General features: G+C 41.5%; 51 protein-coding genes. 34 read left to right on the forward strand and 17 right to left on the reverse strand.

All coding sequences use genetic code 11. The annotated features are described in order from the left end of the window. Positions 1-697: 697 nt before the first annotated feature. Positions 698-1,156, forward strand: coding sequence for a DDE-type integrase/transposase/recombinase (locus AAG747_RS14770; RefSeq protein ID WP_346821963.1), 459 nt, complete (start codon positions 698-700; stop codon positions 1,154-1,156). 36 nt (positions 1,157-1,192) lie between these two features. On the opposite strand, the gene AAG747_RS14775 is transcribed toward AAG747_RS14770, so the two are convergent. The 3 genes from AAG747_RS14775 to AAG747_RS14785 form a co-directional block, all read right to left on the reverse strand. Then, a complete protein-coding gene (locus AAG747_RS14775) occupies positions 1,193-1,429 on the reverse strand; it encodes an ISAs1 family transposase (RefSeq protein WP_346822226.1) in 237 nt (78 codons plus the stop codon). A gap of 115 nt (positions 1,430-1,544) precedes the next feature. Continuing rightward, complete coding sequence (locus tag AAG747_RS14780; RefSeq protein WP_346821964.1) at positions 1,545-1,778, reverse strand: ISAs1 family transposase; 234 nt, start codon at positions 1,776-1,778, stop codon at positions 1,545-1,547. Continuing rightward, entirely contained in the window at positions 1,744-2,235 is a 492-nt protein-coding gene (locus AAG747_RS14785) for an ISAs1 family transposase (protein ID WP_346821965.1), read from the reverse strand. Before AAG747_RS14785 ends, AAG747_RS14780 begins: the two co-directional genes overlap by 35 nt. A gap of 402 nt (positions 2,236-2,637) precedes the next feature. Between AAG747_RS14785 and AAG747_RS14790 the strand changes: the two genes are divergently transcribed. From AAG747_RS14790 to secG, 7 genes are all read left to right on the forward strand, one after another. Then, positions 2,638-3,729, forward strand: a complete 1,092-nt coding sequence (locus AAG747_RS14790) for an MraY family glycosyltransferase (RefSeq protein ID WP_346821966.1) — start codon at positions 2,638-2,640, stop codon at positions 3,727-3,729. 675 nt (positions 3,730-4,404) lie between these two features. Continuing rightward, positions 4,405-5,337, forward strand: a complete 933-nt coding sequence (locus AAG747_RS14795; RefSeq protein ID WP_346821967.1) for a diacylglycerol/lipid kinase family protein — start codon at positions 4,405-4,407, stop codon at positions 5,335-5,337. Positions 5,338-6,062: 725 nt separating this feature from the next. Further along, positions 6,063-8,075 carry a tetratricopeptide repeat protein gene (locus AAG747_RS14800; protein WP_346821968.1) on the forward strand — a complete coding sequence of 671 codons (2,013 nt, stop codon included), beginning with the start codon at positions 6,063-6,065 and terminating at the stop codon, positions 8,073-8,075. Positions 8,076-8,383: 308 nt separating this feature from the next. Further along, positions 8,384-9,661 (forward strand): sigma-54 interaction domain-containing protein, encoded by a 1,278-nt coding sequence (locus tag AAG747_RS14805; RefSeq protein WP_346821969.1) that lies wholly within the window; start codon positions 8,384-8,386, stop codon positions 9,659-9,661. A gap of 141 nt (positions 9,662-9,802) precedes the next feature. Further along, positions 9,803-10,348 carry an LptE family protein gene (locus AAG747_RS14810; RefSeq protein ID WP_346821970.1) on the forward strand — a complete coding sequence of 182 codons (546 nt, stop codon included), beginning with the start codon at positions 9,803-9,805 and terminating at the stop codon, positions 10,346-10,348. Positions 10,349-10,484: 136 nt separating this feature from the next. Then, a complete protein-coding gene (locus tag AAG747_RS14815) occupies positions 10,485-11,816 on the forward strand; it encodes a tetratricopeptide repeat protein (RefSeq protein WP_346821971.1) in 1,332 nt (443 codons plus the stop codon). Between the two features lie 7 nt (positions 11,817-11,823). Next, positions 11,824-12,261: a preprotein translocase subunit SecG gene (gene secG, locus AAG747_RS14820; RefSeq protein WP_346821972.1), complete on the forward strand. Its 438-nt coding sequence runs from the start codon at positions 11,824-11,826 to the stop codon at positions 12,259-12,261. Positions 12,262-12,294: 33 nt separating this feature from the next. Here the strand turns inward: secG and AAG747_RS14825 are convergent, their stop codons facing one another. Then, positions 12,295-12,774 carry a hypothetical protein gene (locus tag AAG747_RS14825; protein WP_346821973.1) on the reverse strand — a complete coding sequence of 160 codons (480 nt, stop codon included), beginning with the start codon at positions 12,772-12,774 and terminating at the stop codon, positions 12,295-12,297. Between the two features lie 83 nt (positions 12,775-12,857). Further along, positions 12,858-13,184 carry a HesB/IscA family protein gene (locus tag AAG747_RS14830; protein ID WP_346821974.1) on the reverse strand — a complete coding sequence of 109 codons (327 nt, stop codon included), beginning with the start codon at positions 13,182-13,184 and terminating at the stop codon, positions 12,858-12,860. A gap of 238 nt (positions 13,185-13,422) precedes the next feature. On the opposite strand from AAG747_RS14830, the gene AAG747_RS14835 reads away from it, so the two are divergent. The 5 genes from AAG747_RS14835 (at position 13,423) to AAG747_RS14855 (ending at position 18,430) form a co-directional block, all read left to right on the forward strand. Continuing rightward, entirely contained in the window at positions 13,423-14,322 is a 900-nt protein-coding gene (locus AAG747_RS14835; RefSeq protein ID WP_346821975.1) for a DMT family transporter, read from the forward strand. A gap of 371 nt (positions 14,323-14,693) precedes the next feature. Beyond that, complete coding sequence (locus AAG747_RS14840; protein WP_346821976.1) at positions 14,694-15,368, forward strand: ClpP family protease; 675 nt, start codon at positions 14,694-14,696, stop codon at positions 15,366-15,368. Positions 15,369-15,600: 232 nt separating this feature from the next. Then, complete coding sequence (gene clpX / locus AAG747_RS14845; protein ID WP_346821977.1) at positions 15,601-16,827, forward strand: ATP-dependent Clp protease ATP-binding subunit ClpX; 1,227 nt, start codon at positions 15,601-15,603, stop codon at positions 16,825-16,827. 58 nt (positions 16,828-16,885) lie between these two features. Continuing rightward, a complete protein-coding gene (locus tag AAG747_RS14850) occupies positions 16,886-17,218 on the forward strand; it encodes a YbaB/EbfC family nucleoid-associated protein (RefSeq protein ID WP_346821978.1) in 333 nt (110 codons plus the stop codon). 165 nt (positions 17,219-17,383) lie between these two features. Then, entirely contained in the window at positions 17,384-18,430 is a 1,047-nt protein-coding gene (locus tag AAG747_RS14855) for a glycosyltransferase family 2 protein (RefSeq protein WP_346821979.1), read from the forward strand. 139 nt (positions 18,431-18,569) lie between these two features. On the opposite strand, the gene AAG747_RS14860 is transcribed toward AAG747_RS14855, so the two are convergent. Then, positions 18,570-18,803 carry a PspC domain-containing protein gene (locus tag AAG747_RS14860; RefSeq protein WP_346821980.1) on the reverse strand — a complete coding sequence of 78 codons (234 nt, stop codon included), beginning with the start codon at positions 18,801-18,803 and terminating at the stop codon, positions 18,570-18,572. 641 nt (positions 18,804-19,444) lie between these two features. Here AAG747_RS14860 and AAG747_RS14865 point away from each other — a divergent pair. The 3 genes from AAG747_RS14865 (at position 19,445) to AAG747_RS14875 (ending at position 24,383) form a co-directional block, all read left to right on the forward strand. After that, positions 19,445-21,253 (forward strand): tetratricopeptide repeat protein, encoded by a 1,809-nt coding sequence (locus AAG747_RS14865; protein WP_346821981.1) that lies wholly within the window; start codon positions 19,445-19,447, stop codon positions 21,251-21,253. Positions 21,254-21,488: 235 nt separating this feature from the next. Next, complete coding sequence (locus AAG747_RS14870; RefSeq protein ID WP_346822227.1) at positions 21,489-22,472, forward strand: pyruvate dehydrogenase complex E1 component subunit beta; 984 nt, start codon at positions 21,489-21,491, stop codon at positions 22,470-22,472. 279 nt (positions 22,473-22,751) lie between these two features. After that, positions 22,752-24,383: a M20/M25/M40 family metallo-hydrolase gene (locus AAG747_RS14875; protein ID WP_346821982.1), complete on the forward strand. Its 1,632-nt coding sequence runs from the start codon at positions 22,752-22,754 to the stop codon at positions 24,381-24,383. Positions 24,384-24,472: 89 nt separating this feature from the next. Here the strand turns inward: AAG747_RS14875 and AAG747_RS14880 are convergent, their stop codons facing one another. Further along, entirely contained in the window at positions 24,473-24,988 is a 516-nt protein-coding gene (locus AAG747_RS14880) for a dihydrofolate reductase (protein WP_346821983.1), read from the reverse strand. Positions 24,989-25,241: 253 nt separating this feature from the next. On the opposite strand from AAG747_RS14880, the gene AAG747_RS14885 reads away from it, so the two are divergent. From AAG747_RS14885 to dapA, 9 genes are all read left to right on the forward strand, one after another. Further along, positions 25,242-26,456 carry a pyridoxal phosphate-dependent aminotransferase gene (locus AAG747_RS14885; RefSeq protein WP_346821984.1) on the forward strand — a complete coding sequence of 405 codons (1,215 nt, stop codon included), beginning with the start codon at positions 25,242-25,244 and terminating at the stop codon, positions 26,454-26,456. A 163-nt stretch (positions 26,457-26,619) separates the two neighbouring features. Further along, positions 26,620-27,606, forward strand: a complete 987-nt coding sequence (locus tag AAG747_RS14890) for a bifunctional heptose 7-phosphate kinase/heptose 1-phosphate adenyltransferase (RefSeq protein ID WP_346821985.1) — start codon at positions 26,620-26,622, stop codon at positions 27,604-27,606. Positions 27,607-28,325: 719 nt separating this feature from the next. Further along, positions 28,326-29,180: a TraB/GumN family protein gene (locus AAG747_RS14895; RefSeq protein ID WP_346821986.1), complete on the forward strand. Its 855-nt coding sequence runs from the start codon at positions 28,326-28,328 to the stop codon at positions 29,178-29,180. A 152-nt stretch (positions 29,181-29,332) separates the two neighbouring features. Next, positions 29,333-29,980 (forward strand): arginine-tRNA-protein transferase, encoded by a 648-nt coding sequence (locus AAG747_RS14900; protein WP_346821987.1) that lies wholly within the window; start codon positions 29,333-29,335, stop codon positions 29,978-29,980. A 197-nt stretch (positions 29,981-30,177) separates the two neighbouring features. Next, positions 30,178-30,651, forward strand: coding sequence for a transcription elongation factor GreA (greA, locus tag AAG747_RS14905; RefSeq protein WP_346821988.1), 474 nt, complete (start codon positions 30,178-30,180; stop codon positions 30,649-30,651). Between the two features lie 89 nt (positions 30,652-30,740). Continuing rightward, positions 30,741-31,139 carry an HIT family protein gene (locus AAG747_RS14910; RefSeq protein ID WP_346821989.1) on the forward strand — a complete coding sequence of 133 codons (399 nt, stop codon included), beginning with the start codon at positions 30,741-30,743 and terminating at the stop codon, positions 31,137-31,139. Between the two features lie 162 nt (positions 31,140-31,301). Beyond that, positions 31,302-33,368 carry an NAD-dependent DNA ligase LigA gene (gene ligA / locus AAG747_RS14915; protein WP_346821990.1) on the forward strand — a complete coding sequence of 689 codons (2,067 nt, stop codon included), beginning with the start codon at positions 31,302-31,304 and terminating at the stop codon, positions 33,366-33,368. Positions 33,369-33,429: 61 nt separating this feature from the next. Continuing rightward, complete coding sequence (locus tag AAG747_RS14920; RefSeq protein WP_346821991.1) at positions 33,430-33,966, forward strand: DUF6913 domain-containing protein; 537 nt, start codon at positions 33,430-33,432, stop codon at positions 33,964-33,966. A gap of 37 nt (positions 33,967-34,003) precedes the next feature. Next, positions 34,004-34,885 carry a 4-hydroxy-tetrahydrodipicolinate synthase gene (gene dapA / locus AAG747_RS14925; protein ID WP_346821992.1) on the forward strand — a complete coding sequence of 294 codons (882 nt, stop codon included), beginning with the start codon at positions 34,004-34,006 and terminating at the stop codon, positions 34,883-34,885. Positions 34,886-35,100: 215 nt separating this feature from the next. Here the strand turns inward: dapA and AAG747_RS14930 are convergent, their stop codons facing one another. Then, on the reverse strand, positions 35,101-35,286 hold the full coding sequence (locus tag AAG747_RS14930; protein ID WP_346821993.1) for a histone H1: 186 nt from the start codon (positions 35,284-35,286) through the stop codon (positions 35,101-35,103). 187 nt (positions 35,287-35,473) lie between these two features. Then, the gene (locus tag AAG747_RS14935) at positions 35,474-36,721 is read right to left on the reverse strand and encodes an aminotransferase class I/II-fold pyridoxal phosphate-dependent enzyme (RefSeq protein ID WP_346821994.1); all 1,248 of its coding nucleotides are present in this window, start codon (positions 36,719-36,721) and stop codon (positions 35,474-35,476) included. A 424-nt stretch (positions 36,722-37,145) separates the two neighbouring features. Between AAG747_RS14935 and accC the strand changes: the two genes are divergently transcribed. Beyond that, entirely contained in the window at positions 37,146-38,645 is a 1,500-nt protein-coding gene (gene accC / locus AAG747_RS14940; protein ID WP_346821995.1) for an acetyl-CoA carboxylase biotin carboxylase subunit, read from the forward strand. Further along, on the forward strand, positions 38,642-39,031 hold the full coding sequence (locus AAG747_RS14945; protein ID WP_346821996.1) for a hypothetical protein: 390 nt from the start codon (positions 38,642-38,644) through the stop codon (positions 39,029-39,031). Before accC ends, AAG747_RS14945 begins: the two co-directional genes overlap by 4 nt. A 114-nt stretch (positions 39,032-39,145) precedes the next feature. Here AAG747_RS14945 and AAG747_RS14950 read toward each other — a convergent pair whose 3' ends face one another. After that, positions 39,146-40,060: a hypothetical protein gene (locus AAG747_RS14950; RefSeq protein ID WP_346821997.1), complete on the reverse strand. Its 915-nt coding sequence runs from the start codon at positions 40,058-40,060 to the stop codon at positions 39,146-39,148. Positions 40,061-40,367: 307 nt separating this feature from the next. Here AAG747_RS14950 and AAG747_RS14955 point away from each other — a divergent pair, with 307 nt between their 5' ends. From AAG747_RS14955 to lpxK, 4 genes are all read left to right on the forward strand, one after another. Beyond that, the gene (locus AAG747_RS14955) at positions 40,368-41,018 is read left to right on the forward strand and encodes a hypothetical protein (RefSeq protein WP_346821998.1); all 651 of its coding nucleotides are present in this window, start codon (positions 40,368-40,370) and stop codon (positions 41,016-41,018) included. A gap of 432 nt (positions 41,019-41,450) precedes the next feature. Next, positions 41,451-43,283, forward strand: a complete 1,833-nt coding sequence (locus AAG747_RS14960) for a M61 family metallopeptidase (protein ID WP_346821999.1) — start codon at positions 41,451-41,453, stop codon at positions 43,281-43,283. 264 nt (positions 43,284-43,547) lie between these two features. Continuing rightward, positions 43,548-44,738: an ADP-forming succinate--CoA ligase subunit beta gene (gene sucC, locus AAG747_RS14965; protein WP_346822000.1), complete on the forward strand. Its 1,191-nt coding sequence runs from the start codon at positions 43,548-43,550 to the stop codon at positions 44,736-44,738. Between the two features lie 168 nt (positions 44,739-44,906). Next, positions 44,907-45,974 (forward strand): tetraacyldisaccharide 4'-kinase, encoded by a 1,068-nt coding sequence (lpxK, locus tag AAG747_RS14970; RefSeq protein WP_346822001.1) that lies wholly within the window; start codon positions 44,907-44,909, stop codon positions 45,972-45,974. A 48-nt stretch (positions 45,975-46,022) separates the two neighbouring features. On the opposite strand, the gene AAG747_RS14975 is transcribed toward lpxK, so the two are convergent. Together AAG747_RS14975 and AAG747_RS14980 are read right to left on the reverse strand one after the other, a co-directional pair. Continuing rightward, positions 46,023-47,003 carry an L-threonylcarbamoyladenylate synthase gene (locus tag AAG747_RS14975; RefSeq protein WP_346822002.1) on the reverse strand — a complete coding sequence of 327 codons (981 nt, stop codon included), beginning with the start codon at positions 47,001-47,003 and terminating at the stop codon, positions 46,023-46,025. After that, entirely contained in the window at positions 46,993-49,692 is a 2,700-nt protein-coding gene (locus AAG747_RS14980) for a putative LPS assembly protein LptD (protein WP_346822003.1), read from the reverse strand. Before AAG747_RS14980 ends, AAG747_RS14975 begins: the two co-directional genes overlap by 11 nt. Before the next feature lie 116 nt (positions 49,693-49,808). Between AAG747_RS14980 and AAG747_RS14985 the strand changes: the two genes are divergently transcribed. The 3 genes from AAG747_RS14985 to AAG747_RS14995 all read left to right on the forward strand — a co-directional run bounded on the left by AAG747_RS14985 (position 49,809) and on the right by AAG747_RS14995 (position 52,405). After that, entirely contained in the window at positions 49,809-50,567 is a 759-nt protein-coding gene (locus AAG747_RS14985) for an N-acetylmuramoyl-L-alanine amidase family protein (protein ID WP_346822004.1), read from the forward strand. A 367-nt stretch (positions 50,568-50,934) separates the two neighbouring features. Beyond that, the gene (locus tag AAG747_RS14990; RefSeq protein WP_346822005.1) at positions 50,935-51,846 is read left to right on the forward strand and encodes an MlaD family protein; all 912 of its coding nucleotides are present in this window, start codon (positions 50,935-50,937) and stop codon (positions 51,844-51,846) included. 85 nt (positions 51,847-51,931) lie between these two features. Further along, positions 51,932-52,405: a hypothetical protein gene (locus AAG747_RS14995; protein ID WP_346822006.1), complete on the forward strand. Its 474-nt coding sequence runs from the start codon at positions 51,932-51,934 to the stop codon at positions 52,403-52,405. 49 nt (positions 52,406-52,454) lie between these two features. On the opposite strand, the gene AAG747_RS15000 is transcribed toward AAG747_RS14995, so the two are convergent. The 5 genes from AAG747_RS15000 to ygiD form a co-directional block, all read right to left on the reverse strand. Further along, positions 52,455-53,423 (reverse strand): PhoH family protein, encoded by a 969-nt coding sequence (locus tag AAG747_RS15000; RefSeq protein WP_346822007.1) that lies wholly within the window; start codon positions 53,421-53,423, stop codon positions 52,455-52,457. 400 nt (positions 53,424-53,823) lie between these two features. Next, the gene (locus AAG747_RS15005; protein ID WP_346822008.1) at positions 53,824-55,515 is read right to left on the reverse strand and encodes a Na/Pi cotransporter family protein; all 1,692 of its coding nucleotides are present in this window, start codon (positions 55,513-55,515) and stop codon (positions 53,824-53,826) included. Between the two features lie 247 nt (positions 55,516-55,762). Continuing rightward, positions 55,763-56,152: an SMU1112c/YaeR family gloxylase I-like metalloprotein gene (gloA2, locus tag AAG747_RS15010; RefSeq protein ID WP_346822009.1), complete on the reverse strand. Its 390-nt coding sequence runs from the start codon at positions 56,150-56,152 to the stop codon at positions 55,763-55,765. Between the two features lie 272 nt (positions 56,153-56,424). Next, a complete protein-coding gene (locus AAG747_RS15015) occupies positions 56,425-56,607 on the reverse strand; it encodes an NAD(P)-dependent oxidoreductase (RefSeq protein WP_346822010.1) in 183 nt (60 codons plus the stop codon). Between the two features lie 13 nt (positions 56,608-56,620). Further along, positions 56,621-57,460, reverse strand: coding sequence for a 4,5-DOPA-extradiol-dioxygenase (ygiD, locus tag AAG747_RS15020; protein WP_346822228.1), 840 nt, complete (start codon positions 57,458-57,460; stop codon positions 56,621-56,623). Positions 57,461-57,671: the final 211 nt, after the last annotated feature.

Below are 57,671 nucleotides of genomic sequence, written 5' to 3' on the forward strand. Positions count from 1 at the left end.
AACCTTTATCAATTATCGCTCTAAGCTCGGATACTTCTTCTTGCAGTAATTTGACCCTGTACCTTTTCATCTTTTTTCTAAAGGTACTGAATTATTACGTTATTTTAAATTTTACTTAACACTGGTGAGTTTAGATACCTAAATTTACATGAAGAAAATTCATATCAGCTTTTAAGACCAAGGTAGTTTTGGAGGTCTTAAAAGAGAGGCAAAGTCTGGTCGAACTCGCTCAGAAGTATGAAGTACAACCCACTCAAATCAGCGCCTAGAAACGCGAGTTCTTGGAGGGTGCGTCAGCGGTTTTTGAAAAAGGAAAAAAGAGTAAAAAAAGTGAGTCCGAACAGGAGAAAGACCATCTTTTAAAAACAATTGGTCAGCTCAAAATCGAAGTAGATTTTTTAAAGGACGCCTTACGCTAACGTCCCTCGTAGAACAAGGATATGCAAGGGTTATTCCCATTTGAGCATAGTATTATTAATACGATCTTTTAGGTATATGCATAGGTGAACTGTATTATCAGCTCAAAGGAAAGAGTGAACTCAATTTAGCACTTATGCGAGAGATGGACGAACATTACTTAGATCATCCTTTTAAAGGGGCTAAACGAATGTAGGTTTGGTTGACCAAGGATAGGGTATCAAGTCAGTAGGAATCGCGTAGAACACTTCTATTACTAAGTAATGGGCCTGCAGCGATCATGCCTGGCCGACATACTTCAAGACGCTGTAAAAGCCATCTCGTTTATCCCTACTTGTTGCGTAACCTTCCGCTGAATCGTCCCAATCAAGTCCGGGCAACTGACATCACTTATATTCCAATGGAAAAAGGATATATATATTTGGTGGCCATCTTTGACTTGTACAGCAGGTTGGTTGTTAACCGGAGTGTCTCAAACAGTATGGATGCGCGAACCTTAGAAGAAGCCATGGAGACACATGGCAAACCCGAAATGATTAATACGGGCCAAGGAAGTCAATTTACCATAGAAGAGTTCAGTTCCTATGTGCTCAGTCAAGGTATTTGCTTGAGTATGGATGGAAAGGGAAGAGCCACCGACAATGCTTTTATCGAAAGACTTTGGAGAAACATTAAATACGAAAACTCTATCTCAACCCACCAAAAGACGGGTTGGATTTACAGTACAATCGGGTCATAATTTTAGGATTTTTTCCAGGAATAGCTATAGCTCATTTCATCCGGCAGCTTTTCTTTTGGCCCGTTGACTCATCTTGGGTGTATCGTCTAACTTAATGAGATTCAAGGCGACTTTACGGATCAAGGAAAAATTCTGATCGGCATATCCCTTCCGAATACGGGACCGGTCTTCCCCAAAGTTCACATCCAGCACCCAATGCAATTGGTTTTCTATTTGCCAATGGCTCCAGATCAAATGGTTAAAGATTTCGGCCGAGGCGACTTTACTGGAGATATATACCGGGTTCCCGGGGCTGTTTGCCGCTGATCAACTCCTATTGGAAGACTTTCACCCAGATCACCGACCGCAGGTCCGACCAGTCAGCTGCCGTATCCAACAAGTTCAACTCCTACAAGACCGTACAACTTCGTTGTTGGATATGCCCATGATCTTTATGGTGCTGCTGGTGCCGGGAAGCGGGTTCCGTGTAGGTAAAATGGGCCTTTATCTCCTCCAACAAGGCTTTTTGATTGCCTTTGACGGCCAAAATATACTCGCCCTGTTGCTGGCGTACCTGTCGGGCAATGGCTTTTTGACAGCCCATGGCGTCAATGCTGACGATGGCACCTTTCAGATCCAACACGGTTAACAGAGGTGGGAATTGCCGTGATTTCATTGCTTTTACCGTCCACCTTGGCCTGTCTCAGCACCAGTTGATTGCGGGTAGCCCAGGCGCTGATCAGGTGCAGGGCCGTCTTTTTGTAGGTGTGGTCATGACTGTTACGCAAAGTCTTCCCGTCCAGGGCGATCAACTCCCCTTCGCTCATGTCACATACTTCTGCGATCCAATGGAGAAAACAGCGGCCAAAGGCCTCGGGGGCCAGCCGACTGTAGAAATCCCCCAAGGTATCGTGCGAGGGAATGCGGTCCTGAGGACAAGGCACGTATTGTTTGAGCCAGGTGAGTTTGTGTTTACCGAATTCTTCGATGTCTACAAAAGTTTCCGCCCCGGTCATCACCGCTGCAATGGTTAAAAACACCAAGGTTTGTAAAGGATATACTTGGGATTTCTCACTGCGAGGGTCGCTCAAAATCTTCAAATACCGATAAAGGATTCATCTTTTTTAGGCTTGAAAAGCCGCTTTTTTACCTTATTTCCAAGTATTTTAGAAAATTACTACTCCCAATAACGAAATATGATATCACCCGATTGCCCTGGGTTGGATTTATACCGATCAGTGAATGATTATTTTATCTATTACAACAATGAAAGAAGACACCAAGTGAACGATTACCAAAAGCCGGCTAGCCGGTATCAAGCAGTTGCCTGATAATTATAGTAACTTTGAATAAATGCTGTCCTATGGGTTGGGGGATCTACAATTATAGTTTTAAGTGAAATTATTTTTTCCATTAAATAAAATTACCTGAATGTTTTTTTATGCCGCTTTCCTCAAAATTCTTACTACCTTTGCCGTGCTTTTTCTGAGAAGAGAATCGTCATGACTGTAATTTTTTCAACATTTTTTACGGGATTTGTGGTGTGTGTACTGTTAATCCCGATTATCATATCATTTTTTACAAAGAAGAAAATCTTTGATGAGCCGGGAAAGCGGAAGATCCATAAAGGGGTGAAACCTTCTCTTGGGGGAATTGCCATTTTTCTGGGTTTGTTCGTTGCAAACCTCATCTGGATGCCTATTTCGGATTTGGCTGAATATAAATATTTGTTCGGCTCTCTGTTCATCATGTTTCTGATTGGGGTCCGGGATGATCTTTATCCTCTTCGGCCGGCTCACAAACTGATCGGGCAAATATTGGCGGCTAGTATTGTCATTACATTAAACGGAGTCAGTTTTAATTCACTGTATGGGTTGTTGGGAGTGTATGAACTCCCCATGCTGTTGGGCTATGCCATCTCGCTGTTCACATTTGTGGTAGTGACGAATTCCTTTAACCTGATCGATGGTATAGATGGCTTGGCAGGTTCTATATCACTTTTAGCCTTGTCGAGTTTTGGCATTTGGTTTTATTTAATAGATGAACAGGTCATCAGTATTTTGATTTTCAGTTTTGCGGGAGCGATTCTAGGCTTTTTGTATTTTAATTGGGCTCCTTCCAAGATTTTTATGGGAGATACGGGAGCGCTGCTCATTGGCTTTTTTCTTTCAGTCTGTACAATTTTCTTTATAGATTATAATTTTAATTTGCCAACAGGCAATCCTTATAAATTCACTGCAGGTATCGCTACGGCAATTTGTGTGATTATTATGCCCTTGTTTGATACCCTCCGGATTTTTATCTCGAGAATTATACGAAAAAGATCTCCCTTTTCACCGGATAAAAATCATATTCATCATATCCTCATGCGTTTCGGCTTTGGCCATAGGGAAACGGTTTTTATTTTGGGCTTTGTAAACCTGGTTTTTATTTTTATTGCAATTTTATTAGGGCGGACATTGAATGACCATGTTCTGATTCCTATTGTGATTGCGGTGACGGTTGTGTTTAGTTTGCTTCTTGATTTTTTCATCATGAAAAAATATTACTTAACCAGAAAAAAAGAAGCCGAAAGTCAACAAGAAGTAATCTGATTGGATGAGAGAGTAGAATAGTCGGAACAAGACGCAAAATTTACTTTCAATAAACTATTTGGAACAATAACCTGTAACGTTAAAGCCATCCCAAACATGGAAAAAATAATGGAGTGCCACATTGCTGCCAAATGAGATAAAATCTTATTTGCTCGCAGGTTAAGCCTTTTCACAAGCCTGTTTTATTTCATGATAACTTTGGTGTATATGAAGCATTCTTCCTACCCTTGGGGAGAATAAAAGACCATGTAAACCTGCCTGATAAAAACAATACACTCAAAAAGCCTTTTATTATAGTATCCGCTCACACGTTAGAGAATATTTAAAACTCAGTGAGTGGGCAGCCCCTTTGACGGTGAAAATTTTCAGTTTAGGGTTCTCAAAAGATCATTTTTGTGGCTCAACACTTGATGGTTCGACACTCGATGGTTCGACTTTTGAAGCATCGTGGAACTATTTGACCGAAAGACACCCTGGTGGCCGGCATTCCGGTGGCCGGAATGCCGGCCCACTCCAAATGATGTACAGGAGTTCCTGAATCGGGAATTTTCAGTCCATAAGATGAAATTTAACTATCCTCTTAGTAATTTAAGACACAAAAAACTCCTTTGTGCTTTTCTTCTGTACAAATATTTATTTATCTTATCTTGTACCAAACAATAAAACCCTACGACATTGAAGCTACTATTTGTGGTAAACCCAATATCTGGGGATAATGATAAGAAGGGATTTCTTGACTCCTTGGAGGGGTTTGCTTATCGTTACATATTTGAGTACGATTTGTTTCTGACTACTGGCAATCATGACAAAAAACAATTAAACCGCTTGGTAAACCGGGAAAAACCGGACATCGTAGTGGCAGTAGGAGGTGACGGAACCGTATTATTAGTGGCTGAGGTTGTGATGCATACCAATATTCGATTGGGGATTATTCCTTATGGTTCGGCAAATGGGATGGCTGCTGAGCTCAATATTCCGAATCATAAAGAAGAAGCGTTAAAGGTGTTATTACAAGGCAAATCAGTCGCCATAGATAACCTGAAAATCAATCAAACACACAACTGCATTCATATTGGCGATATCGGATTTAATGCCCGGATGGTAAAACGATTTGAAACCGACCGGATGCGTGGGTTTAAAGGATATGCAAAACAATTTTTTAAAGAATTTTCCTTGTCCAAAAAAATTAAAGTTGATATCCAAACCGAGAAAAAGCGCTACACCAAAAGTGCTCATATGATTGCTTTTGCCAATGCACGAAGGTATGGAACCAAAGCCTTGTTGAACCCGATAGGAAAGTTGGACGATGGGTACTTCGAGCTTTGTATCTTAAAAGATTTGTCTGTAAGAGTGTTGTTTTTGATTCTGCTTAGTTGGTTTACAGGCTCAATGTATAAAACACGTTTTGCTGAGATCATCCGCTGTAAGAAAGCCCGTATTCAATTGCATAAAAACAAACGAATGACCGTGCAGGTAGATGGAGAAGTAATTGGCGACAAAAATACGATAAGTATTGATGTAGAGCCTAGCTGTTTGCATGTGATGGTGCCTAAAGAACCTTCCGGGAAGTTTTTAGACCTATTGGTCGCGGAGGTGGAGTACGAATGATTAGAGCCATATAAAAAGCTGTTAAGCTGGGTAGTGAGTCAAAATTTTTCCTGCGGTTTAAGGCGAAGTTTAGTGATATTTGAATATTAAATTTACAAAAGTCAATATAAAATTTGGTCAAAATGCGTTATTTCGTGAAATAACCATCTTTTCGGGCTCTGTTTCAATATTTGTGGTACAGGTTTGCGCACACAGAAAAGTTGCAGTGGCTCCAAATGTACCTGAAGAGAATACGTACTTTATCAAAAAAACACTTTATTAGGTGTGATTTGGATATTAAAGTGGTTTACACGTATAGTTTTTGACCGAAGATGGAATCAAAATCGGCTCATCAAGGCGCTTATTTAAAAGAATAGTCAAAGCTATTGTTGCAAAAAGTAAGACAGAGGAGGCGTTTTTGAAACATTTTTCAGGAAAAAGAAAAAGGTTAATTCACTGATCCGGTATATATGGGTATTTATTATTGAAGTATGTGTTTTCTTCCTCCAAATCGAGTGAAAATGGGGAAATCTCCGGGCAATCCATGGAAATTGAGAATCTCAAAGAGGATTATTTGTTTCATTATCTTGGTTCATTTAACTTGAAGGCTAGTTTAAGGCCTGTAAGAAAAACAAGTCATGATAGCAATCCCATGCAAAAAAGATAGGTTAGAAGAGAATAGATCAATTGTGAAATAAGTAACTGGGAGGCAAAGCAATTTTTAATTTACTAAACAGCAGTTTAAAATGAGTAAACATATAGCATTCATCCTTTGGGTATTGTTGTTAGGGAATCAGGCTGCAATTGGACAAACGGATGACCTTAATGTACTCAAAGCCAAGGCTAAAGCCAATGACCCTGCAGCGCTTTACCAGCTAGGAAAGGCCTATGAAGAAGGGAAAGTGGTAAAGTTGAATATCAAAAAAGCCTTAAAGTATTATAAAGATGCTTCGGATTTAGGATATGATTCGGCGTATCTGGCCTTAGGTAATTTATATGAGCAAGGACAAACAGGAGCGCAAGATTATTATCAGGCTTACCTCAATTATAAAAAAGCTGCTGACCAGAATAATGCGGAAGGGAAGTTTCACTTGGCCCGTCTTTATGAACAAGGAAAGGGTATTAACAAAAATTTGAACGAAGCCGTAAGGCTCTATTTGGAAGCATTAAAACAAGGGTATTTGATGGCAAAAGAGCATTTGGACTTGTTGCCTGTAGATCAATATGCCAATAAGAACAGTGCGGCTTATGCTTTTTATAAAGCGGAAAAAGGAAATGCCGCCGATGAATACTCCCTGGGAGTGAAATATGAAAAAGGACAGGGGGTCCCTAAGGATTTACAGAAAGCATTTGACTTTTATAAAAAAGCCGCGGATAAAAATAACCCGAAAGCGCAAGTGGCCTTAGGAAGAATGTATACACAAGGCATTCATGTAAGGCAGAATGTACGGCAAGGAGTCCTTTATTATTTGAAAGCTGCAAATCAACAAGAAGAGGATGCGATAACGGAATTGAAGAAATACGATCTCCGCTCATTGGTAGAACCGGATAATCTGGACTATCTGACGTATAAAGGGAATCAAGGGAATCCTATTAGTTTGTACCGCTTGTTTCAAGTCTATTACAATGGCATCGGAGTGCAATCGGATTATACACAGGCATTGATGTATTGCCAACAAGCCGCGGTAAAGGATTATATACCCGCAATCTTATCTTTGGGCAATGTGTATGAAAAAGGTAATACGTTTATAGCGCCTGATCTGCGTAAGTCTTTTCAATGGTATAAACGGGCTGCGTATCTCGGAAATGATTCCGCTCAATTTGTCATTGGAGAAATGCATGCACTTGGAAAGGGGACCCAACAAAATATGGGTAGGGCAGTTCGTTGGTACCTCCGGGCTGCCAATGGGGGAATGGAACTGGCCAAGTTCAGGCTTTCGCAAATCAATATATTGCAATACATTGATAAAAATGACCTGGAATATGTCAAATACCAAGCGGAGAAAGGCGATGCCCAAGCACAGTTGAAACTCTCAAAGTATTATTTGAACATTGGCAGTAGCGAAACACTCTTGTGGCTTCGAAGAGCTGCCGATGCAGGAATCGCAGAGGCTCAACGCTTACTCGGAGAGGTTTATCTTTTAGGAAAAGCGAATTATGGTACTATCTACCCGGAAGCCTATAAATGGTTTTCGATGGCAGCTAAAGCCAATGATTTGGAAGCAATAAAGTGGCTGGCCTATATGTATAGCAACCAACTGGCCGGCGGGGACAGCATCAATCACAATCAAGCCGCTCTGGACCGGGTACAACAATATTTGATGCTTGCTCAACAAAACAATATTTCTCCGGATCCAGATGTCTTTTTGACGATGGGAAAAGCCTATTCTGCAACACAAGATACCACCGAAGCATTGAATGCGTATACGGAATACATTAACCGGTATCAGGATAACCAGGAAAAACCGGAACAGTTAATTACCGCTTTTACTAAACGGGCGGGGATTTTTGCCGAACTGAACAAAGACCAAAGCGGCCTGACCGATCTGGAAGCTGCCCTGATGCTGATTGAATCGTACAAAACGGATGATATTATTCAATCCAAATACAACTCTTTACGGGGGGAGGTGTACTATCAACAAGGGCAAATTATCTTTAAACAAGGCAATACGCTCAAAGCCTGTAACCTCTTCCAACAAGCAAAAAAAATGGGTGTGCAGATCGAACAACGTTATCTCCAAACTTGCTTGGGGAATTAAACTTTAGGAATCCGTAGATGATTGGCCCCAACCGTGTTTTTAGGCAAGGTAGGGGCCAAAGTGTATCTAAGGGAAATAAGTTTAAAGATTCCTTTCTTGAATAGAAGCACTTAGAAATGCAAATTTGTTAACTTTGTAAGAGGTACATTTTTCACCATACGCATATAAAGAAGCGTAAGTAAAATCAGATACAGGGAAAAGAAAGTTGCTGGGATTTGATGAGGGTCATCAATTATTGAAAAATTATACTCAGTAAGGTGTCATCTGATGAAAGACAGGTGCTCAAAAGCAATAATTTTTAGTTATCAATGGATTTGCAAGAAATTCAATCAATAAAACAACGCTTTGGTATCATTGGAAACTCTCCTAAATTAAACGGGGCTATTCAAACGGCTATTCAGGTAGCCCCAACGGATATGACTGTAATGATTACAGGAGAGAGTGGTACCGGAAAAGAATCGTTTTCCAAAATTATTCATCAACTAAGTCATCGAAAGCATGGGCAGTTTATAGCGATCAACTGTGGGGCAATTCCTGCGGGTACTATTGACTCCGAATTGTTTGGGCATGAAAAGGGCTCTTTTACTGGGGCGATAGATTCCCGCAAAGGGTATTTTGAAGTGACAAACGGGGGAACTATATTCCTGGATGAAATCGGGGAAATGCCTTTGGAGACTCAGGCCCGTCTACTGCGAATTCTTGAAAACGGGGAGTTTATCCGGGTGGGTTCATCCAAAGTACAGAAAACGGATGTACGCGTGCTTGCCGCTACTAATGTGAAGCTCTTAGAGCAAATTGATAAAGGGGAATTCAGGGAGGATTTATTTTATCGTTTAAGTGTACCCATTGCCGTCCCTCCTTTAAGAGAGCGGGGAAATGATGTGGACTTGCTGTTCCGGTATTTTGCCGTGGAGTTTAGTGAAAAATATCATATCAAACCCATTTCCTTAGATCCGGAAGCAAGAGAGATGTTGTTGAAATACCGTTGGCCGGGCAATATCCGTCAATTGAAAAATATTGTCGATCAGATATCAGTGTTGGAGGTCGAGCGATCGATTAATGCAGAAACGCTTTTGAACTATTTGCCTGATCAACAAGCCAACCGCTTGCCGGCAATAATCTCAAGCAATGACAGCGATAAGGGGTTTTCGGAGAGGGATCTGTTGTATAAGGTCTTGTTTGATATGCGAAACGATGTGACAGAACTGAAAAAACTGGTGCTGAGTTTATTGCAAAACAACGGCCCCAGTGATAAACACCAAATTATCCAAAAGCATAAACATCTGTTTAACAACATTGATACGCATACATTCGAAGAGGAAGAGGAGGATGAGATAGAAACCAGTTCGCTGTTGCTGAACCCTGCCAAAGAATCTACGGATCATACCTATGACCTGGGCAAAATCGAAGATATTACCCCTCAAATGGAAGACGAATCACTCTCCCTGCAGAAGAAGGAAAAAGAAATGATCATCAAAGCCTTGAAAAAGAACAATAACAGACGTAAATATGCGGCAAAAGACTTGGGGATTTCCGAACGGACATTGTACCGCAAAATCAAACAGTATGAATTGGAAGATATTTAACCTTGTGTTCAATATTTATTTTTGAAAATCATAAAATACCTCAAGTCCGGATGGGATTGACAAGCTTTCCATCAAACCGGAATACTCGGTGTACATATATTCTTTTAGCTAGCAACATTCTGAATTTTACATTGTACTGAAATGAACCTATTTAATCAAACATACCAAAAGGCCTGTCTGCGAAGTCTTATCTTGCTGTTTTTGGCAGTTTGGCTGGGAGGATGTGCCAAACCCATACGCTTTACATTTACCGGAACGAGCCTGCCCCCGGAAATTAAGTCGGTTACCATTGTGAATTTTTTTAACGATGCGTCTGAAGGTCCGGCCAACTTAGCGACTACATTTACGGAAGAATTGAGGGATTATTTCCAACGTAACACCAAGCTAGAGCAAGTACCTGCCGGTGGAGATTTGCAACTGGAAGGGAAAATTAGTAGCTTGAATGTGCGGCCGGTAGCAGCAGGAGCCGGAGAATTGCAAGGGGCACAACTCCAGCGTCTTACGATTACCGTGGAAGTGGAATTTACCAATCATTATGATGACGAACAGAGCTTCAAACGAAGCTTCTCTTCCTATTCTGACTTTGATGCCAACCAGAACTTAGCCGATGTGGAAGATGAAAAAGTTGATGAAATTTTTGAACAAGTGATCTTTGATATCTTTAACCAAACCGTGGCCAATTGGTGATGATGCCAATTGCCCGTTTTAGGGTTTCCCCTTTTCTTAAAGAAAGATGATTTGTTTTTCGAGCAAGATCCTTAATTTTGACAGGATAAAGCGCTTTCAAATCACTTTTAATTTTTTGTATTAAAAGCAAAGTACGGTGGATATAGAAAAACTCAATAGCTTGATACTTAACCCGGTAGCTGCTCAAGCATCTGATCAAGAAGTGTTAGAAGAAATTGCCAGGGAATATCCTTTTTTTCAAGGCGCAAAGCTCTTGCTTGCCAAAGCATTACAAACCCCCGAAGCAATTAAATCTGCGGCAGTTTGTACAAGTCACCGGCCTATCCTCCACCAGATTCTGAACAAGAAGTTTGATGCAAATATGAAGATCACGGAAATGAAAGATCTGCATATCGAATCAAATCCTGTCAATGCATTTGAAGCCTTTTCGGAAGAACCGTCTCAAACTGCGGAAGATGTAGATACTAAAGATGCGGACACAGATACCGATCCGGAGAACGTCTCCAGCCCTACCGACTCAACGGAAGAGCAGGATACGACTGCTTATTCAAACTCTTTACAAGAGGATCTCTATTTTGGAACGGATGAAGAAGAATACCCGTCCAATGAAGGGGATGAGGACACAGAGGATCGTCCGGTAAGTTTGTTTGAAGAAAGGGATGAACCGGCAACGGAAGGAAATGTCGATCACCGAATAGAACAAGAGGAAAGCCTGTTGCAGGAGCCAGTGTCGGAAATCCCCTATGAATACCCTGAGTTTGAAACTCCCTCTTTCTTGGATGAAGCGAAAAGTAGCGTCCAAGTGCAAGAAGAGGAACAGTCTTCAGAAATTTTTCAGGAACAAGAAGACCGGACTCATGAAGATATATTTGCCAGTTTAGAAGCATTAAAAAAACTTAGAGAAGACTCGTCTGAATCTGAAGATAAAAAAGACGAAACTACAAAGGATGAACAGAATGTAGCGTTTGAAGAGCCTACGTACGAACACCCGGACTATGCTTCTAATGACGAGTTGAATAAGGACCTTTCCGAGAACACCAGAGGAGAGGAAACAATATTGAACGAAAACGAAGACGAAGAAACAGAACACGAAATGGAAAGTTATTTTGAAATTGACACCAGTGCGTTCATTTTGGACGATCTCTTGAAAAAAGAAGAAGACAGCAGTATATCCAGTCCTTTGGGTTGGAAAAAGCAGCAACCATTGATCGATCAGTTTATTGAAAAAGAAGAGAATATTAAGATCAAACCCAACTCTAATTACTCGGAGGATTACGAACAGACGGATTTGGCAGCCCATAGCAGTACACATAACAATGCGGCAATCTCTGAAAATTTAGCATTGATCTTTATCAAACAAGGAAAAATTCACCAGGCAATTGATATTTATCAACGTTTAATTTTGAAAAATCCGGATAAAAAGTCGTATTTTGCAGCCCGAATAGAAGAATTGAAAAAAGAACTATAAGAAGAAAATGGATACTCTATTAATTGTTTTAAGTTTAGTCGTTGCAGTATTGTTGGTGCTAGTTGTATTGGCGCAAAACTCAAAAGGTGGCGGTTTGGTAGGAGAAGTGAGTAGTGCCAGCCAGGCAGTCGGTTCTCGCAGAGCTACCGAATGGATCGAAAAAGCTACTTGGATTTTAGTGGCAGTTTTGTTCGTGTTGACTTTGGGAGCAAATACTTTGACAGACAAAAATGCAAACAATACCGGCATTACTTCTCCTAATATTGAAAAGGCAAAATCCGTAGCTCCGGTGACTGCCCCTGAGTTGGAATTACCGGCTGCAAATGGAGGTGAAGCCGATCCTTCTGAATCTTCTACAGATGAAGGTGTTGAAAACGGTGAGCTTACCCAGCCTGCTGTTGAAGAAGATGCTACCCATGAAGAACCTGCTTCAGACGAGCAATAAGCCTAAGGCAGAATGTAAAAAAATATAGCCTGATTAAGGCAAAAGATCTTTAAGAGCGCTCCATAGCGCTCTTTTTTTATGGACATCGCTTTTCAATGTACTTAAAGAATCAGCATACATTACTTTGGAATTATGATACCGTTGGGAAGTGTAAAAAGGGTGGTCTTGCCCGTCAGTAAAACTGGGTGAAATACCAAAAGCAAAAATTTGTACCGGTTGAAAGCGCTCTATTAAAGGCTGAAGGTGTTGGAAAGAGGGGTTGTCTGCCAGGTTGATGATGATACAGTCAGGGAGTTGCAATCCTACAGCCCCCAGTATTTTGATCAACAATGCATATTCATCACTTTGGAAAAAGTTGCCCGAAGCGACATTGGTAATGACCAGGTAGTGCTTTTGGTTTTCACCGATATAGGTTAAAGGTACTTCTGCCGGGGTAGCTGAAGTGGCCTCACTTTCTTGAATGATATATAGCTCTTCGTTGATCAAGAGTTTTAGAAAGCTGTAATCTTCCATATGCATCTGTTTTCGGGCTTTTGAATAAAAAAACCTCCTGAAAAGGAGGTTGCAAACTTACAATAAAGTCTTAATATTTTTAACTAGATTGAAAAGCTCTCACCACAACCGCAAGTGCGAGTGGCATTGGGGTTAATAAATTGAAAGCCTTTTCCGTTGAGACCGTCCGAAAAATCAAGGGTAGTACCTAGTAAATACAACATGCTCTTTTTGTCTACCATTATTTTTACCCCTTTATCTTCAAATATTTCGTCTCCATCATGGATGGTATTGTCAAAAGCCAAATCGTACATAAGCCCAGAACAACCTCCGCCCTTCACAGATACTCGCACATGGTGTTCGTTGGTGTAACCTTCTTGCTGTCTGAGCTCGACAATATGTTCTTTAGCTTTGTCAGTTACTTGTATCATAGCTTCTTTCTACAGTTTGATTTTTTACAAAGTTAAACTAAAATTTATTGATTTAGTTCATAACCTCCAAAACAATGCGTGGAAATTCCTGCCTGAAAGTCCAGGGATTTTGACCTGTTAGGTTGGAAGTTTCTGGCCGGGTTGGGGAATAGAGCGATTGAAACGGGATTTTATTTGTAATCCGTTTCCCTTCTTTTAAATTCGCCCATTCGTTAAGTACACTCATGCTGCTACCTCCATGCGCATTAATAAAGACTATTTGCAGTTGCATTTTATCGTATTTCTAGGGAGCTTTATTCCAACCGTAGCAATTTGGATTTCATTGCCCAGTTTGGAAATCGTATTGTTACGCACACTGGCAGCCATTATCCTGTTAGGTTTGATCATTTACTTTCGAAAATTCAATATCAGACTGAAACCCCATCAGCTCATTCCTTTATTGAGTTCCGGAGTACTCACCTCTATTTATTGGACTTTATTGATTTTTTCCGCAAAAGTAGCCAATGCCTCGGTCAGCCTGGTGGGGGTTGCCACCAGCCCGTTATGGGTGAGCTTTATCGCTCCCTTGATTACCCGGCAAAAGAAAATTGATGTTCATCAAATCATCATCGGGATCAATGCTGCTTTTGGAGTTTATATGATTTTTACCTCTGGTTTTGAATATTCCTGGGGCATGTCTGTGGCCATCATTGCCGCATTTGTAGGGGCATTGCTTACCGTAATTAGCTCAAAACTGGCCCAAATACACAACCATTATGTCATTACTTTTTATCAGATGGTAGGAGCTTGGGCCGGAACGGTGATCATTTTATTTTTTACCTCTTCGATCTTTATTCATCGGAAAATTCAATTGAATCCCACTTGGGTGGACCTGTTGTTAATCCTTGCCTTGGCCTTTGTCTTTTCGGTATATGCCTATTCCGTTTTTATCAAAATCATGAAAAACCTTTCACCGTTTACGGTATCTTTGGCTACTAACCTCACGCCCGTATACGGAATTTTGGTCGCTTTGATGTTTTCCAGTAAATCGGAAACAATGGACATCTATTTTTACGCAGGAGCCACCATTCTCATTGCATCCTTGATGGCAATTCCCCTTTCCAACTACTTGTTTGGCCCTGGCAAATCAAAAGGCTAAGTCACCGGGTTACCCCCTTCTAATTTTGACCAGCGTAAGGGGATGTTAAGTACAAGCAAAGAAAAGCGGCAAAACTGGCTAACAATTCCAGATTTAAAAAGTTGATATCTGAAAAAAACTTTCGGATTCGCCTAAACTTCCTGGTATTGTTTCTATTTTAGATGAGACAAACTGACAATTGCGCCACGATTAGCATTGTTTTTTTGTTATTTTTGCGCCTGACTGACGATTCGTCAGAAGGTTTGTTTTTAGCAAAGCATTTGCTCAAGCTATACCGATTTTAAAGAGATTTACCAGGTGAGAGGTTCTTTTACTCATAAACCTTATTCACTTTCAAACTTAGCGTACAAAAGAATTAAACTCTTATCACAATGATTTACAAAGATGAATTCAGGAACTTCGCTGTTAAAGGGCAAGGCATTAACAGCATGGTAGTAGATAAATATATCGGAGGTGTGGAAAGTATGACCCGGACGGTAATCGAAGAGCGGGAAAGACGCTTTGCCGAAATTGATGTGTTTTCCCGGTTGATTGCTGACCGGATCATTTTTCTCGGTACGCCTATCGATGACTATATCTCCAACATTATTGTTGCGCAATTGCTGTTTTTGGAATCACTGGATGCCAAAAAAGATGTCTTGATGTATATCAATAGCCCGGGGGGCTCTGTTTATGCCGGCTTGGGAATTTACGATACCATGCAAATTGTCCGTCCGGATGTTGCAACTATCTGTACCGGTTTGGCAGCTTCAATGGGTGCGGTTATCCTGTGTGCCGGAGCTCCCGAAAAACGCTCTGCATTGCCTCACTCACGTGTGATGATTCACCAGCCTTTGGGTGGAGCGCAAGGACAAGCTTCTGACATAGAGATTACGGCAAGGGAAATTCAAAAACTAAAGAAAGAGCTTTACGATATCATCGCCCGTCATTCCGGACAAACGTATGATAAAGTATGGGAAGATTCGGATAGAGATTATTGGATGACGGCCAACGAAGCTCAAAAATATGGCTTGGTGGACGAAGTGCTCAATCCGAGAGAGAGATAATTTGATTGAAAATTTGGTTAAGATATATAGTAAGAGCAAAGTTTTATTTTAAAACGGTACTTGAGTTTCCCCAAAAAGGGGGCTTCAGTATGTTTACAGGAACAGTGAAGCGGATCTTAACTTATAAAGACGTATCATTTAATAAGATATTTTTTTAATTGGGATGACCATAAACTTTGCTCACAATTTACCATATTAAGAATATTGTGAGTTTTATTGATTCAGTAAATCGATGAAGGATATCATTTGTTCATTTTGCGGGGCTTCTAAAGATGCAGTAGAGTTGATGGTTTCTGGCCTTAACGGTCATATCTGCAACAATTGTATAGAGCAGAGCCATCAGATATTGTTGCAAGAGCGCAGGCCGAAGTCTTCTGGCAAGCCGCGTTTTAAGTTGGTCAAACCAACAGAATTAAAAAAACACCTGGATGAGTATGTGATTGGACAAGACCGGGCCAAAAAAGTATTATCAGTGGCCGTGTACAATCATTACAAACGGATTACCCAGAAAGAATCCAAAGATGATGTGAATATTGAAAAGTCCAACATCATAATGGTGGGGCAAACCGGTACCGGAAAAACTTTGCTTGCCAAATCTTTGGCTAAAACGTTACAAGTGCCGTTTTGTATTGCGGATGCCACGGTCATTACCGAAGCCGGATATGTGGGAGAAGATGTGGAAACCATCTTGACCCGTCTTTTGCAGGCTGCGGATTACGATGTGGAAGCCGCTGAAAGAGGGATTGTGTACATTGATGAGATTGACAAAATCGCACGCAAATCGGACAATCCTTCCATTACCCGAGATGTAAGTGGGGAGGGCGTTCAGCAAGCAATGTTAAAACTGCTGGAAGGTACCATCGTAAATGTGCCGCCCCAAGGGGGAAGAAAGCACCCTGAGCAAAAGATGATTCAGGTGAATACGGAAAATATCTTGTTTGTCTGTGGTGGGGCGTTTGACGGAATTGCCGACCGGATTGCTTCCCGTCTGAACACTCGCCCGATTGGCTTTACCGGTGTAGACCATAGTGTGGCTGAAATGGAAAAAGAAGAGCTGCTAAAATATGTTACGGCTCAGGACCTGAAAAGCTTTGGCCTTATCCCGGAACTGATCGGCCGTCTACCCCTGATCACTCATCTGGATGCTTTGAGTGAAGATGCCTTAAAGCAAATTCTCACCGAACCTAAAAATGCCATTGTCAAGCAATATTCGAAGTTGTTTGAAATGGAAAATATCGAATTGGAATTCACTTCGGATGCCTTGGACTATATCGTACAGAAGGCCGTAGAGTTTAACTTGGGAGCCCGTGGCTTGCGTTCTATCTGCGAAGCCATCATGCTAGAAGCGATGTACGAAGTACCGTCAAAAGAAGGGGTGAGTACCCTGAAAGTTGACCGGGAGTTTGCCGAAAGCCAATTTGAAAAATCAGCAGATTCGTTAAAACTGAAAGTGGCTTAAGCCGTATCTGTAGAACTATTTATAAAATCAATTTATTTATCTAAAAATATAGCCTGTAATGATGGACATGATGAAGATGCTTGGTAAGATGAAGGATGTTCAGGCCAAGCTGAAAGAAGCACAAGATAATTTAGTCAATGTAACAGCAAGTGCTGAAGCCGGAGGAGGAATGGTAAAGACGGAAGTAAATGGCAAAAAGCAAATTATCCGCTTGGACATTGACCAGGACTTAATAAAACCTGAAGACAAGGAAATGTTGCAGGACTTGGTTATTGCTGCTGTAAACAAGGCTTTGGAAGAAGTTGAAGAAAAAGCTAAAGAAGCTATCCAAGAATCTACCGCCGGGATGTTGCCAAATATTCCGGGATTCAACTTTGGTGCTACTGAATAATTCGTTTTTTTCACGAGAGTGTTTGGGGGGAGTAAATGCATGCGGATTGCGATGTATACATTCCTTCCAAACACTTGTTGTTTTTACAGTATGCTGTTTTTTTGTATTGAATCAACTTTGGTATCTCTTTATTAAGTTGAAGAACGAACTCGAAATTCTAAATTTGTGGATCTAAGTAATGTAGCCGTAGTCATCTTAAACTACAACACAAAAAAATACCTCGCTTCTTTTCTCCCCTTAGTGATAAAATACAGTGGCAATGCCCGGGTCGTGGTGGTAGACAACCACTCCAAGGATGGCTCGGCAGCCCTTGTCGCTTCTGAGTTTCCCCAGGTAACCTTGATTCAACTGCATGAAAACCTAGGTTTTTGCGGAGGATATAATACCGCATTGCAACAGGTAAAAGCCGATTATTTTGTGCTCTTGAACTCGGATGTGGAGGTGACCGAAAATTGGTTGATTCCAATGATTTCGCTGATGAAATCTTCGCCGAAAGTAGCCGCTTGCCAACCCAAAATTAAATGTTATCATCAGAAAGACCAGTACGAATATGCCGGGGGAGCGGGAGGTTTTATTGACTATTTGGGCTATCCTTTTAGCCGGGGTAGATTATTTGAAACCCTGGAAACCGACCAAGGACAGTACGATGATGAAGTAGAAGTCTTTTGGGCAACTGGGGCATGTATGTGTATAAATTCCACACTTTATCAACAGTTTGGGGGATTAGATGAACGCTTTTTTGCCCACATGGAAGAAATAGATCTGTGTTGGCGACTAAAAAATGCCGGATATAAAATTTTATTTACCCCACATAGTCAGGTCTATCATATCGGGGGAGGAACTTTGAATAAAACCAGCCCTCGGAAAACGTTTTATAACTTTCGCAACGGTTTGTTTTTATTATTGAAAAACCTTCCTGCCAATCAATTGCATAGAATCTTTTGGAGATTGGTATTGGACGGAATCGCAGGTGCACGCTTTTTATTATTAGGGGAGTTTAAAAACACTTGGGCGATTTTTAGAGCGCATATATCTTTTTACCTGCATTTTCGAGAAATGTATACAGAGCGTAAAAACAGCCCTAAGCAAAGCTCTTTTCCCGAAATATACAAAAGATCCTTAGTCAAAGATTATTTTTTGCTGGGGAAAAGAACCTTCAAAGAACTGGCCTTTAATAGCTCTTTGAAAAAATCAGATTACAAGGAATTTTAGAAAAGAATAATATTGCTTACTTTATTGTAAGTAAAGTAGTTATATAAAAAATCCCCCTGTGCTTTTTTATATGATACAGGGGGATTTTTTCTTATAAAATATTTGTGGTTGATCGGGAGGTGTCAGCAGGGGAAGGGCATTAAAAAGTATCCAACACAATTCTATTCCTTCGCAGGTACCTTTTTAAGTTCATCAAAAATGCCAGCCCCAGGTATACAATTATGGGGGAGCCAAAGGTAATGAAGGATAAATAGATAAAGTACAAGCGAATAACATTACTGGAAATGCCCAAAACCTCGGCAATTTTTGCACATACGCCAAATGCTTTTTTCTCAAAAAATAAAATCAACTGCCTCATAATATTTTGATTCATAATATTTTAACTTCTTAAGTAAGCGCTACAACGAATGCTTTAACATGTCAACTTAATGAACGGGTTTTACTAACAACCTGCAATGCTACACTAGCATACATCTAAATAACTAAATTTGGGAAAAACCTTCCTCAAATTACTCGAAAATTTTTGTTAACACACCTGCACTTTTTATCTTTCCTTCAATTTTTATACTATAAAAGCAAGAGGGATTCCGAAAGGATATATCAATCTGTAATAAATGCGATTGAACGTAAAAAAACGGCTTTCAGGCACTTACAATTATTTATTGAAATAACTTACATTTTATGTATTTTTAGTTATTATTGCACTACTTCTACGCAATTCCTGCTAGTATGGCAACACGCGCTTTGAGCGAGTTCTATAAGAGAAATCAGCAATACAGTATGTAATTTTTTTTCGGATATTAAAAGAAGTTTGTTTGTATTGCATATGATTTGTAACTTATAAGATTTTCAGGAAGTTTTGACGCGATGTAAGGTGGATTCTGTTACTGAGGACTTAAAAAAAGAACAGAAAAACCTAATTCAGTAGAATTAGTGGTATAATAAATGTTGAAACATTCAAATTTCAAATATAATATTGTTAATCACTGGTAAATAAAAATTTAGAAAACAGTTATGAACAATTACAAAAGTGCACTTACCCTAATATTCACATTAGGTATATTCTTGTCGGGCTGTACCTTGAATAAGATGATTAAGATGGCCCAACAGCAAGAATTGAAAGTTGAGCCTTCTCCATTAGAATTGCATGGTGACTCTGTTGTGTTTGAGATGTCCGCTAAGTTGCCTGTGAAAATGATGAAGCCTAAAACTACTTATGACCTGGAAGTATATTTCCAACCTACTGACGGTGAAGAATTAGCTTTGGGAAAAGTTTCCTTTAACGGTGACGACTACCAAAATGCAACTGCCGAGCCATCAGTATCACAAACCTTTAGCTTTGCGTATCAAGATGCGTATGAGAGAGGGCAAGTGAATGTGAAAGGAATGGCTTCGAAAGGAACCAAAGTAAAAGAAGGTGAAAAAGTAGCGATCCCAGGCTATGGCAATGGTGTGATCACCACTTCTCGTTTAGGTCAACCTGCCTATTATGCTAACTATGTAGCTCATGGTTATGACGGACGTGAGGAGTATGAACCACAACATGTTGAATTCTTCTTCTTGCAAGGTCGTTCTGACTTGCGTTGGAGCGAAAAAAGAAGCGATCGTTCTAAGCAATTAGAAGAGTACGTTTCTGCAAAACACCCAACCAGAACGGTTAGCATCACTGGTATGCACTCTCCTGAAGGTCCTACGGATATTAACAGTAAGTTAGCCAACGAAAGACCTAAGACTGTAGAGGAGTACTACAAGAAAATGGCTGACAAGTTTGATTATGAGGGTGAGTTGGAAGAAATCAATTTTGTAACCAAGCCTGTAATTGAAGACTGGACTGAGTTCAAAAAATTATTGAACGAAAACAGCAAGTTGACTGACGCGCAGAAAAACGAAATCCTTTCGATCATCAATGGTGCTGGTGATTTCGTCTCTAAAGAATTGAAATTGCAAACTCTTCCTTCTTACAGAGTGATCTTCCGCGAAATCTATCCTCCGTTGAGAACAGCCAAAGCTGAAATCTTGAAAATCAAGGAGAAATTGACCGAGCCTGAGATCATGGTATTGGCTCAAAAAATCGCTAATGGTGAGGAAAGTGCTGACAAATTGAAAGATGATGAGTTGGCGTATGCAGCTTCTAAAACTCCTTCTTTGGAAGAAAGAGAAAAAATGTACGAAGCGGCGATCAAGAAAAATGATTCTTATGCTTCTTACAACAACTTAGGAGCTACTTACTTGGATATGGCGAAAAAAGCTTCTGATAATAGCAAGCAAGCATTGTTAGAGAAAGCTGTCGGTCAATTTGAGTTGAGTATCAAGCGCCAAGAGTCTCCTGAGGCTTATGCTAACTTAGCCGGTGCTAAAATGATGTTAGGCGATGCTGAAGCTGCAAAAGAAGCTTTAGGAAAAGTGTCCGGTAGTTCTAACAGCTCTGTAGGAGCATCTGTGAACGCTTTGAAAGGATATATTGCAATCCGTCAAGGTAACTATGATGAAGCTATCCAAGCGCTTTCAGCAGCCGGTAACGATCCTGTAGTACTTTATAATAAAGCTTTGGCTTACTTGTTGAAAGCAAGCAAAGAAATGGATGAGTCTGGTTACAGCAGTGCCGCTTCTTCTTTTGACGAAGCAATTAACGCTGACCAAGACAACGCCTATGCGTACTACGGAGCAGCTATCACTGCCGTAAGAATGAACAATGCTGACAAAGCATTCTCTTACTTGAAAAATGCAGTTACTAAAAGTGACGAGTTGAAAGAAAGAGCTGCGAAAGACCTTGAGTTCGTAGATTTCTGGTCTAACGCTGGTTTCTTGGATGCTTTGAAATAAGCGAATAGAAATTATTTACTTGATAAAAAAGCCCGGTGGTGTCAAACCCACCGGGCTTTTGTCTTTTAAAAAAACGCTTCTTGCCCCTTTACAAACCCTCAATGGGATGCTCCATTTGCATAAATCCGCCTACTCATCCGCTCCCCCCTGAATAAGGGATTCATCAAGCACTAATTCCACTTTCGTTTTAGCATTTTAGGGGCTATCTTTGCCGAGGTTTCAAGTAAAGTATGTAATTAATATGAGAGAAATACAATTCAGAGAGGCTCTTCGTGAGGCTATGTCAGAAGAGATGCGGAGAGATGAAAATATCTTCTTAATGGGCGAGGAAGTTGCCGAGTATAATGGTGCTTATAAAGTCAGCCAAGGAATGCTGGACGAGTTTGGCCCGGACCGCATAATCGATACTCCTATTGCCGAGTTAGGTTTTGCCGGTATTGGTATCGGTGCAGCGATGAACGGCTTGCGTCCCATTATAGAATTTATGACCTTTAACTTCTCACTGGTAGCCATTGACCAGTTGATCAACGGAGCCGCAAAAATGTACTCAATGTCAGGAGGACAGTATTCTGTTCCCATTGTATTTAGAGGAGCGACAGGAAATGCCGGCCAATTAGCTGCTCAACACTCTCAAAACTTTGAAAACTGGTATGCCAACACACCTGGTTTGAAAGTGGTGGTGCCTTCAAATCCCTATGACGCAAAAGGCTTGTTGAAAGCTTCTATCCGGGACAACAACCCGGTGGTGTTTATGGAGTCTGAGTTGATGTACGGAGACAAAGGTGAAGTGCCGGATGGTGAGTATATCGTTCCTATCGGAAAAGCCGATGTGAAGAGAAAGGGAACGGATGTAACCTTGATCTCTTTCGGTAAATTGATGAAGGTGGCTTTAGAAGCAGCTGATGAATTAGCGAAAGATAATATTTCGGCTGAAGTCATCGACTTACGTTCTGTAAGACCTCTGGATTACCCGACCATCATCGAATCGATTAAGAAAACCAATCGTTGTGTCATCGTAGAAGAAGCCTGGCCGTTGGCTTCTATTTCTACAGACATCGCTTACAATATTCAAAAGGCAGCCTTCGATTATTTGGATGCGCCTGTTATCCGGATTAACAACCAAGACGTTCCGTTAGGCTATGCGCCTACGTTGATTGAAGCTACATTGCCAAATGTAAAAAGAACTATCGAAGCAGTTAAGTCGGTATTATATAAATAAGAGATTTCTCTTTTTGTCCTTTAATTGAGACAATAAAACTGCCTGGGTGCTTACGGTGCTCAGGCTTTTTTATGAAGTGACTATTTGAAATAAATCAACTTATGGTAGTTTGATATTTCTGTGAATAAAATAAGAGTATGTTTAAAATTCGTTGTGGGGGTCGTCCTTGTGATGATGAAAACTTTCAGCCCAAAAGGTGAAAGTTAAACATGCTTTAAATAAGTATTTGATCATCTATGACTTCTCCCCTAAAAGAGAAGTCTTTACGCTAAGTATCTTATGAAAAAACTATTTCTATTAACATTTGGAATCGGATTGCATCTCTTCGCTTTGGGGCAGGAAGCTCCCAAAGACAGAGGCTTGAAAGCAATCAATGAGGAGGCTGTAAAAGGCCAGCTGGAGTTTTTGGCCTCCGATTGGATGGAGGGTCGTGAAGCCGGTAAAAAAGGCGCTTACATGGCCGGAGATTATATAGCTACCATGTTGGAAAGCTTCGGAGTGAAACCAGCCGGTGATTCGATTAACTATCAACCGAATCGCTATCAAAAACTATTGGGTGAAACTGACAAACAAGCCAAATCCTATTTTCAACATTTCAGTTTGATTGAGTACACTCCGGGCGAACAACAAGCTTTTTCAATAATAGAAACGAATAAGGAAAGCCGGAAAACGATTCACTTCAATTATAAAACAGATTTTGTAGTCCGGACACGGGACGTCAGTGAAGAGATTACCGCTCCTGTGGTCTTTGTGGGTTACGGAATTTCTGATATAGAAGCTGGGTACGATGATTACAAAGGGGTGGATGTTCAAGGTAAAATAGTGTTGCGCTTGACAGGCTTTCCAGGGCATACAGAGGTCGATTCCAAAGCCTATCAAAAATTCAAGCCTGAAAACCCGCTGAATTTATTACGGAAGAAAAACCAAATAGCTTCTGAAAAGGGAGCACTTGCAATCCTGGAAGTGGACTTGGCCAAGGACGAAAGCGTGAATTGGGCAGCCAATCAACCTTTCCGGCAGAATTTACCCATGTACGAAGGGGATAAGAAATTGAAGTGGTTTTATGATACCCGTTTGGTACTGCCGGGGGAGGAGTTATCCACCAATATTCCTTTTGTAAATTTGTCACAAAGAGCGGCCAATGCCTTAGTCAAAGAGGCCGGTGTAGACTTGTCTACATATGAAAAGCAAGTTGCCCGTACTCAAAAACCGGCCTCCAAACAAATCACCAACAAACAGGTGGCGATTCGTACTTCTGTCAATTCTCAAATCCTGCAAGGAAGGAATGTACTAGGAGTGATTGAAGGTGAAAATCCGAATGAAATTATTGTGGTGGGAGCCCATTATGATCACTTGGGCAAATACGAAGGTTACATATGGAATGGAGCGGATGACAATGCCTCCGGTACGGTGGGCATTATGACAATTGCGCGGGCTTGTATTGCTACGGGAGTTAAGCCTAAGCGTACAATAGTATTTGCCGGATGGACGGGCGAGGAAAAAGGCTTGTTGGGTTCTAAGTACTTTGTGAATCACTTGCCGGAAGGAAAAAAAATAGTTGCCGCCTTAAATTATGACATGATCTCCCGCGATTCGGATTGGGACCCGGAAGGCGTTAAAGTCAGCATGATTTATACCAGCTCCATGCCCTTGATTGATACACTAACCCGCCAGCACAATGAGGATTATGAGTTAAACCTGGATATTAATTATGCGCCTATGGAAAAGCCGGTCGGAGGAAGTGACAATGGTTCTTTTGCGGAAAAGGACATTCCGGTGTTCTGGTATTTTATAGGCGCGCATTCGGATTACCACCGCCCATCGGATCATCAGCACAAAGCGAATTGGAGCAAATTTGCAAAAATCGTAAAATTAGGCTTTTTGAACGTTTGGGAATTGGCAAACCAATAAAAATTTCATCGAGCTTGCCGGCTGACTATCCGGTGAGCTCGATTTTTTTACCAAACAAAGGCTCAAACCCTTGGAGAGGATAACATTGTTTATACTGATCTTCTTTTTAATTTTTTAATGGTGAAAGAGTAGGCATGAGCCTCATCTTTTGGGTGGAAGTCTTCTGCATAAAGCTCCCAATGTTCCTTCTGAAAGAGAGGAAAAAATGCGTCTGCATTGTCAAACACATGGTGTACCTGCGTAATATAAAGGCGGTGAGCCAAAGGCAGCGCTTCCCGGTATACCTGGGCCCCTCCGGCAATAAACACCTCTCCCTTACCTGCTTGTTCGAGTGCTTCTTGTAAATTTCCAGCAAGAGAATAGTTTCCCGGAAAGTTTAATGTCAACCGGTTTTGCCGGGTCAGGATGATATTATGAAACCGGGAGTAGAGCAAGTCAGGTGAATCGGCCGATTTTCTTCCCATGATCGTAACATGTTGCCGGACCGTTTTTTCAAAGTAGGCTTGGTCATCCGGAAGCTGCCAGGGGAGTTCGTTTTGAAAGCCAATGGCTTGGCGTTCATCCATGGCGGTGATTAAAGAAATGATTTGTTCCTTAATTTTCATGTTGAAGAGATTGTCCGTTGAAATATACTGAAATCTTCCCTAAATCTGCACTTGAGTACTGGCTAAGTAGGTTATTTCAAGCTTCTTAGAAGAAACCGAAGCTTGTTTTGAGGTTTGACCAACTCATTAATTATTCCACTTGAATGTAAGAGAATGAGGAATCCTTTGGGAAGTCCTTTGATAACTGGACAATTGCTTTCCAGTTTTGGCTTTAATAAGTATTTTTGCTACTTCATGTATAAAACGAAAACAGATGAGTACTGAAAACATCAACTATCCAGTTGCTGAGCGCTTACAAGCGCTTTCTGAATCTGCTACTATTGCGATGGCAGTTAAAGCGAGAGAATTACAAGATCAAGGCCATCATGTAATTAAGTTGAACTTGGGAGAACCGGATTTTCCTACTCCTGAAAATGTTCAGAAAGCTGCTATCAAAGCTATTGAAGATGGAAAACATTTTTCTTATTCTCCGGTTCCCGGTTATCCTGAGTTGCGACAAGGGATTGCTGACAAGCTGAAGAAGGATAACAGTTTGGACTACAAACCGGAAGATATTGTCGTTTCCACCGGAGCCAAACAATCTATTGCAAATGTACTGTTGAGCTTGGTAAACCCTGGCGAAGAAGTGATTATTTTCACGCCTTACTGGGTGACCTATATCGAGCAAGTGAAGTTGGCCGGAGGAAAGGCTGTGTTGGTAGAAGGAGGAATTGAAAACGACTTTAAAGTAACCCCGGAGCAGTTAAAAGCAGCAATTACGGATAAGACCAAAGCCATTATGTTTTCTTCTCCTTGTAACCCTACGGGTTCGGTATTTACCAAGGAAGAACTGGGCGCTTTGGCAGAAGTAATTAAGGCTCATAAAAATATTTTTGTGATTTCGGATGAAATCTATGAATACATCAACTTTGGTGGCCAGCATGCCAGTATGGCGGAATTTGCCGATATCAAAGACCGTGTAGTTATCATCAACGGATTTTCGAAAGGTTTTGCCATGACCGGCTGGAGAGTAGGCTATATCGCAGCTCCTACCTGGATTGCCAAAGCTTGTAACAAACTACAAGGACAATTCACTTCCGGGACTTGTTCTATCGCTCAGCGTGCCGCTTTAGCTGCTATTACGGGCGACAGGGCCGCTACCGATCAAATGGCGGAAGCGTATTTGAGAAGAAGAAACTTGGTAAAAGGCTTGTTAGATGAGATTGATGGAATTAAAACCAACGAGCCTAAAGGGGCTTTTTACATTTTCCCGGATATCAGTGCTTTCTTCGGAAAATCGAACGGAGAGACAACCATCAACAATAGCTATGATTTTGCGATGTATCTATTGCAAGATGCACATGTTTCTGTAGTAGACGGAGGAGCTTTTGGAGCCCCTAACTGCATACGTATTTCTTTTGCCGCTTCAGACGAAGAGTTAAAAGAAGCGATTGTTCGAATTAAGAACAGTCTGGAAAAACTGAAATAACGATGCAATAGACCATTCAATCGTTGCCGGGGTTTTGCTCTGGCAACGATTGATTATTTTTTATCAAAACGGGTTGTCCTTTTTGGGGACGTACCTGTTGGGAAAGGGAATTAGACCTGACTGAGCCCTCTTCCGCTTTTTTTTGTATAAACCGATCAGTAGCGTGAATATTCAAGATATTTTTTCTTCTTTCAGCCAACTTAAAGCATTGATTATTGGTGATGTGATGGTCGATTCCTATGTATGGGGAGCAGTAGACCGTATTTCACCGGAGGCACCCGTGCCGGTAGTGAATGCCCAAAGAATTGAAAACCGATTAGGTGGAGCTGCGAATGTGGCCTTAAATGTACAGGCATTGGGTGCCCAACCTATTTTATGCTCTGTGACAGGCAACGATGAAGAAGGGAATACCTTAAACGGCCTTTTACAAGAAAAAGGATTGACCGCACAGGGAATTGTGACAAGCGATGAACGGATTACTACTGTGAAACGAAGAATCTTAGCCGGTTCTCAACAACTGTTGCGAGTGGATACGGAGGTAGATAGCGAGATTCAGGCCAAAGAAATCGAAGCCTTGGTAGCCCGGGTGAAGCAATTGGTTCAGGGACACCAAATTCAAGTCATTATTTTCGAAGATTATGACAAAGGAGTTTTGACCCGGCCGTTAATTGAAGAAGTAATTGCTTTCGCGAATGCCAAAGGTATCCCTACCATTGTAGATCCTAAAAAGCGCAACTTCTTAAGCTATAAGGGGAGTACGCTGTTTAAACCCAATTTGAAAGAGTTAAAAGAAGGGCTAAACATCACTTTGCATGGAGGCGACCTGAATGGCATCCGTAAGGGCGTGCAACAATTGCGGGAACATATGCCCGTAGATTCCGCCATGATTACACTTTCGGAATACGGAATTTATATCAGTAACTTTACGGAAGACTACCTCTTGCCGGCTCACAAACGGGAAATTGCCGATGTCTCCGGGGCTGGGGATACCGTAGTCAGTATTGCCGGTTTGTGTTTGGCTTTGCAATTACCCCTTTCACAAATCGCCGGTTTGGCAAATTTGGGAGGTGGTCTGGTATGTGAGCATTTGGGTGTGGTGCCTGTAGACAAAGCAAGGCTTGCCGAAGAAGCTCAAAAAATTTACGGATAGCTGACACTGCATCGACTACCCGTAAATTATACGTAGTTAGAAATGAAGGTGAAGTCAGTTCTTGCAACTGACTTTTATGCTTAGCTCTTAAAGCATGTTCATATGTACACTTTAAGAATAACGAGTGTAAAAAAGTAAAAACTAAAACCTTAAAATGTTGATACTCTGGACTTCACTTGAAGTTCGTAATTCAACAGAAATTGATTACCCAAATCTTTTAACTTGTAACTGTTTGTAGAGTTGTGGTAGCTTGCATAGCCTTTGTCACAAAGGTATTTTAAACCTTTTCTAAAATCCTTCCCGGACATTTCCTCAATCAAATCTTGAAAAAAAACGCGTGAGAAGTGTACATTTAGTGCATTGGCTTTTTTTAGAGCCCTGAGAATCAGATAAATGGTTCTAGTGTGCATGGTGGAGTTGGGGTTTAAGGTGAAAGATAATACAGGTAAATTGCTGATATTGCTAAGAATTAATGAAAATCCAATCCAAAAGTAACGTGCTTTCTCACGTTAATAACACAATAGGTGGTTGAAAAATGGCAGCTATTAGGATATGTTTAGAAAAGACTGAGGATAATATTACTTTAGTAAGTAAAAATTGAAATTGTTAGTTCCTTTTAACGTATATTAATTCTGACGAAGACCTACTTTCTGGCAGTGTCTTATATAGATAAATAGGGTCAAAAAACCGGGGTGTATCAAACAGTTAAATTAAAGGTGATGAGAATAAAACATATCTTGAGTATACTGATGTTGATGGGGCTTTTTCACGGAGCTCAAGGACAATTGCTGTGGGAAATCAGAGGCAATGGCTTAACTACTAGCTCTTATCTGTACGGTACGGTGCATATCAATGATGAGCGAGTGTTTGACTTTTCCGATTCTGTAATGGTCAAATTTTCCCAATGTGAGGTGTTTGCCGGGGAAATTGTGATAGATCCCATGGCATTTTCTCAAAAAATGAGCTTGCTCTTTATGCCGGGCGATACTACTTTACAAGACTTGTTGGGGGAAAAAGAGTACCGCGAAGTGCATCAGGCATTGGAAACAAAGTTGACGGGGATGAGCCAGTCAACCGAACGGATGAAACCGCTTCTTTTAGCAACCTTGTTTCTCGATTTGGGCCAAAGTACCCGGTCGGCTTCCAACAAACCTCCCTTGGATTTGTATTTTCAGAATCTGGCCAAGGAAAATGAGCAGGAAGTGATTGGCTTGGAAACCCTGGAAGAACAAATGGCAGTTTTTGATCAATTGCCTTTGAAAGAGCAAGCCAAGGCATTACACGAACATATCATCCACCAGGAAAAAAATATTCAACTCTTCAAAGAACTCTTGGAATACTACCTGGCGGGTGATCTGGAAGGGATTCACGTTCATGTAGAACAACAAATGGATAATCTCATGTTTAAAGAAGAGCTTTTGAACAAACGGAATGATAGAATGGTTGAGAGAATTTTGGAGAACATTCGAAGCCGAAGTATGTTTATAGGAATAGGTGCGGCGCATTTGCCCGGAGAGTCCGGGATGATTGCCCTTTTACAAGAAAAAGGCTTTGATGTGCGCCCGGTAGAGTGAGCGCACTGTGTGTCTGACGTTATCAGATCGAACGCAGCGATTTGCCTACGAAACGGTTGCACCGTTACTAAGAAACTACAAGCAGTCAAATAAATGGAAATGTCTCGGTTACGACCGGACTTTGTCGATCAAAAAACCAGACAATTGGATATATGGAGTACCTAATTTTCAAAGAAATTGAAAAGAATAGTATTTCACCGGAAGAATTAGACCGAATGCTGGAGCAGGGGTGGAGGCATTTTGGCAAGCGTTTTTTTAAATACAATTTGAACATACACAACGGCGAGTTGTGTAATGTGCTTCCATTGCGGATTGACTTAGAGCAGTTCAAGCTGTCCAAACGTTATCGAAAGATCCTTAAAAGAAACCAGAAGTTTCACACCGTGATTAAAGAGGTGGAGATAAACCCGGAAAAAATCGAACTTTTCGAGCAGCATAAATTGAAGTTTAAGTACGGAATTCCCAAATCGATCTACGACTTTTTATCTAAAAAACCCGCTTCCGTTCCTTGCGAAGCTCTGGAGTTTTGTGTTTACGATGAGAGGCATTTGGTGGCGGTAAGCTTTCTGGATTTAGGCAGGCAGGTGACCTCCAGCGTTTACGGGATGTACGATTTGGCGTATAGCAATTTTAGCCTGGGGATATATACCATGTTATTGGAAATAGAATACTCTATCCGCAATGGGAGAAAGTATTATTATCACGGTTATTGTTATGATATTTCCTCCTTTTACGATTATAAAAAGAAATTTGAAGGGGTGGAATTTTATGATTGGCGGGGAAATTGGAAAGCATTATAAAATTTCGTATCTTTAATCCACTGATTGAGGGCCAAATTTGTACTTATGTGTAAACCAAATAAGTGCAATTGGGGTTCTTAAGAATAAGGATTAAGTAAAAACCACGTATATATTTCAATCTTTAACGATCTGTTCGAAGATAGATCGTTATTTTTTTTATTCATTTTTTTGAAGTGTTTAAACTAAATTAAAAAATTATGTCAGGATATTCTTATTTCACCCGCGAAGGTTTAGAGAAGTTGAGAAACGAACTGAATGCACTGAAAACCAAAGGAAGAGCAGATATTGCGAATCAAATTGCGGAAGCTAGAGACAAAGGCGATTTAAGTGAAAATGCAGAGTATGACGCTGCAAAAGATGCCCAAGGCATGTTGGAAATGAAAATTTCCCAAATGGAGGAATTGATTTCAAAAGCGCGAATCATAGATGAATCCCAAATTGACAGTTCCAAAGTGTCGATTCTCTCCAAAGTAAAAATCAAGAATGTAGACAATGGCATGGAATTTCAATACTGCTTGGTATCGGAAGAAGAAGCGGACTTGAAAGCCGGCAAAATCTCGGTGAAATCACCGATCGGTAGCGGTTTGTTGGGCAAAAAGGTTGGTGACGTTGCTTCGGTAAAAGCTCCAAGAGGAAGCCTTAAATTTGAAATTATAGAAATAAGCAGATAAAAAGTAAGCAATTCACTATTTTTGATGGTTGAAGACCTCCAAGGTTTTCAACCATTTTTTTGCCCAAAACACAAAAACTATATACGGTTATGGCATCAATTTTCACCAAGATCGTCCAAGGGGAAATCCCTTGTCATAAGATTGCCGAAAATGATAATTATTTCGCATTTTTAGATATTAATCCCTTAACGGAAGGGCACACCTTGGTAATTCCTAAAAAAGAGGTGGATTACATGTTTGACCTGGATGACGAACTGCTGGCAGGCTTGCACGTCTTTGCCAAAAAAGTAGCCAGAGCCCTGCAAAAAGCCGTCCCTTGTGTACGGGTGGGTTCTTGCGTTATGGGCTTGGAAGTGCCTCATGCCCATTTGCATTTGATCCCTTTTCAGATGATGAGCGATATGAGTTTTACCAATCCTAAGCTAAACCTGACGCAGGACCAATTGGCCGAAATTGCTGCGAAGGTTCGTAACCATTTGGATCAATAAGAGGGAGCATAGTTGTTCATGTATGTGCTTTTCCTTTTGTACGAGAACTAACGCTCTGCCGTAGAGGGTGATTTTTTGCTGTGACGGACTCAAAGACTTACCTCTGGGGTCGGGTGGAAAGCGTCTTCCTATATTACTACTGACTAAAACTTAATTTAACCAATGACCGAACAAGAAGTTAAAAAACAGATCCAAGAATTATCTGAAAAGATAAATTTTTACAATTATGAATATTACCAAAAAAACAATTCGGTAATCTCGGATTACGATTTCGACCAACTACTCAATCAATTAATCGAACTGGAAGAAAAATTCCCTCATCTCAGGTTGGAAGACTCACCTACACAAAGGGTAGGGGGGGCGATTACCAAAGAGTTTCCGACCGTATATCATAAGTACCCCATGCTTTCGTTGGGGAACACGTATAATGAACAAGAATTATTGGATTTTGATGCTCGTGTGAAAAAGGCGATAGCAGAGGAGGACGTAGAGTACATTTGTGAGTTAAAGTTTGACGGGGTAGCGATCAGTCTTACGTACGAAAACGGCATCTTAAAACAAGCAGTAACCCGTGGTGACGGAGTGAGAGGAGATGATATTACACCCAATGCCCGTACCATCCGCTCAATGCCATTGAGAATTGAAGGTGACAATATTCCGGAGTCTTTTGAAGTAAGAGGGGAAGTTTTTTTACCTAAAAAAGAATTTGACCGGATCAATGCCCAAATAGTCGAAGAGAATGAACAACGGGAAAAGGCCGGTAGAAAACCCATGACCTTACTGGCAAATCCTAGAAATGCGGCCTCCGGGACTTTAAAAATGCAAGATTCCTCAATCGTATCGAAACGTAAGTTAGATTGCTATCTGTATGCCCTGTTAGGGGAAAACTTGGGAGCCAATACCCATGAGGAAGCGCTTCGACAACTGACCGCTTGGACGTTTAATGTTTCTCCCACGTATAAAAAGTGTAACAGTATCCAGGAAGTACTGGATTTTATCAAAGACTGGGAAACCAAACGAAACAGTTTACCATTGGAAACCGATGGAATCGTAATCAAAGTCAACAACTATGCACAACAACAGCAATTAGGCTTTACCTCCAAAAGTCCGCGTTGGGCCATTGCTTACAAGTATAAAGCGGAAAGCGCCAAGACCGAATTGGAATCTGTGAGCTATCAAGTGGGCCGTACAGGCGCAATCACCCCGGTAGCGAACCTGAAACCTGTTCAGTTGGCCGGTACGGTAGTGAAACGGGCTTCTTTACACAATGCAAATGAAATCGAGCGCTTGAATTTACACCTGAACGATTGGGTGTATGTAGAGAAAGGCGGGGAAATCATTCCGAAGATTACCGGAGTTGATATGTCTCTGAGAAAAGAGGGTGCGAAAAAAATAGACTTTATCCATGAATGCCCGGCTTGTGGTACCCCTTTGGTAAGGGCTGAAGGAGAAGCGGTTCATTTTTGTGAGAACAGCGCGCATTGCCCTCCGCAAATCAAAGGTAAAATCGAGCATTTTATTCAGCGGCAAGCGATGAACATCGAGTCACTGGGGCCAGAGACGATTGAACAACTTTTGGATACCGGATTGGTCAAGGATGCTGCGGACCTCTATTTGTTGACAGAAGAATCCTTGCTTACCTTAGAGCGGTTTGGCAAACGCTCAGCCGAAAAACTATTGCAAGGAGTAGAAGCTTCCAAAAGCCAAGCGTTTTCCAAAGTGCTTTTCGCAATAGGCATTCGCTTTGTCGGGGCCACCGTAGCCGAAAAACTGGCGAATTATTTCCATTCGATGGATGCCTTGAGCCAGGCAACCGTAGAGAGTTTGGTCGAAGTACCGGATATCGGAGAACGCATTGCTCAAAGTGTTGTGAATTATTTTGAAATTGAAGAAAATAGACAATTCGTTGGCAAATTAAGAGAGGTAGGACTTAACTTTGAGCTTTCCGAGGAGGAGACTACTCTAAACAGCGAAGCCCTCAAAGGGAAAACGTTTGTGGTTTCGGGCGTCTTTTCGGTGAGCCGGGATGAAATGAAACAGCTTGTGAAACAACACGGAGGGAAAATTGTTTCTTCTGTATCTTCCAAACTGGACTATTTATTGGCGGGAGATAAAATGGGTCCTTCCAAACTAGAAAAGGCAAAGAAATTTAACACCATCGTCCTTGGCGAAGAGGATTTTTATCAAATGCTGGAACAAGGAGCAGAAGATGGAGTAAATGCAGAGTGAGAAGTGTACCTATGCAGGGTGGCTTCATAGGAAATTGAAACGCGTATAATTGACGGAGGAAGTGAATTTTATAAAAAGTTATTTTCTGGGAATAAAAGCACAAAAGGCCCGGCAAAAGAGCCTGGCTTGTGAACGGGAAACCTTCAATTATGAACAGGCTTCCAGTATTGGTTTGTTGTTCCGGGTAGCCAATGGTAACGGAGAGCATCAGTATATCAACCAGTTTGTGCAAGGGCTTAAGCGGGATGGTAAAAAGGTGGAAACACTCACCTTTTTTGACCGGACGGAGGATAGTCCCTATGATTTCCCCTTTAATTTCTTTACCGAAAAAGATATTTCTAATTTTGGCGTATTTACTTCCTCCAAAATCCATAATTTTATAGAAAAAAAATTCGACTATCTGTTTTGTATCAATTTGGATGAATTCGAGCCCTTTGACCTCATCTTAAGTGCCTCTAAGGCCAAATGCCGTATTGGCAAATACGATGAGCAACGTGCACAATTATTTGAACTCATGATTCAAGTTGAGGGAAATTCCATTAAACAACTCATAGAACAAATACAGCATTATACCAAAGCAATTTGCTTTAATCATTAATGGAATCTCAAACTCTATAAATAAAATAAAAAATTAGATGGATACGATTGTTGGAACTGGTGTAGCCTTGGCAACCCCCTTTACCGATGACGGAGAAGTGGATTATCAAGGTCTTGAACGATTATTGAACCATACAGCCCCTCAAGTAGATTACTTAGTGGTGAATGGCACAACCGGAGAGTCACCGACTTTAAGCAAAGCGGAAAAAGTGGCTGTACTCGACTTTGTCGTAGCAAATAATAAGTGGAAAAAACCTGTTGTTTTTGGCTTAGGAAGCAACAATACAGCGGCTTTATTAAAAGAGCTGAAGGAAGACTATGTCAAAAAAGCGGATGCCATTCTTTCCGTCACACCTCAATACAATAAACCTAGCCAGCAAGGCCTCTATACACATTTTAAAGCCGTAGCCGATGCCTCTCCCGTTCCGGTGATCTTGTACAATGTGCCTGCCCGTACCTCTTGCAATTTGGAGGCGCAAACAACCATCCGGCTAGCCGAACATCCCAATATTGTAGGCATCAAAGAAGCTGCCGGAGATATGGCACAAGCCATTGCAATTGCCCGCGAAACACCGGAGGATTTTCTACTGATTTCCGGGGATGATTTATTGACTCTGCCCTTGATTTCCATTGGTGGAAAAGGCGTGATTTCGGTAGCTGCGAACGCTTATCCGAAGGAGTTTTCGGAAATCGTTCGCGCTGCTTTAGCAGGGAAACCATGCAATAGCCCTGACCATTGGCTATACGAATTAAGCCGTTTTAATACCCTCTTGTATAAGGAAGGGAATCCGGTAGGAATCAAAGCATTATTGGAAATTTTGGGAATTTGTCAAGCGAAGGTGAGGTTGCCCTTGGTAGAGGCCAGTAAAGAATTGAAAGAAGCTTTAAAAGAAAAAGCTTTGCATTTGGAAAATGCGTAAGTAAAAAAGTGGGGAGAGGTGCATAAACCTGCTCAAGCCAAAAGACCTTTGGCAAACCAAGGGAAGCGAAGCGTGTATAATCCGCCTCTGTATACCTTGATTAGCCAAAGGTCTTTTCTTTTAAGACTATTTTTAGGAAAGAAAGCCAGATAGTTACCGGTTTTCTTTTTTGTTTTAAAATCAAAAAGGTGGTTTGTGTCAAACCACCTTGTGCATTACTTGTCAGTAACAGCGTTTTTCTTTTCTTGAACCTCTACCCGGATTTCCTGAGCAAGGTTTTTCATTTCTTGCATCCCTTTTCTTACGCGGGTTCCTGCAGCTTGAACACCTTTATCGTAGAACTTAGCAAAGTCGTCTTCCAGACTGAAAAGGAGGTTTTTCAATTCTTCGAATCTGTCCATTTTAATAAAATTCGTTTATGATTACTAATTGTTAAAACACTTAACTGCTGCCAAATCTAGAAAATGTTTGAGAAAGTGCTATACTCAAGGTCTGATTTTTTTAAGAAAATTCGACAAAATCTCTTGAATACAGCACTTTTTGTAGGGAGTGTTGTACTTTCAGGGCCCAACCCTCTATCGATTTGGATTATTTTGCTATCATCTGTGGCTCTGCTTTTGCATAAACCCCGCTTTCTAACTTATGCTGAATAGCAGAAAAGGCAGTAATGGTTTCTTCTACGTCTGTCAAGCTATGTGAGGCAGTAGGAATCAAACGCAACATGATCACATCTTTGGGCACCACCGGGTAGATCACTACAGAACAGAAGATGTTGTAGTTTTCTCTCAAGTCCATAATCAAGTTGGCCGCTTCATTGTTGCCACCACTCAAGATTACCGGAGTCACCGGTGATTGAGTATTGCCAATATTAAATCCTTTTTCTCTCAGACCGTTTTGCAAAGCGTTTACCACCTTCCAAAGATTGTCTTTCAACTCCGGCATGGTACGAAGCATCTCCAAGCGCTTCATGTTCCCTCTGACGAAAGGCATAGGAAGTGTCTTGGCAAAAATTTGTGAACGGCAGTTGTAACGTAAATATTCAATCACTTGCTCTTTACTGGAGATAAATGCTCCGATACTTGCCATAGACTTGGCGAAGGTTGAAAAGTAAAGGTCGATTTCATCTTGAACGCCTTGCTCCTCACCTGTACCGGCACCGGTTTTTCCCATGGTACCAAAGCCGTGGGCATCGTCAACCAACAAACGGAATTGATACTTTTTCTTCAGTTCTACAATCTCTTTAAGATTACCTTGCTCTCCCAACATGCCAAAGACCCCTTCGGTAATCACCAAAATAGACCCTCCGGTTTCAGCGGTGATTTTCTCCGCTCTTTTCAGTTGCTTTTCACAGTTCTCAATGTCATTATGCGGGTAGACAAAGCGTTTACCCAAGTGCATCCTCAAACCGTCAATAATACATGCATGGCTGTCTGAATCATACACCACCACGTCTTTTCTATCAAGTAAGGCATCTATTACCGACATGATTCCTTGGTATCCATAGTTAAGTACCAAAGTATCTTCTTTTCCTACAAATTCACTTAGCTGGTTTTCGAATTCTTCAATCAAGTTGGAGTTACCCGACATGATCCTAGCTCCCATAGGATAAGCTAATCCAAACTCCCTTGCCGCCTCTTCATCTGCCTTTCTGATTTCCGGGTGATTTCCCAGACCAAGGTAGTTGTTCAAGCTCCAAGTTAATACTTCTTTCCCTCTGAATTTCATCCTAGGAGCTATTTCTCCTTCTAACTTGGGAAAGGCGTAGTAGCCATGTGCAATTTGTGAATGCTGGCCTAATGGCCCCCTGTGCGCTAATAATTTTTCGAATAGATCCACTTTTCCAAGTTTTATTTTAAAAATACGCGTTCCTCAAAAAAACACACAAATCTAGTATATAAATAAGTGAATTTCAAAAATAGAGAATCTTGTAGGGGCTAATCCCCGGGCTTTTTTTGAGTTTTTTGTGTAAACTTGGCCGTATGAATAAATTCTCCTAATTTGGGTAGAAAATATTTTTAGAAAGTTTTGGAAATGAATGAAATAATTCAATTAAGCAGTTTTGCACATTGTGGAAATGTAATACCGGATGTTGGAAAATATTGAAATTTTTGATCTGTAAAAAAACAAATTTACAGTTGAACGCTTGAAATTCATTTCTTTAAACCAATAAACCAACCCATACCCTGGCTGTATTCAACCTGAGCTGTTGTGCATTACTGGCCAGGTGTATTTAACATTAGGGAAAAATAAACAACATAACATGACAGTCCAGAAGATACAACGCTTATTAATTGCCAACCGGGGAGAAATTGCCTGCCGGATCATCAAGTCGGCCAAAGAGATGGGGATACAAACCATTGCTGTTTTTAGCGAAGCAGACCGGAAGGCTCCCCATGTATTTATGGCCGATGAAGCCGTTTGCATCGGCCCACCGGCTTCGTCCCAGTCGTATTTATGCCAAGATAAAATCCTCCAGGTATGTCAAGAGTTGGAGATAGATGCTATTCATCCCGGGTATGGCTTCCTGTCTGAAAATGCGGAGTTTGCCAAAAAAGTAGAAGCGGCCGGGTTGATCTTCGTAGGTCCCTCGGCCAGTGCCATTGAGACCATGGGAAGCAAGTTGGCAGCAAAAGAAGCTGTAAAGAAATACAAAATTCCTCTGGTGCCCGGTACGGATTTTTCGATTGAAGACCCCGCATTGGCAAAGGAAAAAGCCCGGGAAATAGGGTATCCGGTTTTGATAAAAGCCAGTGCCGGTGGAGGAGGAAAAGGGATGAGAGCGGTATACTCAGAGGAAGAACTGGAAGAACAAATGGACAGGGCCATGAGTGAGGCCCGCTCCGCATTTGGCAATTCTTCGGTATTTATTGAGAAGTACATCACTTCACCCAAGCATATTGAAGTTCAGGTATTGGGAGACAAACATGGAAATATTGTCCACCTGTTTGAACGGGAGTGCAGTGTACAGCGCAGGCATCAGAAAGTAATTGAAGAAGCGCCTTCTACCGTAATAAGTCCCGAAATGCGGCAACAGATGGGAGATGCTGCAGTAGGAGTGGCAAAGGCTTGCCAATATGTAGGGGCCGGTACGGTAGAGTTTATCGTTGATAAGGAATTGAATTTTTACTTTTTGGAAATGAACACCCGCTTGCAGGTGGAGCACCCGATTACGGAGCAAATCACCGGGAAGGACCTGGTAAAAGAGCAACTCCGCATAGCCCAAGGAGAAAAATTACCCTTTACCCAGGCAGATTTGTTGATTAACGGACATGCCATTGAAGTGCGAATATATGCGGAAGATCCTCATAATAATTTCTTGCCTGATACAGGGGTCTTAGAAGTGTATAAGCGGCCTTTTGGTCCCGGTGTTCGTTTGGATGATGGCTACGAAGAGGGCTTGGAAATTCCTGTGTTTTATGATCCTATGATTGCGAAGCTCATCAGCTTTGGCAAAGACCGGGAGGAAGCCATTCAACGCATGCTGAGAGCAATGGAAGAATATCATATCACTGGGGTGAGCACTACCATGGATTTCTGTAAATTTGTTCTTCAGCATGAAATATTTAAAAATGGAAGCTATGATACTAACTTTGTAGCAGAACACTTCCGGCCGGAGATGCTTCAAAACGGAAGCCAGGAGGACAAGTGGGTAGCGGCTGCTTTGGTACACTCTTTTTTCCAGGAGCAAAAATCCAATCACAAACCGGATGCGTTAGCAACGAAAGAACAAAAAAGCAAGTGGAAACAACGATTAAAATGAATTGGAAAAGTATGATGTTGGGCATAATTTGCCTTTGGACGATGGGAGCCTGTTCCGGCAAAGTAAATGCGGATTGGTTTGAAGAAACGCTTTGGAAAAACGACAAGAATGGATGTAAAAATGACCGGCTGGAGTTGTTGGATCAGATTCTTCGTTTAAAAGACCAACTGATAGGTCTGGATGACAAAGAACTGAGAAAGGTGCTGGGGAAGCCCGATCGGATAGATTTGATGAAGAGAAACCAAAAATTTTATGTGTATTTTGTTGAAGCGGGGAAGCAATGTGCGGAAGGGCAAAACAAAGAGGCTAAAAAAGTATTGGTGCGTTTTAGTTCATTAAACCTTGTCAACGAAATCAGCATAGACTATTCGATCAAAGAAGAGTAAAAGCATCGTAAAATAGACAAATGCCCTCACTGATTTTAGTTGGTGAGGGCATTTGTCGTTTAAAGCACATTTAAAATTCATTTTTGGCCCAAAGGGCGAAAGTTACACATGCTCTTACTTTCTGACACTCATATAAATGATTTTTTCCTGAAAAGAGGTATTAGCCGTTTTGTTTTTACTCAGCCATTGTTGAAACTTTTCCGGCTCAATTACTTTTAAGCCATCCGACCGTTGGTCGAATATAGGTTTATCAAAAGGCGTTTCGGAATACACAATATAGACTCTATTAAAAATCCGCTCCGAATTGCCCGTGGATAAACGGAGAGGATCCACATGCCGGCTGGTATATCCTTCAAAGTAATTGCCGTATTTTTGAGAAAAAAAGACATACTCTTGGTCGGAAATGATGGGGGCGCAACTCGCTAACTCCCCATACATTTGAGAGTAAGGAAACAATCGGTACACCAAGTCTTCTTCCCGCATAAAAATGCTGATATATCCCTTTTTAGGGGATTTGAAACTGACAAAAAAATCGTCATTGTCTTCAAACATGGTTGTGGCACATTGTTCCGGCAGGTCGCATTTGAGGGTCAAGGCTTCAAAGTCGATGGAAGCATCATTTATTTCCCGGGCCTTTCCCTCCACTTCACAGGACAAATAAAGCACTTGTTCTTCATTAGGTCCTTCCTCCCGCAGTATCCAATGCAGCTCTTCTTTTTGAGTTTTTACCCATTCCCCTTTGACCGCACTGGTAGAAATCGCATTGAACAAAGAAGATGTGGAATTTACACCGTCTTTTTGAGCGCTGGTGGTTACTAATTCATTGTCTTGCCGGACGGATGTCCCAAACTTTTTAGCCAGAGCATCGAATTGAGCCATTTGTACAATTTTAGATTTTAAATCCCCAATGCAGTGACTGTTCTCTACACGAACCATGGCCTTGCCCGTTACATTGACCAATTTTTGTGCAAAGCCGTTTCCGCTTGCATAAAGCATTAAAAAACAGGTGTATATAAGTATATTTTTCATGGATGTATTTTTTGAGGTACATTTTGTTCTTTCTTAGCAAAAGAGAGAAGTTATACTATGAGCTCTTTACTTTTTCTGAGTATAAGTCCGATGGGTATAAAGACTGATTAAAACTATTTTTTGTTTCATCCGTCTAATGTAAAGTGCTTTTGTTTAAAACATTTTGGAAAATAAAAAACTTAATGTAACCCCCTTAATTTATTTCCGTTTAGCAAAATAATTTCAACTAAAATCGTTTTTTTAAGCGTTTTTTACATCATTTACCGAATTAAATAATTAAATATTCTTCGAAATAAAATTCAAGATTATGAGAACCCTGAAATCCCTTACTTTCTTATTAATGTTGGCTATTGTGGGTATGAGTTTTGCAAATGCTCAAACATCCGATGAATGGAAAGATGCTCGAAAAATAGCCGGAAAAAAGGCTATCAAAGATGCTCGGAAACAAGCGAAAAAATTCAGAAAACAAGGCTTTATGAATTTGCCTGGCGAGCCTAATATGGACAAGCAGATTGAGGAAGCTATGATTTTGAATTATGTGAGAGATGATAAAGGAAGAAGAAAATTTTACTATACCACTCAAGAGGCTAAAGCAGAAACGTTTGCAGCGGCCAAACAACAAGCCCAACAATTGTGTTTGGCGGATATCGCTTCTCAAATCGGTAGCAATATATTGGGTCGTATCAAGTCAAATGTAGCGAATGCCGAGCAAATGGAAGATGCTGCTTCCGTAACGGAAGTAATCGGGGCCTATCAGAATACCGTAGCGGCCAAATTGGGTAGAACCGAACCCGTGGTCTTATTTACCAAAAAAGATAAATTGACCTATATCTACATGGGTGTATTGTACGATGTAGCTTCGGCCGAAGAGATGATTAAAAATGACCTTCGAAAAGAATTAAAATCAAAAACCGAATTATTGCAAGAAGAAATTGACGGCTTGTTAGAGTTGAAATAAAATTTTTCAGAAAAAAATCAGAGAGCCATCCAATATTTGGATGGCTTTTTTTATTTTCGGGCTTTCATACCTGAGCCCTGATAAGATACGGGTTTTCAGGGATGGCTACTTTTCTGTTGATCAGCTATATAGAGGCTGTAATGGCCCGCCTCTTGTTGTAAAGAGCAGTATTCCGCTGCCCTTATACGTCAAGTTCTTCTCCCTGTCTGAAAATGCGCTTTGTCACTATCACTTTTTGAATACATGATGTAATTGTGTGAATGGTAGTAGAAAGAGGAGTCGTTTTTGTGAAAGAATATACTTGTATTTTAACTTTTCTATTCATCCTTTGCAGGTGAATACCCTTGGAGCATGCAATTCGCCATTTCTGTTACTAACGGAGTACTAAAACTAAATGAAAGTTAACATCTTAAACCAAGTACACTAAATTCTATGAACAAACTTGTCAGTTGCCTTTTATTAGGCGTTTGCTTGTCCATGCATGCTTTTGGGCAAAAGCAATACAATGTACAAATCGCGCTAGATCAAGTAAAGAATGACCGCCTCAAAGTGCTGGTACGCCCTCCGAAAATCCGAAAATCCTCCATTGTGTATGTGATCCCGAATGCCGTACCGGGTTCGTATTCGCTGAAAAATTTCGCCAAGTATTTTCATGATTTCAAAGCTTTTGATAAAAAAGGAAATCTTTTGCCCCTTAAAAAACTTGGGGACAACTTGATTGAAATAGAACAGGCCCGCAAATTGGAAAGGCTGGAATATTGGGTAGATGACACCTGGGACAGCTCTAACGAGGATTTTATTTTTCAGCCTGCCGGGACAAATATTGATGCCGGCTATTGCTATGTGATCAACCATCAGGGTTTTTTCGGATATTTTGACGGGTATGAGGATATGCCTTACTTTGTGCATGTCAAAAAACCGGAAAAGTTTTATGGGGCAACGGCTTTAAAACTGACCAATACTTCTAAAAAAGAAGACTTGTTCTTTGCCGCCAATTATGCCGAGCTAGTGGACAGCCCGGTTATGTATTCCAAGCCGGATACCTTGAGCTTTGCAATGGGGAACGCAAAGGTTAATATTGCCATATATTCCGAAAGTAAAAAAGTATCGGCACAGAAAGTCCGGGACATTATTCAACCGTTGTCAGCGGCTTTTACGTCTTTTTTTCAAACCATGCCTGTGGAGGAATATTCGTTTATAATGTATTTCTCAAAGTCAAGCTCGCAGAAGTTTGTAGGAAACGGAGGGTACGGAGCGTTGGAGCATTCCTACTCGTCTTTTTATTATTTACCTGAAATCAACAACCAGGAAGCCTTGAGCTCGATGGTATTGGATGTCGCTTCTCATGAGTTTTTGCATATTCTCACCCCTTTACATTTACACAGTAATTTGATTGAGAAATTTGATTATCACAACCCCGTAATGTCCAAACACCTATGGTTGTACGAAGGCGTAATCGAATACTTTTCTCATCTGATCCAACTGAAAAGCGGAATCATTTCCGAAGAAGAATTTCGTGAGGTGATAGGCCGCAAAGTCAGAGCCAGCGCTTCCTATACCACAGGCTCTTTTACCGAGATGAGTAAGAATATTCTGAAAGAAAGCTATCAAGCCCAGTTTTCGAATGTGTATAACAAAGGCGCGTTGTTAGCATTTCTGATGGATATCCGTTTGTTGGAACTTAGTAAGGGAAAACTTAGCTTACGCAAATTATTATTAAGTCTGACAGATAAATACGGGCCTCAAAAGCCGTTTGAAGAAGAAGTGCTTTTCGATGAGTTAGTGGCCCATTCCTATCCGGAAATGAAAGACTTTATCAGCCGCTATATCGAAAAAGGAGAAGCATTACCGCTACACGAGTATTTTGGCAAAATCGGGTGGGATTATCATTCTTTGGTGGAAACGGAAGAAAAGACGTTTGGGGTAATCGAATTTGACTTCGATCAAACGATGGGACAGTATAGAGTGGCTCATTTGGACCCCAGCCTGAATTTATTTAAAATCAAAACCGGAGACCGGATTTTACAAATCAACGGACAAAACTTAACCAATACCAATGCCGAGGAGTTGCTAAAGAGTGTATTGTATCCCAATAGCTTTGAGGAAGTGAAAATGACCGTGGAACGACAGCAACAGACCCTTGAACTCAAAGCCCGGCCTATGGCGATCATGACAGAAAGGGAGCATATCTTAATGAAGAAAAGTAATTCATTAGGGGAAGAAGATGCCATAAAAAAGCGGATATTGGGAGGGAGTTATTTATAAGTATAAAATAAAGCCTTGTTTTTACCATCAAAATAGAGCTAATTTGCGGAATCTATGGAAAGGTGCTTGCAATAAAGTCCAAGTGACGGGCTTCTCGCAGAAGACTCTGCCGGATGGCCTTAAACGAAATGTAAAATATGCGATTAGCCTCTGTAGAAGGATCATTGTCCAAACGGAATTAATTTCTGCATCACTTGGATTTTATGGTCATTTTGACCTAGTTTTGAAGAGAATTTTTTGAATATCTGATAATAGTCTATAAAAATGAACATTCACGAATATCAGGCGAAAGAGACCTTAAAAAAATATGGCGTTGCTATCCAGGAAGGGATCACAGCGGATACGCCCGACCAAGCCGTAGAGGCAGCAAAAGCATTAACCGAGCAGACCGGTACGCAGTGGTGGGTGGTAAAAGCTCAGATTCACGCGGGTGGCCGTGGTAAAGGTGGCGGAGTAAAACTGGCCAAGTCTATCGATGACGTGAAAGAAGTGTCCAGCCAGATTTTGGGCATGCAACTGGTTACCCCACAAACCGGACCGGAAGGTAAAAAAGTGCATAAGGTACTGATTGCCCAAGACGTGTATTATCCCGGAGAAAGTGAGCCCGCAGAGTTTTATATGTCTGTGTTGTTAAACCGGAATACCGGTCGCAACATGTTGATGTACTCTACCGAAGGAGGAATGGATATTGAAGAAGTAGCTGAAAAAACACCTCACTTAATCTTCAAAGAAGAAATCGATCCGAAAGTAGGCTTACAAGGATTTCAAGCTAGAAAAGTTGCTTTTAACTTAGGTTTGAGCGGCAAAGCTTTTAAAGAGATGGTGAAGTTTGTGATGGCTTTATACAAAGCGTACGAAGAAACGGATTCAGCTCTGTTTGAAATCAATCCGGTATTGAAAACTTCTGACGATAAAATCATCGCAGTAGATGCCAAAGTAAATCTTGACGATAACGCTCTGTACCGTCACAAAGACTTGGCAAATATGCGGGACATCAATGAAGAAGATCCTACCGAAGTAGAAGCTGGCGAAGCAAACCTGAACTATGTGAAGCTGGACGGAAACGTAGGCTGTATGGTGAATGGTGCCGGATTGGCAATGGCGACCATGGATATGATTAAATTATCCGGAGGTGAGCCTGCAAACTTCCTGGATGTAGGAGGTACTGCCAATGCACAAACCGTTGAAGCAGGTTTCCGTATTATCTTGAAAGACCCGAATGTAAAAGCCATTTTGATCAACGTATTTGGTGGAATTGTGCGTTGCGACCGGGTAGCGCAAGGTGTAGTAGATGCTTATAAAAACATTGGCAATATTGATATTCCAATCATCGTGCGTCTGCAAGGAACCAATGCCGAAGAAGCGGCTAAGTTGATTCAGGAATCAGGGTTGAAAGTGACTTCCGCGATCTTGTTGAAAGATGCCGCTGCGAAAGTAAAAGAAGCTTTGGCATAAGCCGTCTTTTCACCGGACCTAGGCTTTAGGAGGCCTCGCTGGAGAAATCCGATAAGTCCTTCCGGAAATAAAATATATCTACGGCCTGTTTGTCTGGTAAAGGCAAACAGGCTTTTTTGTTGCAGGATAAGCAATCCTGCAAAATCATTTGTGTCGGAGTTTATGAAAATGTTTTTACGACTTCTTCTTTTCCCTTTTGCCATATTGTACCGGGGCTTGACCGGCTTCTATCATTATTCGTATGATAAAGGCTGGAAGCCTTCCATTGAATTTGATCTTCCGGTGATCAGTGTGGGAAATATCACCGTAGGAGGTACGGGCAAAACGCCTCATATCGAATACTTGATTCGCTTGTTAAAAGACAAATACTCCTTGGCAACGTTAAGCCGGGGATACAAGCGGAAATCCAAAGGTTTTTTAATGGCCGGAGAACAAAGCTCTGCAAAGGAGATGGGAGACGAGCCGTATCAGTTTTATGCGAAATACGGAAAGGAAATACATGTGGCTGTAGGAGAGGAGCGGGCAATGGCTATTCCTGCTATTTTGAATGCGGTGGAAGATATACAATTGGTGTTGTTAGACGATGCTTTTCAACATAGAAAGGTCAAGCCGGGTTTGAATATTTTATTGACGGACTATAAGCGGCCTTTTTACGATGATTTCCTGTTGCCGGCAGGGCGTTTAAGGGAAAGGCGTGACGGGGCAAAAAGGGCCGATATGGTGATCGTATCCAAATGTCCCGATAAGTTGCCAGAACAGGAACGGGCACAGGTCTCGAAAAAAATACAACCTTATACACAGCCTGATACTCCTGTGTATTTTACCGGGTTGAAATACACCACTCCCTGTTCATTAAAGGAAAAGGATTCCGGAGAAAGCTTTAAAAATATCCTGCTATTGACGGGGATTGCCCATACGGAACGCTTGGTGGAAGATCTACAAGAGCAATATACCATTGTAGAGCACCTCAAGTACCGGGATCATGCCGAGTATACTCCATCCTTATTGAAAAGTATTCGGACAAAATACCAATCTTTAAAGGAGAAGTTGGGTGATTTGGTCATCCTCACTACGGAAAAGGATGCGGTCAAACTTCAGGACTCGTCATTAGATACTTTTGTAAGTGATTTGCCCTTTTATTATTTGCCTATAGAAGTATATTTTCTGCAAAACGGAGAGCAGTTTGATGCCCGTGTGCTGAAATATATCGAAGGAGAAAGAAGCAAGGAAGCCTAGCCTATTCAGGGCTTCCTGATTATCAATTCTCTGATTTTGACTATCCGTTTATTTTGCTGCTGCCCTTCGTAGTCGGTCGTTAATGGCCCTGCCCAAGTCCTTTTCGGGAAGGAGTTCGGTAAGAATGACGTCCAACGGGAGTTGGTCCAATTCTCTTAAGGTGGCAAATAACTTCTGAGCGGCTTCCGCATAATCCCCTCTTTCCGATAGCACGATTTCACAATGCTGCTCTTGGGTTTTGTAGTGCTTTTTAAAGGAAATAATCCCTACTTTTTTATCCTTATAGGAGTTTAAAAGGGTCGGAATATCGCCTAAAAGAATGGGTACATGAGGAGAGTAATGCTTTTTCAACATTCCCGGAGCTGTGGGTTGGGAACTGGAATGCTCCTTGACCTTGACAGGGCCGATCAACTGTTCGATCATCTCCACAGATACTCCGCCTTTTCGATACACGGTCGGAATGCCTTCCGGAAATCCCACAATGGTAGATTCGATTCCTACAGGACACTCTCCGCCATCCAGAATATATGCAACCTGCTCGCCCAGGTTTTTATAAACATGCTGAGCTGTAGTAGGACTGACATAGCCGAAAGGATTGGCACTGGGGGCCGCCAATGGAAAATCCAGTTGCTGTAATAATTGTAAGCTTAAAGGATGCCGGGGGATGCGAACCGCTACCGTATCCAATCCGCTGGTGACCAAATCCGGAACGATTGTATGCCTTGGTAAAATCAAGGTAAGGGGACCGGGCCATAGTTGTTTGGCCAGTTGCTCAGCCTGTTCGGGCATGTTTATGGTAAATTGTCTTACCTTTTCGATCGTATCCGTATGGATAATCAAAGGATCAAATGCCGGGCGTTTTTTTGCCTGGAATATTTTGGCAACGGCCTCCGGGTTCAACGCATTACCCGCCAGCCCGTACACGGTTTCCGTAGGGATGGCGACTAATTTTCCTTCGGTTAACAAACGATGTGCCCGTTCCAGGTCGGTTCCGATTTTTTCGCCTGAAGAGTTGTGTTTACCGGTCATACCAGCTATCTCTTTTACTAATTTTCAAATCTTGCAAAATACTGGATTTTACAGCAATATCAATGTTGTAGGAAGTCCGCGGGCCGAATGGGATCCAATTGAGGGACATTTGCCAACAGTGTAAGTCCCGGTGGATATTGATGGATGTAAAGGCCAAATCTTTTTCTTTAAAATCATAGCCGGAGCGAAAGCCTACCTTCCACTTTTCTGTCAAGCTAATATCTCCGCTAAAGTTCAAGGTCTGAACGGTATTCGGGTCTTGCAAACCCGTCCGGGACGAACTGATGGTGTAATTTACACTCAAACTCCAAGGGATGTTAAAATCTACATATCGCTCGGGGTTGTTCATAATATCCCGCATCACCGGATTGTCTTCGTTTTTCCTTTCCTGATCTTTTTGCTTTTTGGATTTGGGAGGTTGGAAACGGGTGGTTACCCCAAGGTTGACCCGGCTGACTCGCCCCAGGCCTTGCCCTTCGTCCCACATCAATTTATCTACCCTTCTGGAACCGGTGATTTTTCCGGTGATCGGATCCGTCTTGGTTATTTCGTATACATAAGGGTCCAATGTACCTCCGAAGTTGACATTAAATCCACGCCAGTTGGGGAAGATATCTCCGAACAGAGTTGTCCGCGCACTAAAGCTGATATTGCTAAGTTGGAAGGAATCCCGGGCAAAATCATAAGAACCCCGGATATTCAAACTTTGCAAAATAGGAATTTTCTTATATTTCTGTGTGCTATCGTTCTTGGTGCGTACTTTGGCTTCCAATTGGTTGGATAAACCGAACGACATACTTTTACTTTCGCCTAAACCGGGACTTCCGAAAATCCCTCCCTGAAAGCGGGACACTCTGCGGATGGTGCCTTCTTTGTCCACCTGCACATCCTGATAGTAATCAAAATCGGGAGTACTGAAATCCGGCCGGTAACTAAAAGAGACGGTAGGCGTGAACATATGCCGGATTCTGAAATCGCCTTTAAATTCATAGAAAGCATAAAAGCGGGTTTGCAAACTGGCTGAGGTACTGAATTCGTACGCTCTGCTAAACTCATTCTCCTCCTCGACTACTACGGCATCCAGTTCGTCTACCCATGTGTAGTTGTATCGTCTGGGGTACCAATATTCCGTATAATTGATGCTGGGAGACAGTGTGAAATAACTGATGTTAATTGAAGTCGACAATGGAATACTATGTCTGGCTCCGTATTCCATGTTATCCAAAACACCCGTAAAGTTGCTGAAAAAGTCAATGGTATCCTCTTCAAAGTCATTCTCTTGCTCCAGGTCCACTACTTCAAAGCCAAAGCTTCTCCGTTTTGCCAGGTTGTTGGTCAATTCCCCTTTGGCTTGCCCGGAATAACTAAAGCTGGTCTGGGTAATGAAGTTCTTTTTTCCTCCCCCTCCCTTTTTACGGAAAGGATATACCCGGTTCATGTTGAGGGATATATCCGGAGTAACGTTGACAATTTCGGTGCGGACGTTCTGGTTGTGCCGTAAATTGACCCCTAAAGAACCGAAAGAACCCAAGGTCCTGCTATAACTGATATTTGAGTTAAAGGCCGGATTTACATAGTTATCAAAGTTTACGGAGTTGTTCTGGTTATAGGTACTGGTACCGGCATTGACACTGGCCGAGAAGCGGCTGGCCCCCTTGGTTTGAGGTGAGTGGTTCCAACGGATCCAGTAATCATTGGTGATGGCTTTGCTGAAATCGTCCTGTTCCCTGACAACTTTTCTGTAACTGAAATTTAAGCCTCCGGAGTATTTATAGCGTTTCCGGTAGCGGGAATCCAGCGTCAATCCCCAACCTCCCAGAGTGTAAAATTCAGTGGTCATGCTTAAATCCACATAATCGCTCAAGGCAAAATACAAGCCGCCTCCTCTAAGGTAAAATCCTCGATCCTGGCTTTCTCCGAAGTCCGGGAAGATCAATCCGGAAGTGCGTTCGTTTTTGGCCGGGAACATTCCGAAAGGAAAACCTAATACCGTGGGTATTCCGTTGAGTTCCATATTAAAAGGCCCGGAAATGACATAGCGGTCCGGAGCGACTTTCAACCTTCTGGACCGGATGCCGAAGTGAGGGTGAACTAAATTACAAGTAGTATAAATGGCACCTCGCATAAACATCTCATCATTATCCATCTTTTTCACCCGTTCTCCCTGAATATATCCATCGCCTTGTTCGGTGACAATACCACTGATGATTCCTTTTTTGGAAGCAAAGTTGTATGTCATCTCTTTGGCGTTATAGGTCACGCCTTGTTCGGTGAAAATCGGTTCGCCTTGCATGGTTCCGGTGGAGTCGGCTACGCCTCTGGCCACTACCGTTTTCGAGTTCATATCCACTTCGATCTCGGCGGCTTCCAAGGTCAAATCTCCGTATTTTACCTTGGCATTCCCGTACAAAAAGGTTCTTTGCTTTACGACATCGTAGATGATAGAATCTTCGGCAGAGTAATCGATAGTGGTTTCAATATCTCCCTTTGGGCTGGGTTGTAAAGTATCTGTCACTACCGTGTCCGGCAATATCGTATCTGCCAAAACAGGTACAGGACTGGGAGTGAGTGAGTCATTTGCAGGAGTGATTGAAGGAATTGAATCAAATTTCACTTCTGTGTTCTGTGCATATGCCAGGTCAATTCCCAATATCCAACAGATGATAAGTAGTAATATAGCAGGTCTCAAGATCAATGTTGACTTTTCAGATTTGTTTCTTTTTGCCTTTTTTTGTGCAAAGTTAGTTTTTAAGATATATATATTGAATAAGATGTATGCATAATATCTCCATATTTTTTTTAATCGTGTTTGGATGGAGCTTAAGCGCTTTTTCTTTACCGGATACTCCCCCTGGAAAAATTACTACGATTGTGATAGATGCCGGCCATGGTGGTAAAGACCCCGGTACGATGGGAACATTTACTAAAGAAAAGGACATTGCTTTTAACATCGCCATTCAGTTGGGTAATTTGATCCGAACCCATTACCCGGACATCAACGTAGTTCAGACTCGCTATGACAAAGACAAATTTGTCAGCCTATATGACAGAGCAAAAATTGCAAATCGCTTAAATGCCGATCTATTTATTTCCATTCATTGCAATGCCAGTTCCAATAGCAAAGCACAAGGCACGGAAACGTATATCATGGGCTTGGGAGCTTCGGAAGACAATATGGAAGTGGCCAAAAGGGAAAATTCCGTGATTTTTCAGGAACGCAACTATCAAAAAGTTTATGGTGGGTTTGACCCGAACTCTCCCATGACGCATATCTTGTTGGCCAATTACCAACATGCCTATCAAGAAAGTAGCTTGCTGATGGCAGAAAAAATCGAGGAACAATTTGCTTCGAAGCAACACCGGATTAGCCGGGGGGTAAAGCAAAATACATTTATCGTGTTGGCCAAAACCTCTATGCCCAGTGTATTGGTGGAAGTGGGCTTTTTGAGTAATGAAGAGGATGAAGCATATTTGAGTAGTGATTTGGGACAAGGATACACCGTGGCGGCCTTGTACCGTGCCTTCCGGGACTATAAAAAATCCATCGAAGAGAATTTGGAATAAGATTTACAGTTACTGGTGAGCCTGTACTAAAAAGTCAAAAGTACATAAAATACCACGAAGGTTCTAAGCCACTAAGATTTGTAAATCTATGAGTTATAATTTGTTATTTTTGTGTGAATCTTAGTGGTTTTGTACCTGTATACTGACTTAACTTAAACCGCTTTGTTTTTGCTACGGCTTGATATTTATCCCTTTTGCCAAGGCGGGTAAAGGCCAGGCGTTTTTTAAATTTTGATATCTTTTTACATTGTTCATCTCAGGGCTTCCCTTGTTCATCGAATTCTTTTTATCTTTACCACCGCTTAATAATGGGATGCGTGAAAGGAGGTAGAATGATACAATTTTGGACGAATTTATAAAATAATTTATGGCGTTATCAAAAGAAGTAAAAGTAGGTCTTCTCAGTGTGGTATCCTTAACGGTATTTTATCTGGGCTTTAAGTTTTTAACGGGCGTGGAGCTGTTCTCTTCTTCCAGGGTATATTATGCGGTGTATGACAATATTGATGGTTTGCAAGTGTCTAATCCGGTGATTATTAATGGTTTGAATGTGGGAAGAGTCAGTGGGATAGAAATTTTGCAAGATCAGAATAATCGTTTGAAGGTGGGCCTGGAAGTGAATGAGGAAATTAAAGTAACCAAAAACTCCAAAGCTTTATTAACGGATAACGGCCTGTTGGGAGGAAAAAGCATAGAGTTAAAGTTGGCTCCCGGTGATTCTTATCTGGAAGTAGGGGATTACCTTATTGCCGAAAAGCCCAAAGGATTTGTAGGGGTGATGAAAGAAAAATCGATGCCGGTATTGGAAAATGTAGACTCTTTGTTAGCAAATTTCAATGAATTGGCCAGTAAGATCAACGGAATGAGTGGGAAAATAGAAGGGACCCTGACAAACCTGGAAAGCTCTACCGGACAGTTGGACCAACTTCTGCGACAAAATAGTGCAACCCTACACCGTAACTTGTTGAAATTTGATTCCATCAGCAGTACTCTGTTGGTGACTTCCCGTCAGTTGCCTCCTTTAATGGAAAAGTTAAATACCGTGGCGGACTCTGTGAGTACGATGGAGGTAAAAGCCTTGGTGCGAAATACCAATCACCTGATGGTAGAAATGAAACAAACAGTGAAGGCGATTAATAAGGCGGAAGGCTCTTTGGGCTTGTTGATCAAAGATGATTCCCTGTATCGAAATATGAACCGGACCATGCAAGACTTAGACAGCTTGTTTATCGATATGAAAACCAATCCCAAACGTTATATCAATATTTCCGTATTCTAAGCTTATTGCATAAGGAAAGTAAGCGCATTCCTTTTCAAAATACGTGAAATAGAAGGCTTTGGCCTTTTTAATAAACTAATGGTGTATGGATCCGGTAACAAAGTTGTTTATTGTAGGTGTGGGGGTTGTAGTCCTGATTGTACTGATCAAATTTGCCAAGGCTTTGATCAAGGGAGTGGCTTTTATCGTTTTGCTTGGCTTGGCATACCTTCTCTTCATGAAAGACGGTTCGTTAAAAGTGGTGGAGGAAAAAGGAATGAAAATGCTCTTTAACGAATATTCGTGGACAGAACTGGAAGCTATGTGCACCGAAGAGCAGGAAACGGTCAAATGTGATTGCATCGTCACTCCGGTAAAGGAAGATTTGAGAGCCCGCTTTTCCAGAAGAAAGTTGAAAAAATTAAGTGAAGATCCCGAACTTGTGAAAGCCGAAATTAAAATCAGTTTACAAAACCGGAAAAAAGATATTCAGCAATGCCTGATTGCGAAAAACAGCGAAACCTTGTTGCGGACAATGGAAACAGTGTGGGGTGCTTTGGAGCAGGTAAGAGAGCAATAGTCCGGAAAGGGGGGCTTTTTAGATACAGTTAAAAAAGAGGAAAGTGCTGTTAATCAGCACTTTCCTCTTTTCCATTGTCAGAACTGAATTTTTTATAAGCAGTAATTATGTCTTTTACCAATCGGTGCCGGATCACATCTTTATGGTTTAGCTTAACAATACTGATGCCCGGAACATTGTCCAATACCTTGACGGCTTCTATCAATCCCGACTTGAATGATTTAGGCAAATCCACCTGCGAGATATCTCCGGTAATAATCATTTTCGAATCAGGTCCCATCCTTGTTAAAAACATTTTCATCTGCATCGGAGTCGTGTTTTGGGCTTCATCCAGCAAAATGAACGCTTTGTTCAAGGTTCGTCCGCGCATATACGCTAAGGGAGCAATTTCGATGACATTATTTTCCAGGTAATATTTCAGCTTTTCCGAAGGAATCATGTCGTGCAAGGCATCGTAGATAGGACGCAAGTACGGATCGATCTTTTCCTTCAGGTCGCCCGGCAAAAAGCCCAGGTTTTCTCCGGCTTCTACGGCAGGCCGGGTAATGATGATTTTTTTGACTTTCTTGTTTTTTAAAGCTCGCACAGCCATGGCCACGGAAATGTAAGTTTTCCCTGTACCTGCCGGCCCCACTGCAAAGCACAAATCATCTTTGAAGGCCGCATCCACCAGGCGTTTCTGGTTTTCGGTTTTCGGGCGGATGGCCATTCCCTTAGTGCCGTAGATCAGTATTTCGTCCTTAATTTCCAACTCCTGGTTTTGGTACTCCCGTTCCATATAATTTTGGATATGTTCACGGGTAAGCTTCCCATATTTGTGGTAATGGGCCAGTAAGTCATTAAAAGTGTTGTTGATCTTGATGATTTCAGGACCACTGCCTTGAATCCTGATTTCATTGCCACGGGAGATGATTTTGCTTTTGGGAAAAGCAGAGGAGAGCTCTTTGATGTTGACGTTTTCTACTCCTAAAAAATCGACTAATGAAACGTCTTCCAGACTTATAACTTTTTCTACCAAATGCTTTATCGTTTTAATGAATGTTATGTTCTTTTTTTGAGCCTTGTGAATAGACAAAGGCTGTTCTAATCATGTGCAAGGGCACCTTCAAAAGTTTATAGCAAACCTCAAAAGGAAGAATCCCCGGGTATTTTTCTCTAACCTCATTGATCAGTTATCAAAAATAATGGATTATTGTGGCATTTTTAATATTCCTGCCGAATAAACTTCAGTTTGTTCTCCGATAGGAAAAAAATGAACTTGTCTTTCCTGAAAAAACGAAAATCCGTATTAATAAATTCTTTGCGATTCTACTCCGGAATACAGCAGCTTCAATTTACAAAGAAGTGATGATAGCCTACAAGTTGTAGGGGGATAAAGAGGCATTGAATTAAAAAAAAGCTCAGAAGAAACCGTAGTATTATTTATTGATGTTTTTAGCGACTTGTTCCTCTAGGTCAACAATGTCTTGTTCGGGAAGAACCAAATCTTTAATACTTAGAGCTTGCAAACGGCAGGATTGAAAGAATAAACGGTTTACTGTGATCAAGTCTGTGATATCAATTTGACTATTGATTTTATTCAAATACACAGCCTTCAAACTTGAATGGATGTTTTTCTCATTGGAAGCTTCAATTTTCTCTAGGCTTTTGGACAACAAACTCACCTGTTCGTCAGAATGGTCGAGTTGAATAGTCTGATGAAGAGTGGTGTAAATTTGTTCCAGTCGTTTGATGAATTGATGGTGTTTTTTACGCAAATAAACAGAATCTGCAATTCGCAATTCTTCAAAATTATGCCGGATATCTTTAAAATTTTTGGTGGCATTTAGTATTCTACGGCCTGCATGCAGATACCGTTCGAGTTCATCTTCATGCCTTGACGAAAGGGTGGTTTTCCGGATTTGGGTGGCATAGGCGATGATTTCGGCATAAAGGATTTTAAGATCAAAGTACAGCGTCACAGGAGGTGTTTTGCTACAGTACACGCTTTTGGCATATCGTAAGCCTTGGTAAAAATCGTTTGCAGGGATGTGGATGATCTTGAGGTTGTGAACCATGGAGAGCTCCAAAAGGTGCAGGGTTTCTTTACGCAAAGCTTCCAGCCCGGCTTCCACGACTTCCGGAGTCGATTGATCAATAAACAAAGGAGTCAACACATTTTTAGGAATGAAAATTTTACAGAGAAATTGATTAAATAACTTGAGAAAGGGTAGAAATACCAACACTCCTATGAGGTTGAATACCGTGTGATAAAGGGCAATGCTGAGCACGGGGTTTTGCTCCGCATCGATCAGTAAGCCGAGAAGCATTTCTATTGGACGAAAGAAGATAATGGCCCAAACGGCTGTGAAAATATTAAAAAACAGATGACTGAAAGCCGTTCGTTTTTTGAAGGCATTTCCGGCTATAGCACCCAAAATAATGGTGATAGTCGTGCCGATATTTGCTCCGATCACCAACATGATGGCTTCTGAAAAATTGATCAGTTGGTTGTGAAAAACGGTCATCGCCATGGCGATGGTAGGAGCGCTGGATTGCATGATACCACTTAAGACAATGCCTGCCCATAAGTACAATGCCGTATGATATTGAGGAAGCTCGCTGGGGTGAATGGTTTGGGTGAGTTGTTCGACACTTTCTTTCATAAAGCTCAAACCCAAAAATAACAGGCCAAAACCCATGAAGAATTTAGCAAAATGACTGATTTTCTGTTGTTTTTGGAAGAAAATCAAGAGGAAACCACTAACGGCAACCAAAGGTAAGGCAAAGCTTTCGATTTGAAACTTAAAACCCAGAAAGGCCACAATCCAAGAGTTTAGTGTGGCCCCGATATTTATCCCCAAGATGACGCCAATGGCATGCGGAATACGTAACAAACCGGCTCCTACAAATGCCAAGACGATTAAGGAGACGGCCGAGCTGCTTTGTAAAATGCCTGTGAGTAAAAACCCACTGAGTAGGGCTTTGAAAACATTGTCGGTATATACCCGGATGATTTTTCTTAAGGTGCTTCCGGAAAGCTTTTTGATCGCTTCTTCCATTAAAATAATGGAAAAGAGAAATATCCCTATCCCTCCGCAAAATCGCCCTATATCGAAATCAAAATCCATCTTTCGAAGTAATTTCCTGCCAGGAGCAACGCTATGCGAATGCTCTGAAAAGAATATGAACTCGTCAAGTCAGTAGCGTTCGATACATCGTTTTAAAAAGAGCAAAAAATGCCTGTGTTCCATTTATTTTAGAACAACTCCTGTAATAAAGGAAGGATATTACTTCGGCTCTTGGTTCCGAAACAATGCTGAAAACATCAAGTATATTTTCGGATATTCAGTTCTTTACCATATTGCATTGCCTGTATTATTTTTCATACAACTCAATGGGCAAGTCGTCCGGGTCGGCCAGAAAGGTAAAACGCTTAGCGGTATGTTCGTCTGTGCGGATGGGCTCGGTGTCTACCTGTTTTTCAGTGAGCCATCCGATGGCGCTTTCCAGGTGGTCCACTTCAAAAGCCAGGTGCCTGAGCCCTGTGGCTTCCGGACGGGAAACGCGTGGAGGAGGTTGGGGAAAGGAAAATAATTCAATTGCATACTGGTCGCCCAGTGCCAGGTCGAGTTTATAGGAGTCCCGTTCCTTCCGGTACACTTCACGAATGATTTGCAAACCCAATATTTCCGTATAGAATTTTTTGGAAACGGCATAATCGGAACAGATAATAGCGATATGATGAACTTTGTTTAGCTGAAGCATAGGGGGTGAATCCAATAATAAATAAGGGTAAATTTACGGGTCTTGGAGAAGAATGTTAGGGATTCTAAAAGTAAACCTAAACCTGAAGGAGGGGTTTAACAATTGAATACTGATGAAGAATTTAGCCCCCCTTCAGGATGAAATAAAGGATTAATGGTTGATCAATCCTTTTCATTTCACCCCGATGGGGCTATGATTTTTTTATATTAATCAAAGGGCTATACCCTTTTGCTAGGGAATGATGCCCTTTCAGGGCTAAGTTTTGGATAAAATTAATAAGCCACGGTAAACCGTTTGCGGATAAATTGTCCTTTTTCCAATTCATCCAAAAAGGCTACCGCCAAGTCTTCTACAGACAGAATGCTTCGCTTGTTTTTATCGAATACCGGATTGTCCAAACCGGTGCGGTACGTTCCTTTTCGTTCTCCAGAGGTTCCGGTAATGGCTATTTTCATGTGAATGATTGATTTATGAATTAAAAATTTTAACGGAAGTCATTGTTAAAGAACCCGCCTGACAGTGGTCGTTGAAAAAGGCCACTTCGTCTTTATCGCCTTGTAAAGCCAAGGTGTAAAGCAGGGGATAGTAGTGGTCGGGGGTAGGAATGGCCAGTTTGGCAGCTTCCCCGAGCCTTTGATAATCAATCAGGGCCTGGTGGTTTTTCCCTGCAATATGTTTTTTGAATAGGTCATTCATTTCTTGGGCCCAGTCATACCCATAATGAGCTTCCTCAAGTTTGTCCCAGGCGAGCAGGCGCAGGTTATGCACCATATTGCCACTGCCGATGAGGAGTACCCCCTTCTTGCGCAAAGCTTGTAACTCTTGGGCCAAGGCATAGTGATAGCTGGCGGGCTTGTGGTAGTCGATACTTAACTGTAATACAGGAATATTGGCTTGGGGATACATATGGCGGACTACCGTCCAGGTGCCGTGGTCCAGGCCCCAGTCATGATCGAGGCCCACTTGAGTTTGTTGCACCAGGTTGACCGTTTCTTGGGCCAATGCGGGACTGCCGGGGGCCGGGTATTGCACTTGGTACAAAGCTTCTGGAAACCCGCCAAAATCATGGATGGTTTTGGGTTGGGGCATGGCCGTAATATGAGTACCCTTGGTGAGCCAATGGGCCGAGATACATAGGACAGCTTGGGGTTCCGGGATTTCTTTGCCCAATTGGGCCCAATACCGGCTATTTTCATTGTCTTCAATGCCATTCATGGGGGAGCCATGACCTATAAAAAGCACGGGCATCGATTTGCCTTGTTCCGGCAAACTTTGGGTAAATTTATTGAATGATCCTAAGGTTGACATGGCAGCAATCCCTCCCAGGGTTTTGATAAAATCTTTTCTGTTCATCAGGTTACTTCTGTAAGATTTACTATTATTTGTAATAAATTTCACTACAGTTTTAAGCAAAAAGAGAACCTGATTAATCAGGCATAACTTGGTGGATTTACAAATAAATTAACCGAAAATCCAATAACTGTACAGGTTGCTCTTTCCAATGGCCTGTGATAAACAG

Source organism: Rapidithrix thailandica, from assembly GCF_039710355.1.
GTDB classification, from domain to species: domain Bacteria; phylum Bacteroidota; class Bacteroidia; order Cytophagales; family Flammeovirgaceae; genus Rapidithrix; species Rapidithrix thailandica.

Bases quoted from the DNA above. Each gene is read 5' to 3' on its own strand.
- AAG747_RS14825 (WP_346821973.1), bottom strand. From the start codon at position 12,774: ATGGAAGATTACAGCTTTCTAAAACTCTTGATCAACGAAGAGCTATAT.
- AAG747_RS14850 (WP_346821978.1), top strand. From the start codon at position 16,886: ATGATGGACATGATGAAGATGCTTGGTAAGATGAAGGATGTTCAGGCC.
- AAG747_RS15015 (WP_346822010.1), bottom strand. From the start codon at position 56,607: ATGAAAATAGCCATTACCGGAACCTCTGGAGAACGAAAAGGAACGTAC.
- AAG747_RS14895 (WP_346821986.1), top strand. From the start codon at position 28,326: ATGAGAATAAAACATATCTTGAGTATACTGATGTTGATGGGGCTTTTT.
- AAG747_RS14835 (WP_346821975.1), top strand. From the start codon at position 13,423: ATGCGCATTAATAAAGACTATTTGCAGTTGCATTTTATCGTATTTCTA.
- AAG747_RS14910 (WP_346821989.1), top strand. From the start codon at position 30,741: ATGGCATCAATTTTCACCAAGATCGTCCAAGGGGAAATCCCTTGTCAT.
- AAG747_RS14840 (WP_346821976.1), top strand. From the start codon at position 14,694: ATGATTTACAAAGATGAATTCAGGAACTTCGCTGTTAAAGGGCAAGGC.
- ligA (WP_346821990.1), top strand. From the start codon at position 31,302: ATGACCGAACAAGAAGTTAAAAAACAGATCCAAGAATTATCTGAAAAG.
- gloA2 (WP_346822009.1), bottom strand. From the start codon at position 56,152: ATGCTTCAGCTAAACAAAGTTCATCATATCGCTATTATCTGTTCCGAT.
- secG (WP_346821972.1), top strand. From the start codon at position 11,824: ATGGATACTCTATTAATTGTTTTAAGTTTAGTCGTTGCAGTATTGTTG.
- dapA (WP_346821992.1), top strand. From the start codon at position 34,004: ATGGATACGATTGTTGGAACTGGTGTAGCCTTGGCAACCCCCTTTACC.
- AAG747_RS14810 (WP_346821970.1), top strand. From the start codon at position 9,803: ATGAACCTATTTAATCAAACATACCAAAAGGCCTGTCTGCGAAGTCTT.
- AAG747_RS14875 (WP_346821982.1), top strand. From the start codon at position 22,752: ATGAAAAAACTATTTCTATTAACATTTGGAATCGGATTGCATCTCTTC.
- accC (WP_346821995.1), top strand. From the start codon at position 37,146: ATGACAGTCCAGAAGATACAACGCTTATTAATTGCCAACCGGGGAGAA.
- AAG747_RS14865 (WP_346821981.1), top strand. From the start codon at position 19,445: ATGAACAATTACAAAAGTGCACTTACCCTAATATTCACATTAGGTATA.
- AAG747_RS14805 (WP_346821969.1), top strand. From the start codon at position 8,384: ATGGATTTGCAAGAAATTCAATCAATAAAACAACGCTTTGGTATCATT.
- AAG747_RS14945 (WP_346821996.1), top strand. From the start codon at position 38,642: ATGAATTGGAAAAGTATGATGTTGGGCATAATTTGCCTTTGGACGATG.
- AAG747_RS14800 (WP_346821968.1), top strand. From the start codon at position 6,063: ATGAGTAAACATATAGCATTCATCCTTTGGGTATTGTTGTTAGGGAAT.
- AAG747_RS14900 (WP_346821987.1), top strand. From the start codon at position 29,333: ATGGAGTACCTAATTTTCAAAGAAATTGAAAAGAATAGTATTTCACCG.
- AAG747_RS14770 (WP_346821963.1), top strand. From the start codon at position 698: ATGCCTGGCCGACATACTTCAAGACGCTGTAAAAGCCATCTCGTTTAT.
- ygiD (WP_346822228.1), bottom strand. From the start codon at position 57,460: ATGTCAACCTTAGGATCATTCAATAAATTTACCCAAAGTTTGCCGGAA.
- AAG747_RS14830 (WP_346821974.1), bottom strand. From the start codon at position 13,184: ATGATACAAGTAACTGACAAAGCTAAAGAACATATTGTCGAGCTCAGA.
- AAG747_RS14860 (WP_346821980.1), bottom strand. From the start codon at position 18,803: ATGAATCAAAATATTATGAGGCAGTTGATTTTATTTTTTGAGAAAAAA.
- AAG747_RS14880 (WP_346821983.1), bottom strand. From the start codon at position 24,988: ATGAAAATTAAGGAACAAATCATTTCTTTAATCACCGCCATGGATGAA.
- sucC (WP_346822000.1), top strand. From the start codon at position 43,548: ATGAACATTCACGAATATCAGGCGAAAGAGACCTTAAAAAAATATGGC.
- AAG747_RS15005 (WP_346822008.1), bottom strand. From the start codon at position 55,515: ATGGATTTTGATTTCGATATAGGGCGATTTTGCGGAGGGATAGGGATA.
- AAG747_RS14960 (WP_346821999.1), top strand. From the start codon at position 41,451: ATGAACAAACTTGTCAGTTGCCTTTTATTAGGCGTTTGCTTGTCCATG.
- AAG747_RS14955 (WP_346821998.1), top strand. From the start codon at position 40,368: ATGAGAACCCTGAAATCCCTTACTTTCTTATTAATGTTGGCTATTGTG.
- AAG747_RS14990 (WP_346822005.1), top strand. From the start codon at position 50,935: ATGGCGTTATCAAAAGAAGTAAAAGTAGGTCTTCTCAGTGTGGTATCC.
- AAG747_RS14790 (WP_346821966.1), top strand. From the start codon at position 2,638: ATGACTGTAATTTTTTCAACATTTTTTACGGGATTTGTGGTGTGTGTA.
- lpxK (WP_346822001.1), top strand. From the start codon at position 44,907: ATGTTTTTACGACTTCTTCTTTTCCCTTTTGCCATATTGTACCGGGGC.
- AAG747_RS14995 (WP_346822006.1), top strand. From the start codon at position 51,932: ATGGATCCGGTAACAAAGTTGTTTATTGTAGGTGTGGGGGTTGTAGTC.
- clpX (WP_346821977.1), top strand. From the start codon at position 15,601: ATGAAGGATATCATTTGTTCATTTTGCGGGGCTTCTAAAGATGCAGTA.
- AAG747_RS14930 (WP_346821993.1), bottom strand. From the start codon at position 35,286: ATGGACAGATTCGAAGAATTGAAAAACCTCCTTTTCAGTCTGGAAGAC.
- AAG747_RS14950 (WP_346821997.1), bottom strand. From the start codon at position 40,060: ATGAAAAATATACTTATATACACCTGTTTTTTAATGCTTTATGCAAGC.
- greA (WP_346821988.1), top strand. From the start codon at position 30,178: ATGTCAGGATATTCTTATTTCACCCGCGAAGGTTTAGAGAAGTTGAGA.
- AAG747_RS14885 (WP_346821984.1), top strand. From the start codon at position 25,242: ATGAGTACTGAAAACATCAACTATCCAGTTGCTGAGCGCTTACAAGCG.
- AAG747_RS14975 (WP_346822002.1), bottom strand. From the start codon at position 47,003: ATGACCGGTAAACACAACTCTTCAGGCGAAAAAATCGGAACCGACCTG.